Origin of the sequence: Pseudomonas sp. QTF5, assembly GCF_000512695.2 — a bacterium.
Lineage (GTDB): Bacteria > Pseudomonadota > Gammaproteobacteria > Pseudomonadales > Pseudomonadaceae > Aquipseudomonas.
In genome coordinates, this window is record NZ_AZRW02000004.1 from 114,868 (window position 1) to 171,542 (window position 56,675).

The 56,675-nt window shown below is 58.7% G+C and carries 53 protein-coding genes, 1 pseudogene and 1 riboswitch (2 of these 55 only partly in view); of the genes and pseudogenes, 24 read left to right on the forward strand and 30 right to left on the reverse strand.

Annotated features, from left to right (window positions below; all coding sequences use genetic code 11):
- The 4 genes from IC37_RS04700 to IC37_RS04715 form a co-directional block, all read right to left on the reverse strand.
- Positions 1-476 carry the 5' portion of an amino acid ABC transporter ATP-binding protein gene (locus IC37_RS04700; RefSeq protein ID WP_008053474.1) on the reverse strand. Its footprint begins 289 nt before the window's first position, so 476 of the gene's 765 nt are visible here — the first part of the coding sequence; its start codon is at positions 474-476; the stop codon falls past the left edge of the window.
- Between the two features lie 11 nt (positions 477-487).
- The gene (locus IC37_RS04705) at positions 488-1,585 is read right to left on the reverse strand and encodes an amino acid ABC transporter permease (RefSeq protein WP_030129783.1); all 1,098 of its coding nucleotides are present in this window, start codon (positions 1,583-1,585) and stop codon (positions 488-490) included.
- 10 nt (positions 1,586-1,595) lie between these two features.
- Complete coding sequence (locus IC37_RS04710; RefSeq protein ID WP_030129782.1) at positions 1,596-2,777, reverse strand: amino acid ABC transporter permease; 1,182 nt, start codon at positions 2,775-2,777, stop codon at positions 1,596-1,598.
- A gap of 65 nt (positions 2,778-2,842) precedes the next feature.
- Positions 2,843-3,874, reverse strand: coding sequence for an amino acid ABC transporter substrate-binding protein (locus IC37_RS04715; protein ID WP_030129781.1), 1,032 nt, complete (start codon positions 3,872-3,874; stop codon positions 2,843-2,845).
- 468 nt (positions 3,875-4,342) lie between these two features.
- On the opposite strand from IC37_RS04715, the gene IC37_RS04720 reads away from it, so the two are divergent.
- From IC37_RS04720 to IC37_RS04740, 5 genes are all read left to right on the forward strand, one after another.
- Positions 4,343-4,999 (forward strand): alpha/beta hydrolase, encoded by a 657-nt coding sequence (locus tag IC37_RS04720; protein WP_030129780.1) that lies wholly within the window; start codon positions 4,343-4,345, stop codon positions 4,997-4,999.
- A gap of 85 nt (positions 5,000-5,084) precedes the next feature.
- Entirely contained in the window at positions 5,085-6,572 is a 1,488-nt protein-coding gene (rhlB, locus tag IC37_RS04725; protein WP_030129779.1) for an ATP-dependent RNA helicase RhlB, read from the forward strand.
- 140 nt (positions 6,573-6,712) lie between these two features.
- Positions 6,713-7,660 carry an ornithine cyclodeaminase family protein gene (locus IC37_RS04730; RefSeq protein WP_030129778.1) on the forward strand — a complete coding sequence of 316 codons (948 nt, stop codon included), beginning with the start codon at positions 6,713-6,715 and terminating at the stop codon, positions 7,658-7,660.
- Between the two features lie 150 nt (positions 7,661-7,810).
- Complete coding sequence (locus IC37_RS04735; protein ID WP_030129777.1) at positions 7,811-8,938, forward strand: FAD-binding oxidoreductase; 1,128 nt, start codon at positions 7,811-7,813, stop codon at positions 8,936-8,938.
- A 93-nt stretch (positions 8,939-9,031) separates the two neighbouring features.
- Entirely contained in the window at positions 9,032-9,673 is a 642-nt protein-coding gene (locus IC37_RS04740) for a transcriptional regulator (protein ID WP_030129776.1), read from the forward strand.
- A gap of 123 nt (positions 9,674-9,796) precedes the next feature.
- Here the strand turns inward: IC37_RS04740 and IC37_RS04745 are convergent, their stop codons facing one another.
- Together IC37_RS04745 and hmpA are read right to left on the reverse strand one after the other, a co-directional pair.
- Entirely contained in the window at positions 9,797-10,573 is a 777-nt protein-coding gene (locus IC37_RS04745; RefSeq protein WP_030129775.1) for an ABC transporter substrate-binding protein, read from the reverse strand.
- Positions 10,574-10,810: 237 nt separating this feature from the next.
- Positions 10,811-11,992 carry an NO-inducible flavohemoprotein gene (gene hmpA / locus IC37_RS04750; RefSeq protein WP_030129774.1) on the reverse strand — a complete coding sequence of 394 codons (1,182 nt, stop codon included), beginning with the start codon at positions 11,990-11,992 and terminating at the stop codon, positions 10,811-10,813.
- A gap of 147 nt (positions 11,993-12,139) precedes the next feature.
- Here hmpA and norR point away from each other — a divergent pair, with 147 nt between their 5' ends.
- The 5 genes from norR (at position 12,140) to IC37_RS04775 (ending at position 16,689) form a co-directional block, all read left to right on the forward strand.
- Positions 12,140-13,693: a nitric oxide reductase transcriptional regulator NorR gene (gene norR / locus IC37_RS04755; RefSeq protein ID WP_030129773.1), complete on the forward strand. Its 1,554-nt coding sequence runs from the start codon at positions 12,140-12,142 to the stop codon at positions 13,691-13,693.
- 273 nt (positions 13,694-13,966) lie between these two features.
- Positions 13,967-14,869, forward strand: coding sequence for a chemotaxis protein CheV (locus IC37_RS04760; RefSeq protein WP_030129772.1), 903 nt, complete (start codon positions 13,967-13,969; stop codon positions 14,867-14,869).
- 27 nt (positions 14,870-14,896) lie between these two features.
- Positions 14,897-15,355: a GNAT family N-acetyltransferase gene (locus IC37_RS04765; RefSeq protein ID WP_030129771.1), complete on the forward strand. Its 459-nt coding sequence runs from the start codon at positions 14,897-14,899 to the stop codon at positions 15,353-15,355.
- Positions 15,356-15,532: 177 nt separating this feature from the next.
- Positions 15,533-15,859 (forward strand): hypothetical protein, encoded by a 327-nt coding sequence (locus tag IC37_RS04770; RefSeq protein WP_030129770.1) that lies wholly within the window; start codon positions 15,533-15,535, stop codon positions 15,857-15,859.
- An 80-nt stretch (positions 15,860-15,939) separates the two neighbouring features.
- Positions 15,940-16,689 carry a YkgJ family cysteine cluster protein gene (locus IC37_RS04775; protein WP_030129769.1) on the forward strand — a complete coding sequence of 250 codons (750 nt, stop codon included), beginning with the start codon at positions 15,940-15,942 and terminating at the stop codon, positions 16,687-16,689.
- A 167-nt stretch (positions 16,690-16,856) separates the two neighbouring features.
- On the opposite strand, the gene IC37_RS04780 is transcribed toward IC37_RS04775, so the two are convergent.
- From IC37_RS04780 to rplM, 8 genes are all read right to left on the reverse strand, one after another.
- A complete protein-coding gene (locus IC37_RS04780; RefSeq protein ID WP_007905458.1) occupies positions 16,857-17,114 on the reverse strand; it encodes a hypothetical protein in 258 nt (85 codons plus the stop codon).
- 164 nt (positions 17,115-17,278) lie between these two features.
- The gene (locus IC37_RS04785) at positions 17,279-17,692 is read right to left on the reverse strand and encodes a ClpXP protease specificity-enhancing factor (RefSeq protein WP_030129768.1); all 414 of its coding nucleotides are present in this window, start codon (positions 17,690-17,692) and stop codon (positions 17,279-17,281) included.
- A 16-nt stretch (positions 17,693-17,708) separates the two neighbouring features.
- A complete protein-coding gene (locus IC37_RS04790) occupies positions 17,709-18,326 on the reverse strand; it encodes a glutathione S-transferase N-terminal domain-containing protein (RefSeq protein WP_027922678.1) in 618 nt (205 codons plus the stop codon).
- Positions 18,327-18,476: 150 nt separating this feature from the next.
- Positions 18,477-19,259 carry a cytochrome c1 gene (locus IC37_RS04795; protein WP_030129767.1) on the reverse strand — a complete coding sequence of 261 codons (783 nt, stop codon included), beginning with the start codon at positions 19,257-19,259 and terminating at the stop codon, positions 18,477-18,479.
- Positions 19,259-20,470, reverse strand: a complete 1,212-nt coding sequence (locus IC37_RS04800) for a cytochrome bc complex cytochrome b subunit (protein ID WP_030129766.1) — start codon at positions 20,468-20,470, stop codon at positions 19,259-19,261. The genes IC37_RS04795 and IC37_RS04800 overlap by 1 nt, the downstream gene beginning before the upstream one ends.
- Positions 20,470-21,063, reverse strand: a complete 594-nt coding sequence (gene petA, locus IC37_RS04805; protein ID WP_030129765.1) for a ubiquinol-cytochrome c reductase iron-sulfur subunit — start codon at positions 21,061-21,063, stop codon at positions 20,470-20,472. Before petA ends, IC37_RS04800 begins: the two co-directional genes overlap by 1 nt.
- 268 nt (positions 21,064-21,331) lie before the next feature.
- A complete protein-coding gene (rpsI, locus tag IC37_RS04810; protein ID WP_003228056.1) occupies positions 21,332-21,724 on the reverse strand; it encodes a 30S ribosomal protein S9 in 393 nt (130 codons plus the stop codon).
- 14 nt (positions 21,725-21,738) lie between these two features.
- On the reverse strand, positions 21,739-22,167 hold the full coding sequence (gene rplM / locus IC37_RS04815; RefSeq protein ID WP_007905295.1) for a 50S ribosomal protein L13: 429 nt from the start codon (positions 22,165-22,167) through the stop codon (positions 21,739-21,741).
- A gap of 245 nt (positions 22,168-22,412) precedes the next feature.
- Here rplM and IC37_RS04820 point away from each other — a divergent pair, with 245 nt between their 5' ends.
- The gene (locus IC37_RS04820; protein WP_030129764.1) at positions 22,413-23,453 is read left to right on the forward strand and encodes an NADP(H)-dependent aldo-keto reductase; all 1,041 of its coding nucleotides are present in this window, start codon (positions 22,413-22,415) and stop codon (positions 23,451-23,453) included.
- Between the two features lie 134 nt (positions 23,454-23,587).
- On the opposite strand, the gene IC37_RS04825 is transcribed toward IC37_RS04820, so the two are convergent.
- Positions 23,588-24,724, reverse strand: a complete 1,137-nt coding sequence (locus tag IC37_RS04825) for an acyl-CoA dehydrogenase family protein (RefSeq protein WP_030129763.1) — start codon at positions 24,722-24,724, stop codon at positions 23,588-23,590.
- 244 nt (positions 24,725-24,968) lie between these two features.
- Here IC37_RS04825 and IC37_RS04830 point away from each other — a divergent pair, with 244 nt between their 5' ends.
- From IC37_RS04830 to IC37_RS04850, 5 genes are all read left to right on the forward strand, one after another.
- Positions 24,969-25,865, forward strand: coding sequence for a GlxA family transcriptional regulator (locus IC37_RS04830; RefSeq protein WP_177409380.1), 897 nt, complete (start codon positions 24,969-24,971; stop codon positions 25,863-25,865).
- Positions 25,866-26,074: 209 nt separating this feature from the next.
- Positions 26,075-28,006, forward strand: coding sequence for an FAD-dependent oxidoreductase (locus tag IC37_RS04835; protein WP_030129761.1), 1,932 nt, complete (start codon positions 26,075-26,077; stop codon positions 28,004-28,006).
- A 237-nt stretch (positions 28,007-28,243) separates the two neighbouring features.
- Entirely contained in the window at positions 28,244-29,131 is an 888-nt protein-coding gene (locus IC37_RS04840; protein ID WP_030129760.1) for a nitrilase family protein, read from the forward strand.
- Between the two features lie 15 nt (positions 29,132-29,146).
- Positions 29,147-30,355, forward strand: coding sequence for a membrane protein (locus IC37_RS04845; RefSeq protein WP_030129759.1), 1,209 nt, complete (start codon positions 29,147-29,149; stop codon positions 30,353-30,355).
- A gap of 78 nt (positions 30,356-30,433) precedes the next feature.
- Positions 30,434-31,429 (forward strand): asparaginase, encoded by a 996-nt coding sequence (locus IC37_RS04850; RefSeq protein ID WP_030129758.1) that lies wholly within the window; start codon positions 30,434-30,436, stop codon positions 31,427-31,429.
- Between the two features lie 211 nt (positions 31,430-31,640).
- Here IC37_RS04850 and zapE read toward each other — a convergent pair whose 3' ends face one another.
- The 3 genes from zapE to IC37_RS04865 form a co-directional block, all read right to left on the reverse strand.
- A complete protein-coding gene (zapE, locus tag IC37_RS04855) occupies positions 31,641-32,735 on the reverse strand; it encodes a cell division protein ZapE (protein ID WP_030129757.1) in 1,095 nt (364 codons plus the stop codon).
- A 90-nt stretch (positions 32,736-32,825) separates the two neighbouring features.
- Complete coding sequence (locus IC37_RS04860; RefSeq protein ID WP_030129756.1) at positions 32,826-34,181, reverse strand: tryptophan--tRNA ligase; 1,356 nt, start codon at positions 34,179-34,181, stop codon at positions 32,826-32,828.
- Positions 34,182-34,205: 24 nt separating this feature from the next.
- Entirely contained in the window at positions 34,206-34,835 is a 630-nt protein-coding gene (locus IC37_RS04865) for an alpha/beta hydrolase (RefSeq protein WP_030129755.1), read from the reverse strand.
- 145 nt (positions 34,836-34,980) lie between these two features.
- On the opposite strand from IC37_RS04865, the gene IC37_RS04870 reads away from it, so the two are divergent.
- Positions 34,981-35,415, forward strand: a complete 435-nt coding sequence (locus IC37_RS04870) for a YhcB family protein (protein WP_030129754.1) — start codon at positions 34,981-34,983, stop codon at positions 35,413-35,415.
- Positions 35,416-35,676: 261 nt separating this feature from the next.
- Here the strand turns inward: IC37_RS04870 and IC37_RS04875 are convergent, their stop codons facing one another.
- From IC37_RS04875 to IC37_RS04905, 7 genes are all read right to left on the reverse strand, one after another.
- The gene (locus tag IC37_RS04875; protein ID WP_030129753.1) at positions 35,677-36,399 is read right to left on the reverse strand and encodes an OmpA family protein; all 723 of its coding nucleotides are present in this window, start codon (positions 36,397-36,399) and stop codon (positions 35,677-35,679) included.
- 119 nt (positions 36,400-36,518) lie between these two features.
- Positions 36,519-37,160 (reverse strand): MBL fold metallo-hydrolase, encoded by a 642-nt coding sequence (locus tag IC37_RS04880; protein WP_030129752.1) that lies wholly within the window; start codon positions 37,158-37,160, stop codon positions 36,519-36,521.
- A gap of 85 nt (positions 37,161-37,245) precedes the next feature.
- Positions 37,246-39,984, reverse strand: coding sequence for a LuxR C-terminal-related transcriptional regulator (locus IC37_RS04885; protein ID WP_030129751.1), 2,739 nt, complete (start codon positions 39,982-39,984; stop codon positions 37,246-37,248).
- A gap of 392 nt (positions 39,985-40,376) precedes the next feature.
- Positions 40,377-41,741 carry a DUF1329 domain-containing protein gene (locus tag IC37_RS04890; protein WP_030129750.1) on the reverse strand — a complete coding sequence of 455 codons (1,365 nt, stop codon included), beginning with the start codon at positions 41,739-41,741 and terminating at the stop codon, positions 40,377-40,379.
- Between the two features lie 28 nt (positions 41,742-41,769).
- Positions 41,770-43,659: a DUF1302 domain-containing protein gene (locus IC37_RS04895; RefSeq protein WP_030129749.1), complete on the reverse strand. Its 1,890-nt coding sequence runs from the start codon at positions 43,657-43,659 to the stop codon at positions 41,770-41,772.
- Between the two features lie 332 nt (positions 43,660-43,991).
- Positions 43,992-45,674 carry a fatty acid--CoA ligase gene (locus tag IC37_RS04900; protein ID WP_030129748.1) on the reverse strand — a complete coding sequence of 561 codons (1,683 nt, stop codon included), beginning with the start codon at positions 45,672-45,674 and terminating at the stop codon, positions 43,992-43,994.
- 335 nt (positions 45,675-46,009) lie between these two features.
- The gene (locus IC37_RS04905; RefSeq protein ID WP_030129747.1) at positions 46,010-46,639 is read right to left on the reverse strand and encodes a LysE family translocator; all 630 of its coding nucleotides are present in this window, start codon (positions 46,637-46,639) and stop codon (positions 46,010-46,012) included.
- A gap of 392 nt (positions 46,640-47,031) precedes the next feature.
- Between IC37_RS04905 and IC37_RS04910 the strand changes: the two genes are divergently transcribed.
- From IC37_RS04910 to IC37_RS04920, 3 genes are all read left to right on the forward strand, one after another.
- Positions 47,032-47,997 carry a 2-hydroxyacid dehydrogenase gene (locus IC37_RS04910; RefSeq protein WP_030129746.1) on the forward strand — a complete coding sequence of 322 codons (966 nt, stop codon included), beginning with the start codon at positions 47,032-47,034 and terminating at the stop codon, positions 47,995-47,997.
- A gap of 33 nt (positions 47,998-48,030) precedes the next feature.
- Positions 48,031-49,029 (forward strand): class I SAM-dependent methyltransferase, encoded by a 999-nt coding sequence (locus IC37_RS04915; RefSeq protein WP_030129745.1) that lies wholly within the window; start codon positions 48,031-48,033, stop codon positions 49,027-49,029.
- Positions 49,030-49,225: 196 nt separating this feature from the next.
- A riboswitch (yybP-ykoY riboswitch) is annotated at positions 49,226-49,348 on the forward strand.
- Between the two features lie 92 nt (positions 49,349-49,440).
- Positions 49,441-50,025 (forward strand): TMEM165/GDT1 family protein, encoded by a 585-nt coding sequence (locus tag IC37_RS04920; protein ID WP_030129744.1) that lies wholly within the window; start codon positions 49,441-49,443, stop codon positions 50,023-50,025.
- A gap of 151 nt (positions 50,026-50,176) precedes the next feature.
- On the opposite strand, the gene IC37_RS04925 is transcribed toward IC37_RS04920, so the two are convergent.
- Complete coding sequence (locus IC37_RS04925) at positions 50,177-50,995, reverse strand: M48 family metallopeptidase (protein ID WP_030129743.1); 819 nt, start codon at positions 50,993-50,995, stop codon at positions 50,177-50,179.
- 1,364 nt (positions 50,996-52,359) lie between these two features.
- Between IC37_RS04925 and IC37_RS30830 the strand changes: the two are divergent.
- Together IC37_RS30830 and IC37_RS30835 are read left to right on the forward strand one after the other, a co-directional pair.
- Positions 52,360-52,557 (forward strand): annotated as a pseudogene (locus tag IC37_RS30830) (HAMP domain-containing protein); the annotation flags it as partial.
- A 111-nt stretch (positions 52,558-52,668) separates the two neighbouring features.
- Positions 52,669-53,412 carry a methyl-accepting chemotaxis protein gene (locus tag IC37_RS30835; RefSeq protein WP_371916308.1) on the forward strand — a complete coding sequence of 248 codons (744 nt, stop codon included), beginning with the start codon at positions 52,669-52,671 and terminating at the stop codon, positions 53,410-53,412.
- A 121-nt stretch (positions 53,413-53,533) separates the two neighbouring features.
- On the opposite strand, the gene IC37_RS04935 is transcribed toward IC37_RS30835, so the two are convergent.
- The 3 genes from IC37_RS04935 to IC37_RS04945 are packed head-to-tail and all read right to left on the reverse strand — an operon-like array spanning position 53,534 to position 54,642.
- Positions 53,534-54,157 carry an SOS response-associated peptidase gene (locus tag IC37_RS04935; RefSeq protein WP_030129741.1) on the reverse strand — a complete coding sequence of 208 codons (624 nt, stop codon included), beginning with the start codon at positions 54,155-54,157 and terminating at the stop codon, positions 53,534-53,536.
- 35 nt (positions 54,158-54,192) lie between these two features.
- Positions 54,193-54,453: a putative signal transducing protein gene (locus IC37_RS04940; protein ID WP_030129740.1), complete on the reverse strand. Its 261-nt coding sequence runs from the start codon at positions 54,451-54,453 to the stop codon at positions 54,193-54,195.
- 6 nt (positions 54,454-54,459) lie between these two features.
- Positions 54,460-54,642: a CPXCG motif-containing cysteine-rich protein gene (locus tag IC37_RS04945; protein WP_007905243.1), complete on the reverse strand. Its 183-nt coding sequence runs from the start codon at positions 54,640-54,642 to the stop codon at positions 54,460-54,462.
- A 142-nt stretch (positions 54,643-54,784) separates the two neighbouring features.
- Between IC37_RS04945 and IC37_RS04950 the strand changes: the two genes are divergently transcribed.
- Entirely contained in the window at positions 54,785-55,948 is a 1,164-nt protein-coding gene (locus tag IC37_RS04950) for a 1-acyl-sn-glycerol-3-phosphate acyltransferase (RefSeq protein ID WP_030129739.1), read from the forward strand.
- A 229-nt stretch (positions 55,949-56,177) separates the two neighbouring features.
- Here the strand turns inward: IC37_RS04950 and IC37_RS04955 are convergent, their stop codons facing one another.
- Positions 56,178-56,456 (reverse strand): hypothetical protein, encoded by a 279-nt coding sequence (locus IC37_RS04955; RefSeq protein WP_030129738.1) that lies wholly within the window; start codon positions 56,454-56,456, stop codon positions 56,178-56,180.
- Positions 56,457-56,649: 193 nt separating this feature from the next.
- Between IC37_RS04955 and IC37_RS04960 the strand changes: the two genes are divergently transcribed.
- On the forward strand, positions 56,650-56,675 hold the start of the coding sequence (locus IC37_RS04960) for a hypothetical protein (RefSeq protein ID WP_030129737.1). It continues 181 nt past the right edge of the window; only the first 26 of its 207 coding nucleotides appear in the window; the start codon lies at positions 56,650-56,652; its stop codon lies off the right edge, out of view.

Consider the following 56,675-nt stretch of genomic DNA (forward strand, 5'->3'; position numbering starts at 1 on the left):
GCCACACGCTGTTGCTGACCGCCAGACAGTTGCCCCGGGTATTTATGCGCCTGCTCCGGAATGCGTACGCGCTCCAGGTAATGCATGGCGATTTCTTCGGCCTTGCGCTTGGGCATCTTGCGCACCCACATCGGTGCCAGCGTGCAGTTTTGCAGGATGGTCAGGTGCGGGAACAGGTTGAAGTGCTGGAACACCATGCCGACTTCGCGGCGGATCGCTTCGATCTGCTTGAGGTCGTTGGTCAGTTCCACACCATCGACCACGATACGGCCCTGCTGGTGTTCTTCCAGACGATTGAGGCAACGGATGGTGGTGGATTTGCCGGAACCCGACGGGCCGCACAAAACGATACGCTCGCCCTGCTTGACGTTCAGGTTGATGTCTTTCAACACGTGGAACTGGCCGTACCACTTGTTCACACCCTGCATCTGAATAATGCCTTCAGGGCTCACAGGCTGTTTGATCGCTTCACTCATAAACTACGCTCCTAACGCTTGTGGCCAGTGTCCAGCTTACGTTCCAAATGCATGGAGTAGCGGGACATACCAAAACAGAAAATCCAGAACACCAGGGCCGCGAACACATAGCCTTCAGTGGCCATGCCCAGCCATTTCGGGTCGGCGGCGGCTTGCTTGACGCTGTTGAGCAAGTCGAACAGGCCGATGATGATCACCAGGCTCGTGTCCTTGAACAGCGCAATGAAGGTGTTGACGATGCCAGGGATCACCAGCTTCAGGGCTTGCGGCAGAATCACCAGGCCCATGCTGCGCCAGTAACCGAGGCCCATCGCTGCAGCCGCTTCGTACTGACCTTTGGGGATCGCTTGCAGACCGCCACGCACCACTTCAGCGATGTAGGCCGACTGGAACAGGATCACGCCGATCAGCGCCCGCAGCAGTTTGTCGAAGTTCATGCCTTCGGGCAGGAACAACGGCAACATCACCGAAGACATGAACAGCACCGTGATCAACGGCACGCCGCGCCAGAATTCGATGAAGGTCACGCAGACCACGCGAATCGCCGGCATGTTCGAACGCCGGCCCAAAGCCAGAACGATACCCAGCGGCAATGCGCCGACGATACCAACGGTAGCGATCACCAGGGTCAGCATCAGGCCGCCCCACTGGCTGGTCGGCACTTCGGTCAGACCAAACCAGCCACCGTGCAACAAGGTGTAGGAAATGATCGGATAGAGCACCAGAAAGCTCAGCCCATAGACCGCTTTGCGCGGGAAGCGCGAGATGAACAACGGCGCCACACCAATCACCGCCAGCCATACGGTCAGGTCCACGCGCCAGCGCAAGTCCACCGGGTAGTAGCCATACATGAACTGGCCGAAGCGCTGCTGGATGAACACCCAGCAGGCGCCCTCCTTGGTGCAATCGGCGCGGGTGGTACCGACCCAATTGGCGTCGAGAATCGCCCAGCTCACGATCTGGGGAACGACCAGATAAATCAGATAGAACGCGAACAGCGTCAGCAGGGTATTGATCCAGCTGGAGAACATGTGCGCCCGCATCCACGCCACGATACCGATGCTGCTGCTCGGTGGTGGCATGTCGGGTTTGAAAGTATGAGTCGTCATGCGCTTTTCCTTACCGCTCGATCAGCGCAATGCGCTTGTTGTACCAGTTCATCAGCAGGGAAATGCTGATACTGATCGCCAGGTACACGCTCATGGTGATGGCAATGACTTCGATCGCCTGCCCGGTCTGGTTCAGCACCGTACCGGCAAACAACGACACCATCTCCGGATAACCGATACCGGCCGCCAGCGAGGAGTTCTTCGCCAGGTTCAGGTATTGGCTGGTCAGCGGCGGAATGATCACGCGCAGGGCTTGCGGGATGATCACCTTGCGCAGGGTCGGACCGTTGCGCAATCCCAACGAGTGGGCCGCTTCGGTCTGGCCGTGGCTGACCGACTTGATACCCGAACGCACGATTTCGGCAATGAACGCCGCGGTGTACACGGTCAGCGCCAAGGTCAGCGCCAGCAGTTCCGGGATCAATACCCAGCCACCGACGAAGTTGAAGCCTTGCAGCGTCGGCAATTCCCAGTGCAGCGGCGCGCCGAAGATCAAGGCGCACAGTGCAGGGATCACCAGGAGCAGCGCCAGGCCGACCCAGAATTTGTGGAACGGTACGCCGGTCGCTTCGAAACGCTTGTTGGCCCAGCGGCACATCAGCACGATCGCGACAATGGTCACGACGATGCTTGCCACAAACGGCCAGAAACCGTCTGCCGCCAACGCTGCCGGCATGTTGAGACCACGGCTGCTGACGAAGAAGGTATCGCCGAAGTTATGGCTGTTACGTGGCCCTGGCATGGTCAGGAACACCGCGAAGTACCAGAACAGGATTTGCAGCAGCGGCGGAATGTTACGGAAGACCTCTACATAAACTGTCGCCAGCTTGGCAATGATCCAGTTCTTCGAAAGCCGTGCCACACCGATGATGAAACCGAGGAGCGTCGCCAGAATCACGCCGATGAAGGTCACCAGCAATGTGTTGAGCAAGCCGATGACAAACACCCGGGCATAACTGTCCGATTCGGTGTAGTCGATCAGATGCTGAGCGATGCCGAAACCGGCACTGCGCTCAAGGAAGTCGAAACCCGAGGTGATGCCCCGGTGCTGGAGGTTGGTTTGCGTGTTATCGAACAAAAACCAGCCCAGCGAGACCACCGCCACAATGGTGATGATCTGGAATACCCACGCACGCACTCGTGGATCGCTGAGGCTGAGCCTCTGCTTTGGTGCGCCGATTGAATTTTGCATGAAGTGCCCCGGAAATAATGGAACAGAACATCACCCGGCAGTTGGCCCGCCGGGTGATAGAACCATCAGCGCACTGGTGGTGCGTATTGAATGCCGCCAGCGTTCCACAGAGCGTTCAGCCCGCGGTCGATTTCCAGCGGAGTTTTCTTGCCGAGGTTCTTCTCGAACACTTCGCCGTAGTTACCGACTTGCTTGATGATCTGGACGACCCAGTCTTTCTTCACTTTCAAGTCTTTGCCGTACTCACCGTCAGAGCCCAGCATACGAGCGACGTCCGGGTTCTTGGTGGCTTTGGCTTCGGCTTCGACGTTCGCCGAAGTGATACCTGCTTCTTCAGCGTTGAGCATGGCGTAGCCAGTCCAGCGCACGATAGCCAGCCACTCGTCGTCGCCATTACGCACGACCGGACCCAGCGGCTCTTTGGAGATGGTTTCCGGCAGAACCACGTAGTCCTTCGGCGAGGCCAGCTTGCTGCGCTGGGCGAACAGTTGGGACTTGTCGGAGGTCAGTACGTCGCAACGACCGGATTCCAGCGACTTGGCGCTTTCGTCGGAGGTGTCGAAGGTGATCGGGGTGTATTTCAGACCGTTGCCGCGGAAGTAGTCGGAAACGTTCAGCTCAGTGGTGGTACCGGCCTGGATGCAGATGGTCGCGCCATCCAGCTCTTTGGCGCTCTTGACGCCCAGCTTGTTGTTTACCAGGAAGCCGATGCCGTCGTAGTAAGTGATGAAGCCAGGAAACTTCAGGCCCATGCCCGCGTCACGGGAACTGGTCATGGTGGTGTTACGCGACAAAATGTCGATTTCACCGGACTGCAGCGCGGTGAAGCGTTCTTTGGCGTTCAACTGGCTGAATTTGACCTTGGTCGCATCACCGAAAACGGCAGCGGCCACAGCACGGCAGAAGTCAGCGTCGATACCGACGATCTTGCCAGTGGAGTCCGGAACCGAGAAACCCGGCAGACCGTCACTTACACCGCACTGTACGAAACCCTTCTTCTGTACTGCATCCAGGGTTGCACCCGCCTGAGCGAACCCACTGACACCGAGCACTGCGGCTGCAGTCACGACGGCCAGGGTGGATTTCAACATCTTCATTCAAACCTCCAGTTTTGCTCTTGTTGTGTCGGAGCTTGAGCCCTGTCGCACCCTTATGAGGCGTTGTTGACCCGTGTTGGCTTTTTTTAGGGTCAACCGACGCAGGACCGTCGCTATGAGTCTAGTAGGAGAAAATCCACATCATGGACAACTCCCTTCTCACCAATCGGCCGAACGGGCGGTAGCCCTTTCACGTTCGCGAAGCCCGTAGCGGCCACTGGCGAACATCCATCACCGGATTCTTTGCTATCCCACGACCAGCCTTACACTGATAGTGTTACCGCAGGCATGAGATTAGTTGCACCGGTTTCCCCATAGCAAGGCCCGTACCAGACCGCTCGCTAAAGCGATTAAGCGACAGGTCAATAGCAAAACTTTCAGCCTTGCGACATCTTCTTAACTGATCAACCACACGCGCACTCAGAGCTCGCACTTAAATGAGAACGCACGCACACATATGGAGCACCCATGACCGAGCCCTTGATTCTGCAACCCGTCAAGCCCGCAGACGCCTGCGTTATCTGGCTGCACGGGCTGGGCGCCGACCGCTACGACTTCCTGCCGGTGGCTGAAGCGCTGCAGGAAAGCTTGCTGACCACACGCTTCGTCCTGCCCCAGGCACCGACTCGCGCCGTCACCATTAACGGTGGCTACGAAATGCCGAGCTGGTACGACATATTGGCCATGAGCCCGGCACGCGCGATCAACAGTGAGCAGTTGGAAGCGTCCGCGCAACGGGTTATTGAGCTGATCGAAGAGCAGAAGACCAGCGGAATAGACGCCTCGCGGATCTTTCTCGCCGGTTTTTCCCAGGGCGGTGCCGTGGTGTTGCACACGGTCTTTCTGAAGTGGCAGGGACCGCTGGGAGGCGTACTTGCCCTCTCCACTTATGCGCCGACCTTCAGTGATGAACTGGAGCTTTCCGCCAGCCAGCAGCGTATTCCGGTGCTGTCTTTGCACGGCCAGTACGATGACGTGGTTCAAAACTCCATGGGCCGGACCGCCTACGAGTATTTAAAGCAACATGGTGTCACCGTGACATGGCAGGAATACCCAATGGGCCACGAAGTGTTACCCGAAGAAATCCGCGACATCGGCGTCTGGCTCGCCGAGCGTTTGCGCTAAAAGCTACCCATTGATCCATCCCACTACGCCGCGCCCGATTCTTGCATTACACTGGCCGGCGTATATTCCTTAACCAATTGATGAGATGACCGTGCTCAAAGCACTCAAAAAAATGTTCGGTAAAAGCGAGACTGAGCAGCTCGCGCCAGTCTCCAGCGCTCCTTCTCATACTCCCAGCCACCGCACCGACGGTAATCAGCCTGGCCGGACCGCAACCGTAGCGGCACCGAAGCACGAGCCGGTGACCACACCGACCGACCCCTCTGTAGAGGCCATCGCCTCTGAGCAGCCGCGCAGCGAAGCCCCGAAACCGGCAAAACCGCGTCGCGAACCAAAGCCAAAAGCGCCGGTTATTCCCTGGAAACTCGAAGACTTCGCCGTCGAACCCCAGGAAGGCAAAACCCGCTTCCACGATTTCAAACTCGCCCCCGAACTGATGCACGCCATTCAGGACCTGGGCTTTCCGTATTGCACGCCGATCCAGGCGCAGGTGCTTGGCTTCACCCTCGCGGGCAAAGACGCCATCGGTCGTGCCCAGACCGGCACCGGCAAAACCGCCGCTTTCCTGATTTCGATCATCACTCAGCTGCTGCAAACCCCGCCGCCCAAAGAGCGCTACATGGGTGAACCGCGAGCACTGATCATCGCCCCGACCCGGGAACTGGTGGTGCAAATCGCCAAGGACGCAGCTGACCTGACCAAGTACACCGGCCTTAATGTCATGACATTTGTTGGCGGCATGGACTTCGACAAGCAACTCAAGCACCTCGAAGCCCGTCATTGCGACATTCTGGTGGCCACTCCGGGCCGTTTGCTCGACTTCAACCAGCGCGGCGATGTGCACCTGGACATGGTCGAAGTCATGGTGCTGGACGAAGCCGACCGGATGCTCGACATGGGTTTCATCCCACAAGTGCGTCAGATCATTCGCCAGACTCCGCCGAAGAACGAGCGTCAGACGCTGCTGTTCTCCGCGACCTTCACTGAAGACGTGATGAATCTGGCCAAGCAATGGACCACCGACCCGTCGATCGTCGAGATCGAAGCGCAGAATGTGGCCAGCGAAAACGTCGAGCAACACATCTACGCGGTGGCCGGTGCCGACAAATACAAACTGCTCTACAACCTGGTCAACGATAACGGCTGGGAGCGGGTGATGGTCTTCGCCAACCGCAAGGACGAAGTGCGGCGCATCGAAGAACGCCTGGTACGCGATGGCGTCAACGCGGCGCAACTGTCTGGCGATGTGCCGCAGCACAAACGCATCAAGACCCTGGAAGGTTTCCGCGAAGGCAAGATCCGCGTGCTGGTGGCCACCGATGTTGCCGGTCGCGGCATTCACATCGACGGCATCAGCCACGTGATCAACTTCACCCTGCCGGAAGTCCCGGACGACTACGTGCACCGCATCGGTCGTACTGGCCGTGCCGGCGCGGATGGCGTGTCCATCAGCTTTGCCGGTGAAGACGACTCCTACCAGCTACCGTCCATCGAGGCGCTGCTGGGTCGCAAGATCAGTTGTGAAACGCCACCGACGCATCTGTTGCGGGCGGTTGAGCGCAAGCGCCCGTAACGCGGGCCTTTCAGAAAGAGGCGCAGCCGGAAACGGACTGCGCTTTTTTTTCGTCCGGCTTTTTTCAACAGGAGCTTGCTCGAGACAACTAAAAGTCCATAATGGACAAATTAGTTTACTTTCAGCGCCCGGAGCCGACCATGCCCAGCACGCCTTACGTAATCACCCAACCCCAGGCCCGCGAACTGCTGGCGCAAGTCGACGTACCGCAGATCCTGCGCAAGCTGTTCCGCGACCTGGCCGCCGGGCAAGCCGTGCAGCCGGCACAACAACTGGTGGAATTCCCGCAGGGTGCCGGGGACTTCATCAACTACCTGGGGGTGCTGGCCGAAGACGGGGTATATGGCGTCAAGACGTCGCCTTACATTGTGCGCGAGCAAGGCCCACTGGTAACCGCCTGGACGCTGCTGATGTCGATGCAGACCGGCCAGCCGCTGCTACTCTGCGATGCCGGTGAACTGACCACGGCACGCACCGCCGCGACGACGGCGGTGGCAGTCGACGCCCTCGCGCCGCTGAAGGCCCAGCGCCTGGCGATCATCGGCAGCGGCAAGGTGGCCCAGGCGCATCTGCACTACGTCAAGGACCTGCGAGACTGGCAAAGCATCAGCCTCTACTCGCCGAGCCTGAGCGACAAGAATCCCGAAGCGTTGGCACAGCTCAAAAGCCTCGACCCACGACTCACCCTCACCGACAGTTGCGAAGCCGCGATTGAAGACGCCGATGTGATCATGCTCTGCACCTCGTCCGCTGGTCCGGTGATCGACCCATCGATTTTGAGCAAGCCAGCGCTGATCACCTCTATCAGCACCAACGCCCTGCGCGCCCATGAAGTTACGCCGCAGAGCCTCAATGACATGCAGGTGTTCTGCGACTATCGTCAGACCACCCCTGGTTCGGCCGGCGAAATGTTGATTGCCGGTGAGCAACATGGCTGGGACAAGCATTCGATTGTCGGCGACCTGCCCGACTTGCTCAGCGAAAAAGTCCAGCGCCCTGAATACGATCGCTCGGTGTTCTTCCGCTCCATCGGCTTGGGCCTGGAAGACATCGCACTGGCCAATGCCCTTTACCAACTACAGCGCTAACACCACAAACCCTGTGGGAGCGGGCTTGCTCGCGAAAGCGGTGTGTCAGTCGACATCCTTAGTGAATGTCAGACCGCATTCGCGAGCAAGCCCGCTCCCACAGGGGGGCCTCTAACAATTTCGGCATTTACGCCCCCACAGGAGACGTTCATGAGCCAGGCAGATTTCATCATCATCGGCGGCGGGATTGCCGGCGCTTCCACCGGTTTCTGGCTGTCGCAGCACGGGCGGGTGATTGTGCTCGAACGCGAATCCCATCCGGCCTTTCACTCCACCGGACGTTCGGCGGCGCTGTTCACCGCCGCCTATGGCACCCCGCAGGTTCGGGCATTGACCCAGGCCAGCCGCGACTTCTTCGACGCACCGCCGCCCGGTTTCTGCGAACACCCGCTGCTGACCCCGCGCGGCGAGATGACTGTCGACTTCACCGGCGATCCGGCCGAGCTGAGCAATCAATACCTGAGCGCCAAAGCCACGGTGCCGCAAATGCAATGGCTCAGCGCCGACGAAGCCTGTGCGCGTCTGCCGATCCTGCGTCGGGAAAAGGTCCATGGCGCGATCTACGACCCGACCGCCAGCGACATCGATACCGACGCCCTGCATCAGGGCTATCTGCGCGGTATCCGGCGCAATAAAAGTGAAGTTCATACCGACAGCGAAGTGCTCAGCCTGACCCAGGATGCCGAAGGACTGTGGCAGGTTCAAACCGCGACTCAGACGTTCAGCGCTCCAATCATCATCAACGCCGCCGGTGCCTGGGCCGACAAGATTGGCGAACTGGCCGGCGCCAAACCGCTGGGTTTGCAACCCAAGCGCCGGGCAGCCTTTATCTTCGCCGGCCCCGAAGGTCTGGATATCCATGACTGGCCAATGCTGGTCAGCCTCGATGAATCCTTCTATATGAAGCCCGACGCCGGCATGTTCCTCGGCTCACCGGCCAACGCCGACCCGGTGGAACCGCACGACGTGCAGCCCGAAGAGCTGGACATCGCCATGGGCATTTACCAGATCGAAGAAGCCACTACCCTGACCATCCGCCGCCCGACCCGCACTTGGGCCGGCCTGCGCAGTTTCGTGCGCGACGGGGATTTGCTGTCCGGCTTCGATCAGCAGGTGCCGGGGTTGTTCTGGGTCGCGGCACAAGGTGGCTATGGCATCCAGACGTCGCCAGCCATGGGCCAGGCCAGCGCTGCATTGGTACGCGGCGAAGCCTTGCCCGAGCAACTCACCCGTTTCGGCCTGGACGCCGGAATGCTCTCCCCCGCCCGCCTGAGCTGATCCTGTCCCTCAGGTGACGTGTCCACACGATTGCGGCAAACTTCCAGCGCCTCCTTTTTAACAGGGCGCTGACGCTGCCTGGAGTTCCACTGTATGAACGCACCTGAAAAAGACTCGGCCCTGGACGCTACGTCCATGGACAACTTCCGCGCGATTGCCGATGCGATCGCCACGTTGTTCTTCCCTCACGCCGAGGTGGTGCTGCACGACCTGCGCACGCAAAAGGTCGATTACATCGCCAACAACCTGTCCAAACGGGAAGTCGGTGACGACTCGTCGCTGGAAGACATGCTCAGCGAAGACGTCAGCGAACGAAACATCGGGCCGTACGAAAAGCTCAACTGGGACGGTCAGAAGATTCGCAGCCTCAGCAGCGTCTTGCGCGACAGCGAAGGGCGTCCGCTGGCGGTGCTGTGCATCAACTTGAATATCTCGCTGTTCGAGAACGCGAAAGCGGCGCTGGATTTGTTCCTGTCGCCGACCAAGCTGATTCCGCAACCGGACTCACTGTTTCGGGATGACTGGCAGGAACGGATCAACACCTTTCTGCACGCCTGGCTGCGCGAGCGTCAGTTGAGCCTGAATGTGCTGACCCGCGACCACAAACGCGAACTGGTGCTGGCGCTGCACGCCGAAGGCGCCTTCAAAGGCAAAAGCGCCTCCAACTATGTGGCCAATGTGCTGAACATGGGTCGGGCGACGGTGTACAAGCATTTGAAGGAATTGAAGGGCTGAACGCTGAGATGTGTACAGCCTTATAGGGCCCCTTCGCGAGCAAGCCCGCTCCCACATTCGATGGCATTCTTCAGGAAGAACTCGATCAACTGTGGGAGCGGGCTTGCTCGCGAAGGCTATTTATCAGTCGCCGTAAATATCCGACTTGAAATACTTCTGCGAAATCTTCTGGTACTCGCCATTAGCGCGAATGTCATCGATCGCCTTGTTCAGATCCGCCACCAACTGCGTGTTGCCCTTGCGCACGGCAATCCCGGCGCCCTCGCCCACGTATTTCGGATCCTTGAGTTCCGGCCCGACAAAAGCGTAACCGGCGCCACGAGGCATCGCCAGGAAGTCACTCAATGGGATGGTGTCGGCAAAAATCGCATCGAGGCGACCGGCTGCCAGATCCATGTAGATTTCTTCGTTGTTGGCGTAGCGCTTGACGTTGACGCCCATCGGTTCGAAAACCTCGGCAGCAAAACGGTCGGTGGTGGTTGCGCGCTGCACGCCGACAGTCTTGCCCTTGAGGCTGGCGTATTGGTCATCCACTACGGCGCCATCCTTCATCACCAGACGCGATGAGGTGAAGTAATACTTGTGAGTGAAATCCACCGATTTCTTACGGTCTTCGTTGATGGTCATGGAGGACAGCGCCATGTCGATCTTCTTCACTTTCAGGGAAGGAATCAGACCGTCGAACTCGCCTTCGACCCACTCACACTTGACCTTCATCTGCGCGCACAGGGCATTGCCGATCTCGTAGTCGAAACCGACTATCTTGCCTTCCTGGGTTTTGGACGCGAACGGCGGATAAGCCGCTTCGATGCCGATGCGCAGGTTTTTCTCGGCGGCGAACAAGCTACTGCACGCCAACAGGCTCAGGGCCAGACCGGTAATGAGGGGGAGTTTCTTCATATTCGTTCTCTCGCGGGTTGTTGTTGGTTTGGCAAGACAGAAGAAAAAACTGAAACGGGGGAACGCCTTTTTTTGTACTTAGAATTCCATACTGGACTTTTATGTATTTTCCGTCAATCAGGTAGGCAGCCTCATACCCGTCCTCTGGTCGGGTGCTCGCCAAATGCAAAAAAGGCCGGGTCGGTGCTTCGCGAACAAGCGAAACACCGACCCGGCCCTCAGGAACCGCCCAGACAGTTATTCCAGTGCGGCAGCCGGCCCGAAGAACTCGTAACGGCTCTGCTTCTCCGGCACACCCAAGGCCTTGAGGTGACGTTTGATCGCAGCCATGAAGCCTTTAGGCCCCAGGAAGTACGCGTCCACATCGCGCTCCTTCGGCAACCACTCGCCAAGTTGCGCCTGGCTCAACAGGCCAACCTTGTCCGCCGCCGGGCTGACGCCATCGTCTTCGGCATAGCAATAAAAACGCTTGAGCTGCGGGTGACGCTCGGCCAGCCCATCGATCCAGTCACGGAAAGCATGCACGCTACCGTTGCGCGCGCAGTGGATAAAGTGCACCGGCCGCTCGGTCGCCAGCGCCGCTTCGAGCATCGCCAGCGTCGGGGTGATGCCGACGCCGCCACTGATCAGAACCAGCGGTTTGTCGCTGACGGTCAGAGTGAAGTCGCCCGCTGGCGGGAACAGCAGGATGCTCGCACCGACGTGCAGTTGATCGTGCAAATGGTTGGAAGCGCGGCCACCGGTTTCGCGCTTGACGCTGATGCGGTACTGGCCCTTGTTAGCCAGCGCCGACAGCGAATAGTTACGTCGAATTTCTTCGCCATCGAGGATCAGTTTCATGCCGATGTACTGGCCAGGTTCTGCCGCGAGAATCGGGCCCTTGTCCGCCGGTTCGAAGTAGAACGAGGTGATTTCCGCGCTCTCCTCCACTTTGGCCGCCACGATGAATTCCCGCGCACCACGCCAGCCGCCCGGGGCCTGCGCTTTCTGGTCGTAGATGCTGGCTTCGGCGCCAATCAGGATCTCGGCCAATTGACCGTAGGCCGCGCCCCACGCGCTCATCACCTCAGGCGTGGCAATCTCTTCGCCCAGCACTTCGGAGATCGCTCGCAACAGGCAGCTACCCACGATCGGGTAATGTTCCGGGAGGATTTGCAGCGCCACGTGCTTGTTGATGATCTTGGCCACCAAGTCGCCCAACTGATCGAGCTGGTCGATGTGCCGCGCATACATCAATACACCGTTGGCCAGGGCGCGAGGCTGATCGCCGCTGGCCTGATGGGCCTGGTTGAACAGCGGACGGACTTCCGGGTATTCGGAGAGCATCATGCGGTAGAAGTGAGTGATCAACGCTTCGCCGCCGCTTTCCAGCAACGGCACGGTGGACTTCACGATGGCACGGTCTTGAACGCTAAGCATAAGAGCAACTCCTGGGCTTTATATGAATAACCTTTACGTATCAGTTTCCATGCCAACAGTTAAAGCCTTATAAATCAGTACGTTAAGAACATAGTAGTCATATAGACACGCGACGCTTTATAGTCACACCGACTACACGGAGTCATTATGACTGCAAAACTACTGCTCACGACCTTGCTGCCCCTGGTCTCCGACCTGTCTCGCGAATTGCCCGAAGGCGAGCGCTACCGACGCCTGCTCGAAGCCATGCGCGCCCTGCTCCCTTGCGACGCCGCGGCCCTGCTGCGACTCGATGGCGAATGGCTGGTGCCGCTGGCCGTGGACGGGTTGAGCACCGACACCCTCGGTCGACGTTTCAAGGTCAGCGAACACCCGCGCTTCGAAGCGCTGCTCAGCAGTCCCGGCCCGACTCGCTTCGCCGCCGACAGCAATTTGCCCGATCCTTATGACGGCCTGGTCGATGGTCTTCACGATCACCTGGAAGTCCACGACTGCATGGGCTGTCCGCTGTTTATCGACGAGCGTCCGTGGGGTTTGCTGACCCTCGACGCGCTCGACCCTGAACGTTTCGAACCGATCGAACTGGACGCCCTGCAAGCCTTCGCCAGCCTCGCCGCCGCCACGGTCAACGCCGCCGAGCGCATCGAGCGGCTGGCCAATCGCGTTGAAGACGAACATCAGCGCGCCGAGGTTTACCGTCAGGCCAGCGGCCAGCAGAACCGCGAAATGATCGGCCAGAGCAAGACTTACAAACGACTGGTGGAAGAGATCAGCCTGGTGGGCGGCAGCGACCTGACGGTGCTGATCACCGGCGAAACCGGGGTCGGCAAAGAGCTGGTGGCCCAAGCCATCCACGTGGCATCCCCACGGGCCGACAAGCCTATCATCAGCCTCAATTGCGCCGCCCTGCCGGACACCCTGGTGGAGAGCGAATTGTTCGGCCATGTACGCGGTGCGTTCACCGGCGCGACGAATGATCGACGCGGCAAATTCGAACTGGCCAATGGCGGCACCTTGTTCCTCGATGAAGTCGGCGAACTGTCGCTGACGGTGCAAGCCAAATTATTGAGGGTGCTGCAGAGCGGGCAATTGCAGCGCCTGGGGTCGGACAAGGAGCATCAGGTCGACGTGCGATTGATCGCGGCGACCAACCGCGATCTGGCCGAAGAAGTGCGCAGCGGTCGCTACCGTGCCGACTTCTATCATCGCCTGAGCGTTTATCCGTTGCTGGTGCCCGCACTGCGCGATCGCGGTCGGGATGTGCTGTTGCTCAGCGGCTACTTCCTGGAGCAAAACCGTTCACGCATGGGCCTCAACAGCCTGCGCCTGACCAGCGATGCGCAAGCGGCATTGTTGGCGTATGACTGGCCGGGGAACGTGCGGGAGCTGGAGCATTTGATTGGTCGTAGTGCATTGAAGGCCTTGGGTAGCTGCAAGCAACGGCCGAAGATTCTGAGCTTGAGCGCGGCAGATCTGGACTTGCCCAATGGCAGCGTTGAACCCGCGCCAGAACCGGTGGTTGCTGCGCCAGCGGTTGCGTTGGTTTCAGGGGATTTGCGTGAGGCCACCGAGCATTATCAGCGCCAACTGATCAGCACTTGCCTGGAACGGCACCAGAACAACTGGGCCAGCGCAGCGCGGGAGTTGGGCCTGGATCGGGCGAACCTTGGGCGGATGGCCAAGCGGTTGGGTATGAAATAGTCTGACCTGGATAAAGTCATACCCTTGTGGCGAGGGAGCTTGCTCCCGCTGGAGTGCGTAGCGCTCCCGCTTTTTCCAGAGTAGAACCTCATTGCTGGTTTCACGACCGCTTCGCGGCCGAACGGGAGCAAGCTCCCTCGCCACAGGGGCTCACCGTTTGGCTGGCAATGGGGATTACTCCTAAAGCCTGCCCCCGACAAGTCGATAACCCGGCATCGATAGCTGTTGGCGATTGTCACAATCGCCCATCACCTTTTTCCACAGAAGGTTTTTATGTCTTCCAACAAAGCCCGCGCAGACTCACTTTCGCTTCTGCTGTTTACCTTGCGCAGCGGCAAGCTGATGGCGATCAACCTGCTGAAAGTCAGCGAAATCATCCCTTGCCCGCCGCTGACCAAGCTGCCGGAGTCGCACCCCCACGTCAAAGGCATCGCCACCCTGCGCGGCGCGTCGTTGTCGGTGATCGACCTCAGCCGCGCCATTGGCGAGCGACCGCTGGAAGACCCGAACGGTGGTTGCCTGATCGTCACCGACGTCAGCCGTTCCAAGCAGGGCCTGCACGTTCAGGCGGTGAGCAAAATCGTCCATTGCCTGACCACCGACATCCGTCCACCGCCCTTCGGCTCCGGCGGCCTGCGTTCGTACATCACCGGCGTGACCTCGGTCGACGGCACGCTGGTGCAAGTGCTGGACATCGAAAAAGTCATCCACGGCATTGCGCCAGCGCAGATCGAAACAGCCCCGACCGAACTGAGCATGGAAGACGCCGAAGTACTCGGCAACGCGCGGATTCTGGTGGTCGATGACAGCCAGGTCGCCCTGCAACAATCGGTGCACACCCTGCGCAACCTCGGCCTGCAATGCCACACCGCTCGCAGCGCCAAGGAAGCCATCGACTGCCTGCTGGACCTGCAAGGCACTGCCCAGCAGATCAACTTGATCGTCTCCGATATCGAAATGTCGGAAATGGACGGCTATGCCCTCACCCGCACCTTGCGCGAAACGCCGGATTTTTCGCACCTCTATGTGTTGCTGCATACGTCGCTGGACAGCGCGATGAACAGCGAGAAGGCTCGATTGGCCGGGGCGAACGCGGTGCTGACCAAATTCTCCTCTCCGGAACTGACCAAATGCCTGATCGCGGCGGCCAGGGCCATCACCGAACAAGGTCACTGAGTTGTGGCTGAGGTTTTCTGTTTTCTGATGCGGCGCAACCTCGCTGAGGATGTGCCGCCTTTCACTTGGCCAAATGGCATTGAGTTGACCCAGTACCGCCCTGAACTTGCCGAAGCCGTTCATAACTTGATGGAACTGGGGTATCTGGAAGGTAGCGGTCGCGTACCGGTGCTGGAAGTCTGGCAACAGCGTTTTGAAACCGATCCTGAATACGATCCATCCTTGTGCTTCATCGCGTTCGACGCCGAAGGAATCGTCGGCGTTGCCCAGTGCTGGACCAGCGCTTACATCAAGAGCCTGGTGGTGCATCCGCGCGCTCAAGGCCTCGGACTTGGACGTGCATTGCTGCTACATGCTTTCAACGTGTTTCAGCAACGTCGCGAAGGCTTTGTGGATCTGAAGGTCTTGGAAAACAACCTTCGGGCCCAGCGTTTGTATGAAAGTGCCGGGATGTATGTGGTCCGCCGGGAGCCTGTGCCTGTCTGACATACCGCATTCGCGAGCAAGCCCGCTCCCACAGTGGTTCATCGTCGTTCACAGATTCGGTGTACGACACAAATCAACTGTGGGAGCGGGCTTGCTCGCGAAGAGGCCGGCACAACCAACATCGATCCATCAGGCATACTCCGACCGCGGCCACTACACGCCAAGGATGCCCAAACCATGAAAGCCACAACCCTGATCTTCTTCTGCCTCACCGCCCTCGCCACCCAAGCCCACGCCTCCAGCCCCGACGCCTGGGCCACCTACGACAAAACCGTGCTCGCCAGCTGCACCAAAACCAGCGGTCTGAAAAAAGCCAAACCCGTCGGCAATGCCGCGCAGTTCGATGACCGGGTCGGTTATACCGCGCTCCTGCTGCAAGGCCAGTACCCGCAAAAACACATGAAAGGCCAACAAGGCACCGAGCTGTGCCTCTACAACAAGAAGAGCAAAACCGCCTACGTGACCGAGTGGGACTCCATCCGCCCAACAGCAAAAGCGCAGTGAGTGGCGCATAACTTGCTTCGACGGCCCTTTGCGGTGGCTTTTTGTCGCCCTTTCATGCCCCACAGGTGATTGGCCGTTCAATGAATACAACGTTTTCCTGCGTAGGCTGTGGCAAATGCTGCAACGACCATCATGTGCCCCTGACACTGGCCGAGGCCCGGATGTGGGCGGCCGATGGCGGTCAGGTGATCGTGTTGGTGGAGGCCTTTCTCGCCAATGGCCTGGGCCTGCCCATGCAGCAACGCGAACACGCCGAACGCCGTTCGGTGGTGGTTCGAAGCGGCGCCTGCGAGGCGCACGTGGCGATCACCTTTGCCGCGTACAACGTCGGCCCCTGCCGGAATCTTGACGAAGACAACCTCTGCCGCATCTACGAACGCCGACCGCTGGTGTGCCGCATCTACCCGATGGAAATCAATCCGCACATCCCGCTCAACCCGACCATCAAAGAATGCCCGCCCGAGTCCTGGGAAACAGGGCCGGATTTGATCATCGGAGGGGAGTTGGTGGATCAGGAACTGGCAGGATTGATTCAGCGCTCGCGTCAGTCGGATCGCGATGACATTCAGACCAAGGATGCGATTTGCGCGCTATTGGGGATTCGGACGACAGCGCTGAAGGGCGATGGCTTTACTGCTTATCTGCCAGACATGACGGCGTTTGCCATGGTCATTGATCAGGTGGCGCAACAGCCGTTGGCGGGGTCTGACGGTGAATGGGCCTTTCATGTGTCAGGCGATGATATCGCCGGGCAAGTGCTGGCAGCCGGGGCGCAAGTGGCGACTGAAGCGCCGCTGAACTATGCGTTTATTTCGTTGCGGGCGGCCTGAGCCAGAGGTGTGTGGTGTTTGTGCTGGCCCTTTCGCGAGCAAGCCCGCTCCCACATTAGATCTCCACAGGGCACAGGTTTTGTGTGCCATGACGATCACATGTGGGAGCGGGCTTGCTCGCGAAGGCGATAGATCAGGCACCGCCGTCTATGCCAGAAGATCAACGATCAGCGCTTACCCATCGAACGACGAGTGCCAGGAGGCGCTGCACCGGGGGTCTTGGTATGACCATTCTTGGCGCCGTTCTTGTACCAAGGCTGGCTGGCATTTTTCGCCGCAGCCAATTCACCCGGTTTGAACGGAAACTTGAACGCTGGAATCGCCGCTTTGGTTTCGCTGTCTGCGCTGGAGTCGACGCTGTCTGGCAGGTCTGCCTGGTCGTCGCTCAAAGCGTCGGCAACCGGCGGTTGTGTCGGGGAAGTCATGAAAGCTCCGGGTGATGCTCAAAGAGTCGGGCCCGGTAGGTGGGCCACGAAAGGCGGCAGTATACCTGTGTCGGGAGCCGCAAGCTGCAGTTGCTCAGTTGGGTTTACGACATAGATCCACCCGGCGCACATAAAAAAGGCGATCCTTTCGGATCGCCTTTTTTTTATTTCACCACTTTCAAACTGGGTCGACCGCTGGGACGCGGCGGCTCACTGTCGGGTGGCGGAACATCATCATCCGGCTCGATCTCTTCCTCGTCTTCCAAAGGCGATTCCATATCGAACACCATGCCCTGAGCGTTCTCCCGAGCGTAAATGCCCAGGATCGATGCGATAGGCACGTACAGGGTGTGTGGCACGCCACCGAAGCGCCCCTCGAAACTGACTGCCTCGTTGTCCATGTGCAGATGACGCACGGCTGCCGGGGAAACGTTCAGGACAATCTGTCCGTCACTGGCAAAACCCTGGGGTACCTGCACCGACGGATACTCGGAATTGACCAGCATGTGCGGGGTGCAATCGTTGTCCACAATCCACTCGTAGAGCGCGCGGACCAGATAAGGTCGACTGGAGTTCATAGCGGCTCCTTAAGCCTTAGCGCATATCGCGTTCGACACCAGACAGACTCGCCTGGAAAGCCTCACGCGCAAACGAGCGCTCCATATAATCAAGCAGCGGCTTGGCAGGCCGCGGCAGTTCAATACCCAGAATCGGCAATCGCCAGAGTATTGGCAATAGGCAGCAATCCACCAGACTTTGTTCCTCACTGAGGAAAAACGGCTTGTCGGCGAACAACGGCGACACGCCGGTCAGGCTTTCGCGCAGCTCTTTACGAGCCACGACACGGGCTGCTTCCTTGGTCTTCGAATCCAGGATCAGATCCACCAGGCCACACCAGTCACGCTGAATACGATGAATCAGCAGACGACTGTTGGCACGCGCCACTGGATAAACCGGCAGTAACGGCGGGTGCGGGTAACGCTCATCCAGATACTCCATCACCACGGTCGACTCCCACAACGCCAGGTCACGATCGACCAGGGTGGGCAGGCTTCCGTAAGGGTTCACCTCAATCAGTTTAGGCGGCTGGCGACCAGCTTCCACGTAAATGATCTCGGCGCTGACACCCTTCTCTGCAAGTACGATGCGCACTCGGTGGGAATAGTGGTCGGCGGGGTCGGAGTAACAGGCCAACCGATTGGTCACGCCCATGGCGGTCCTCCTCGCTTGTTGAAATTATCGGAAACGGAAAAACACGCGCGCCCAGAGGACGCCTCCCGTAACGCCTGGATCACCAGACTCGTTACACCTTCAGAGACGCCCTTGGGCGCGCGCGATTAACAGCAATGGCTTACCGCTTTATCAATGGACGTCTTTCCAGTATTCACGCTTGAGCAAGTAAGCGAATACGAAGAAGAACGCCAGGTACAGCAACACATAGGTACCGATGCGCTGATGCTGCAGCTTCACCGGGTTGGCCGAGTAGGCCAGGAAGGTCACCAGGTTCTTGACCTTCTCGTCGAACTGCTCTTCGTTCAGCGTGCCGGTTTTCGGCAATACAGTCAGTTGATCGCAGGCTTCATGGGTCAAAGCCGTGCCGGTCAGCGGATCGTATTGCTTCTTGCCGTCTTCGACGATTTGAACTTGTTTACAGCCTACCACCTGACGACCCTGCAGGCCGACCAGAACGTTAGGCATGCCGACGTTCGGGAACACCTTGTTGTTCACGCCCCAAGGACGCGACGGGTCTTCATAGAACGAACGCAGATAGCCGTAGAGCCAGTCTGTGCCACGAACACGAGCCACCAGCGTCAGGTCGGGCGGCGCCGCACCGAACCAGGTCTTGGCGTCCGCCGGCTGCATGCCGATGTTCATGTGGTCGCCGATCTTCGCGCCGGTGAACACCAACTTCTCGAGCATCAGCTCGTGAGGAATGCCCAGGTCATCGGCAACACGCTCGTAGCGCTGGAACTTGGCGCTGTGGCAGCCCATGCAATAGTTGGCGAACGTACGTGCGCCGTCCTGCATGGCTGCCTTGTCGGAAACGTCGATGTCGACCTTTTCCAACTCAGGAGCACCGGCTGTCGACGCGTACGAAAACACAGGCATCGCCGCAAGAATCAGTACAGCAAATAGCTTTTTCATCAGCCAGTCACCCTTTCCGGAACCGGTTTGGTCTTCTCGAGCCTGGTGTAGAACGGCATCAGAATGAAGTAGGCGAAGTACAGGAAGGTACATACCTGTGACAGCAACGTACGGCCTGGCGTTGGAGCCAGAACACCCAACACACCCAGGATCACGAACGAGATGCAGAACACCCAGAGCCAGATCTTGCTCAGCCAGCCTTTGTAGCGCATCGACTTGACCGGGCTGCGGTCCAGCCACGGCAGGACGAACAGCACAGCGATGGCCGCGCCCATGGCGATAACGCCCAGGAGCTTGTCCGGAACCGCCCGCAGAATCGCGTAGAACGGTGTGAAGTACCAGACCGGAGCGATGTGCTCAGGGGTCTTGAAGGCGTTCGCCACTTCAAAGTTCGGCTTCTCGAGGAAGTAGCCGCCCATTTCCGGGAAGAAGAACACGATCGAGCAGAAGATGAACAGGAACACCACTACGCCGACGATATCTTTCACGGTGTAGTACGGGTGGAAGGCAATGCCGTCCAGCGGTACGCCGTTTTCGTCTTTGTGCTTCTTGATGTCGACGCCATCCGGGTTGTTCGAACCGACTTCATGCAGCGCCAGAATGTGCACCACTACCAGACCGAGGATCACGATCGGCAGGGCAACCACATGCAAGGCAAAGAAGCGGTTCAGGGTAATTCCGGAAATCAGGTAGTCACCACGAATCCACTGAGTCAGGTCGTTACCGATGACCGGGATCGCACCGAACAGCGAGATGATCACCTGGGCACCCCAGTAGGACATCTGGCCCCACGGCAGCAGATAACCCATGAAGGCTTCAGCCATCAGCGCCAGATAGATCAGCATGCCGAAGACCCACACCAGCTCACGCGGTTTCTGGTACGAACCGTAGAGCAGACCACGGAACATGTGCAGATAAACCACGATGAAGAACGCCGAAGCGCCGGTTGAGTGCAGCAGACGCAGGATCGAGCCGTACTCGACGTCGCGCATGATGTATTCGACGGAAGCAAATGCTTCTTCGGCCGATGGGGTGTAGCTCATGGTCAGCCAGACACCGGTAACGATCTGGTTGACCAGAACGAGCAATGCCAGGGAGCCAAAGAAATAGAAGAAGTTGAAGTTCTTCGGGGCGTAGTACTTGCTGAGATGGTCTTCCCACATTTTGGTTGCGGGGAAGCGCGCATCAACCCAATCCATGAACTTGCTCATCACGCTTTCTCCGTATCGACGCCAATGACAATGATGTCATCGGTCTCATAGGAATGCGGGGGAACTGGCAGGTTCAAAGGCGCGGGTTGCGACTTGTAGACGCGGCCAGCCAAATCGTAGTGGGAACCGTGGCAAGGGCAGAAATAACCACCTACCCAATCCTTGCCCAAGTCGGCAGGTGCCACTTCAGGGCGGAAGGTCGGTGAGCAACCCAGGTGAGTGCAGATACCGATCAGCAGCAGAACTTCTGGCTTGATCGAACGCGTTTCCGGGTCGACATAGGTCGGTTGCGTCGAGCTCTTGGAGGTGGGGTCAGACAGTTGACCCTCGATCTTTTTCAGATTCCCCAGGATTTCCTCGGTACGGCGGACAATGAACACCGGCTGGCCGCGCCACTCAGCAATCATTTGCTGACCTGGCTCGATTTTGCTGACATTCACTTTCACCGGTGCACCTGCAGCTTTCGCCTTGGCACTGGGAAACCATGACCCCACGAACGGGACCGCAGCCCCCACCGCTCCTGCAGCACCCACCACGGATGTGGCTGCTACCAAGAAGCGACGCCGGCCTGCATTCACGCCGTCATTGCTCATTCAGTCCTCTCCCATCAGCTTTGTGGCCTGTTAAATCAGGCGTCTACTAAGTAAAAATCTGAACTTATAAAAATTTTGCCGAATGGTAATGAAAACCCCCAATTCTGACAAGGTAATTACCGAGGGGCTCCACTGCCAAGCCTTGCAGTATAGGGGCTCTGTGGATGTGGCAAGTTGTCACAGAGCAATTCCTCGATAAATCGCACCCACAAAAAAACGCCCAGCTCCGTGAGGAAACTGGGCGTTCTTTTTTGAACGTGAAAGCGAATTAACGCTTCGAGTACTGCGGACGCTTACGCGCTTTACGCAGACCGACTTTCTTACGTTCAACTTCACGTGCATCGCGGGTTACGAAGCCGGCTTTACGCAGAGCGCTGCGCAGAGTTTCGTCGTAGTCCATCAGAGCGCGAGTGATACCGTGGCGGATTGCGCCAGCTTGACCACTTACACCACCACCGATCACGGTGACGTAGATGTCGAACTTCTCGACAGTCTCAGTCAATTCCAGCGGCTGACGAACTACCATGCGGGCAGTTTCGCGACCGAAGAAATTATCCAGCGAACGATTGTTGATGGAGATGTTACCAGTACCCGGACGCAGGAAAACGCGTGCGGTTGCGGTCTTGCGACGGCCAGTGCCGTAATTTTGAGTCGCCGACATAATGAACTATTCCGTTAAAACTTCAGTTCTTGGGGCTGCTGAGCAGTATGAGGGTGTACAGCGCCCGCATAGACTTTCAGCTTACGATACATGTCGCGACCCAGCGGGTTCTTAGGCAGCATGCCTTTGACCGCGGTCTCGATCACGCGCTCAGGGGCTTTAGCGATCAGCTTTTCGAAGTTGATCGACTTGATGCCGCCCGGGAAACCGGAGTGGGAGTAGTAGATTTTGTCGGTGGTTTTAGCACCGGTTACACGAATCTGCTCGGCGTTGATAACGACGATGTAATCGCCGGTGTCAACGTGAGGAGTGTACTCAGCTTTATGCTTGCCACGCAGACGGCTCGCGATTTCGGTGGCCAGACGACCCAGGGTCTGACCTGCAGCGTCGACGACAAACCAGTCGCGCTGTACTGTTTCCGGTTTAGCAGTAAAAGTTTTCATTCTTTATAGCCTCAGGGGCCGCCCTGTAAATTAGACGGCGGATCTTACTGAATAGTGCGTACTTTGACAAGTCAAAGGCAGCCGGATACAGACGCTTTCGGGGGCTCGGGTCGGCGCGTCCGTTCAACGGCAAGATTCTTCGGCGGCGGCGCATCACTTCCACTGCAGAAAGAGGTGCGCAATTATGCAGATTGCGAAAAATATTTCAACCTGCTTTTATGATTGTTTTGCCCAAGGAGCACCCGATGGACTATCGCCAGCTAGGCCGTACAGATCTGAACGTGAGTGCAATCTGCCTCGGCACCATGACCTGGGGCGAGCAAAACAGCGAGGCTGAAGCCTTCGCCCAGATCGAACGGGCCAAGAGCGCCGGGATCAATTTCATCGACACCGCCGAAATGTACCCGGTGCCGCCCAAGGCCGAAACCTACGCCACCACCGAGCGTTACATCGGTAATTACTTCAAAAGTCGCGGCGATCGCGCCGACTGGATCCTGGCGAGCAAGATCGCCGGCCCCGGCAACACCATCGACTACATCCGCGACAACAACCTCAAGCACAACCGCGAGCACATCGTCCAGGCCGTGGATGCGAGCCTCAAGCGCTTGCAGACTGACTACATCGACCTCTATCAGTTGCACTGGCCGGAACGCAGCACCAATTTCTTCGGACAACTGGGCTACAAGCACAAGAGCGAAGTCAACCTCACGCCGCTGGAGGACACCCTCGAAGCACTGGACGAGCAGGTCAAGGCCGGCAAGATCCGCCACATTGGCCTGTCCAACGAAACCCCGTGGGGCACCATGCGTTTCCTCGCCCTCGCCGAAGCCCGTGGCTGGCCGCGCGCCGTATCGATCCAGAACCCCTACAACCTGCTCAATCGCAGCTTCGAAGTCGGCCTGGCGGAAATCGCCATCCGCGAACAGTGCGGCCTGCTCGCCTATTCACCACTGGCGTTCGGCTTCCTGTCGGGCAAATACGAAGGGGGCGCACGTCCGCCTAAAGGTCGTCTGAGCCTCTACAGCCGCTTCAGCCGCTATTTCAATCCGCAATCGGAAGCGGCATGCAGCCGTTATGTGGCACTGGCCCGTGAACATGGCCTGGATCCGGCGCAGATGGCACTGGCATTTGTCACACAGCAACCGTTCGTCACCAGCAACATTATTGGCGCCACCACACTTGAGCAACTGGACAGCAACATTGCCAGCTGCGAGCTGAAACTTTCCGATGAAGTGCTGGCAGGGATCGAGGCGATTCACCAGGATCATCCGAATCCTGCACCTTGATCGATAGGTGAAAAGCCTTCGCGAGCAAGCCCGCTCCCACAGTTGATCTGTGTCGATCACAAATGAGTGCATCAACGCAGATCAACTGTGGGAGCGGGCTTGCTCGCGAAGGCGATCTCGAACTCACCACACCATCAAAGCGACCGCGCAATAATCTCCTTCATGATCTCATTGGTCCCGGCATAAATCCGCTGCACCCGCGCATCCGCCCACGCCCGGGCGATCGGGTATTCCCACATGAATCCGTAACCGCCATGCAATTGCACGCATTCATCGAGCACCTTGCATTGCAGGTCGGTGCCCCAGTACTTGGCCATCGCCGCTGTCGGCACGTCAAGTTTGCCTTGCAGATGCAGTTCCAGACAGCGATCGACGAAAACCCGGCCGATCTGGATTTCAGTCGCCATTTCAGCGAGTTTGAAGCGGGTGTTCTGGAACTCGGCGATGGCCTTGCCGAAAGCCTTGCGTTCACGGGTGTAATCCAGCGTCCATTGCAACGCCGCTTCGGCTGACGCCAAGCCGCCGACTGCGACCGTCAGACGCTCCTGCGGCAATTCCTGCATCAGATAAGCGAAGCCCATCCCGGCCTGGCCCAGCAGATTTTCCTTCGGCACCCGAACGTCCTGGAAGAACAATTCCGAGGTGTCCTGAGCCTTCATGCCAACCTTTTCCAGACGCTTGCCCTTGGCGAAGCCTGGCGTATTAGCCTCCACCAGAAACAGACTGGTGCCCTTCGCCCCAGCCTTCGGATCGGTCTTGGCCACGACGATCACCAGGTCAGCCAGAAAGCCATTGGTGATGAAGGTCTTCGAACCGTTGATCACGTATTCGTCGCCCTCCAGCACGGCAGTGGTTTTCACCCCTTGCAGGTCGGAACCGGCACCCGGCTCGGTCATGGCAATCGCGGTCACCATCTCGCCAGATACCAGCTTGGGCAGGTATTTGTGTTTCAGCGCTTCACTGCCGTAATGCAGGATGTAAGGCGCCACAATATCCGAATGAAGAGAAAAACCGATCCCGGTCAGACCCAGGCGACCGACCTCTTCGATCACCACCGCGCTGTAGAGAAAATCCGCTCCCAGCCCGCCGTATGCTTCCGGCAGATGCGAACAGAGCATCCCCGCCTCCCCCGCCTTGTTCCAGAGTTTGCGGTCGATATAGCCTTGTTTTTCCCATTGCCCATGGAACGGCACGGCCTCCTTTTCGAGGAACGTTCGCACGCTGTCGCGGAAAAGTTCGTGCTCGGAGCTGAACAAGGTTCTGGGGATCATGCGGCACCTGTCGTTATCGTTAGACGGAATTGACCTTCAGAGACTAAGCCTCGCTTCCGATACAGGACACTGGACACATCCGACAAAAAATAAGACGATCCAGCCGTCTGGTGACCACTTTCCCCTATAAGAATAAAGTTGAATTATGTCTAACCAAGCCTCCACGCCCTTGCGGCGCGTCAGCATCCTGGCTATCGACCGGGTTTTCGCTTCCACCCTCATGCAAGCCAAGGATTTCTTCCATCTGGCCAGCCTGCGCTACGGCAAACAACTGGGCCACGGCCTGACACCGGCGTTTGAAACCCGGCTGGTCAGCCCCGACGGCAAACCGGTAAACAGCTTCAGCGACGTGATCATGCCGGTAGACGGCGGCCTGGAAAATGCCGACGTCATCATCCTTCCCGCCTTCTGGGACGATTTCGACACCCTCTGCAAACGTTATCCACAGGTGCTGCCGTGGCTGCGTCAGCAGCATGCACGCGGTGCCGTGTTGTGTGGCGAGGCCACCGGAGTGTTCTGGCTGGCCGAGGCCGGGTTGCTCAATGGCAAGGAAGCGACGACCTACTGGCGTTTCTTCAATGCGTTTGCCGAGCGCTTCCCGCAGGTCCAGCTCAATCAGGACAAACACCTGACCGACGCTGACAACCTGTATTGCGCCGGCGGCACCACCTCAGCCTGCGACCTCTACATTTACCTGATCGAGCGTTTTTGCGGCGCCAATGTGGCCCAGGCCGTGGCCCGCGACATTCTTTACGAAGTGCAGCGCAGCTATGCGCCGGGGCGGATCGGTTTCGGCGGGCAGAAACTGCACCAGGATGTGATCATCCTGCAGATCCAGCATTGGCTCGAAGAACACTTCGCCGACAAGTTCCGCTTCGAAGACGTGGCCCGCGAACACGGCATGAGCATCCGCAACTTCATGCGCCGCTTTCAGACCGCCACCGGCGACAAACCGCTGCATTACCTGCAGCGATTGCGCATTGAAACGGCCAAGGGCTTGTTGTCCGGCAGCCGCAAGAGCATCAAGACCATCAGTTATGAGGTCGGCTACGACGATGCTAGTTTCTTCGCCCGGTTGTTCCGTCAACATACCGAGCTCTCGCCGAACCAATACCGACAGCAGTTCCAGCAGGCGGCCTGAAACCCCGAGTGGGCGCCGCACCGCTTTGCGGCGCCTGTTTCAACAACCAACAACTGTAATGTTTAAAAAACTGCGCCACGCGATTACCTCCCCTACATGAAAAAAGGAATCAAGAGTACCGAATAACTCATCTGTACTCTTGCGTGCTATCCGCCGAAAACTTCAACCTATTTTCCCCGCAAGCCAACTCGCACTTCAGGGAAGATCGCATGAGCACAAAAACAAATGCCACGTCTCTTTCATACGATGATAAGGACAAAAAAAAGCACAGCAAATGGGCCGCCCGTTTTCCAAATCCGCCAGACTTATGCTTTGACTACCGAACACTGGTTGAACATGAATACGGCATAGCCAAGGCAACCAACCCCCACCATAAAATATGTATCATCGGCGCAGGCGTTACGGGTCTTACTGCTGCCAGAGAACTTTATCGCTGCGGTTTTACCGATGTCACACTGATAGAACAATCGACCCGCATTGGCGGCAGGCACCTGACCGTACATGGAAACCATCCGATAAAAGAAAGTCATACACCGTTCGAGATGGGCGCCATGCGTCTACCGTTTTTCAATAGGGCAGGCGAACCACCGAAAGAAGGTCGATCGCTGATGGCGTACTACGCCAGGGAATTTGACCTGGCGCTTTCAGACTTCCCCAATCCGGGCAGTCAGTGGGTGTCCTCGACAGGCATTTATCTTCAAGAAGGAAGCCTGGGTGGTCGCCCGGCGCCGCACATGTTGATCTGGACCAATAAAGACGGTTTGACGCCTCCTCCCGATGAGGCGCTGCAAACGGTTTATGCCAAGTGGAAAGCCTTTGCCGCCCGGATGACTTGCCAGGTGGCCAAGGTTTACGCCACGCAAGAGTGGGAAGCCCTATGGGCCGCTATCGTCGAAAGGTACGAGGGGGTGTCGTTTCGCGAACTGGTCGGCATGCCCATCCTGGAAACCTGGGACAAGGGTAAACCGGGGGACTTCGGCGGAGTGGGCATGACCACGCACGAATCCCGTCTGTTCTATTCGATAGGCATCGGTGACGGTAGTTGGGGGGCCTTTTATGATGTGTGCTCGCTCTACCCGCTGCGTACCGCCATTTTCGGATTCAGCAGCCACTTGCAACTGATTCATGGTCGGGTTGACTCGTCCGGAGAACCGCTTCCTTCGCCTTTCTTGCACAGCGACGCGGTGTTTGACACGAAGGATCTGCGTTTCGACAGACCGCGCTACATCGGACTCGCGGCGCTGGCCGAATGCTTGTTGTTCATGAAAATCGACACCACAGGACAGTCTTTTTACGAGCATTGCCTGGAAAGAGGCAGCGGTTTTTTCACCGATTCATCCGTCAGCAAATTGAAGAAGCTGGACGATCAGAAAATACGCGTCCACTACACTTGGAAGTTCAGCCAAGGCTGTCAATCACAGGAACTGTTCGATGACTTTGACGCGGTTATCATGACCCTGCCTTCGTGGCTGATCGAGACATGCATCAAACTTGAAAACTTCAACCAGCACATGCTGCCATTCGAAACGATCAATGCGTATAAAACGGCGCACTGGGAAACCAGTTGCAAAGTATATGCGCCATTAAATAAATCCTTTCTTTCAGGCAAGACCAAAATACCCCAAGCCATTGTCACGGACAGCTTCATTCATGACGCATACAGTTATCGCTATAACGAAAATTATCGTTATGACTGCATACTGCTAAGTTACACATGGGAAGACGACGCAATCAAATTGGCACTTTTTACCGACCGCGAACTGGTGACCAAGTGTGTAGAGGAACTCGATCGAATACTGATGAACTCCGCCAATATCCAGGAGCGGATTTCTCCGTACATCCAAACTGATCACGCTGTGGTTCAACGCTGGATGACGGATAAGAATGCCTTGGGCTGCGCAAAATTATACAGACCCGGCACTTATTACGACGCGGTGAGCCTGATGAAGTACAACCGGGATTTCTCGCCTGTGTCCAGCCTGTATTTTTCCGGCGAGTCGTTTTCGGTCGATGCCGGCTGGACAGAACCGTGCTTTCGCGGCGCCGTGGATGCCGTCATTCATATCTGCAATAAAACCGAAGCCGTGTTTAACGGCGGATTCTGCATGACCGACTACCCGCACTATCGCGTCCGCGGCTGACGCCCTCGCCAATCTTGCAGAACCCATGCACCACACGCATCGGTTCTGCCTCTCGCCAATCGCTCTAGTGCAGTACTTCCAGCCTTTCCAAGGACAGTCGAAGGTACTTCCCTGCGCAATCTTCGGACATGGACTACAGCCCAACCGGAAGCCGCTGACTTACGCCAGATTCGTATTTCAACTCTTATAAACACGCCATTAAACAGCTTGAAAAACAATAACAAGAGGTCATCAGTCATGAGCGAACCAACAAGCGCTGTGCGTGTAGCAGTCGTGCAATTCGATCCACAAGTCGGCCTGACGAATCGTGACGCCAATCGGCGGCATAGCCTGGAACTGGCCCTGCAGGCAGTACACGGCGGTGCCAATCTCATCGTCCTGCCCGAGCTTTGTGGTACCGGCTATTTCTTCAGCAGCCGGCAGGATGCCTTCGATCATGCAGAGTCGGTACCCGACGGACCGAGCGTGCAAACCTGGATCGATTTCGCCTGTAAACACAAGGTTTACCTGGTGGCCGGCCTGGTTGAGCGCGACGGCATGCGCCTGTTCAACACCGGCGTGCTGATCGGGCCGGATGGCTTCATCGGCAAGTACCGCAAGGCGCATTTGTGGAACCTGGAGAAGTTGTGGTTCACCCCCGGCGATCTGGGTTTCCCGGTTTTTGACACACCGATAGGTCGTATTGGATTGCTGATTTGCTGGGATATCTGGTTTCCGGAAGTGCCGCGAATCCTCAGCCAGCAAGGTGCGGACATCATTTGCAGCCTGAACAACTGGGTCTGGACGCCTCCACCGCTGTTCGATGATGCCGGCAAGTGCATGGCGTCGTACCTGACGATGACAGCCGCACACGTCAACAATGTATTTATAGCGGCGGCGAGCCGGATCGGTGAAGAGCGAGGGGCACGCTACCTGGGCTGCTCGCTGATCGCAGGCACCAACGGCTGGCCGATTGGCCAGGTGGCTTCAGCGGACAAGCAGGAAATCCTGTTTGCCGATATCGACCTGACCAGCTCGCGCAGCGCGCCCATCTGGAACAACTTGAACGATCTGCACCGCGATCGTCGAGCCGATCTCTACGATCAGATGCTCGGTTACACCCAGCACCCTTGTCTGCCGCGCTGATAAGGGGCATGACTGATGGGAACCACAAACGAAAAACCGCAAAATCCGCTTGCCGGCAGATCTACGCTGGACATGACGATCATCGGGTTGATGCTCGGCACGACACTGTTGATCATCTGGCTTTCATTCACCTACCGGACATCCTGGTCAGCCCCTTGGCCAGACTACAGTCACATGGTATCGAGCCTTCCGGAGCCGAGTGCCTGGTTACGCTGGATTCTGGGAGACATCAGCGAGGTTGCGTTCTACAAACACGAGTTCGCTTCGATCGGGCTGTTGGCCGGCGCCTATCTGGCCTACTGGGCGAATCGAACGGGAAAAGCCTGGCAAGGCTTTACCATTTGTTACGGCAGCGGATTATGGCCATGGCTCGTCACCAGCTCGTTGCTTGGCCTGTTGCTGAGCAACCTGCTCTGGGGCTGGACGGTCACGGCCACCCGTTGGCAACCCACGTTTGCAGCCTTTGTTTCATTGCCGGCGGCAATGGTGCTGATGTTTGGCGGCGGCTGGAAGGTCACGATCAATGGCGCAATCATGGGCGCCGTGTTCGTCACCCCGATGTGCTTGCTGATCGTCAATTACGTCTGCAATCCCCTCGGTTTGCCAGCTGTGATCGGCAATGTCTCGGGCATGGCAATCGCCAGCGTCGTCGCGTTTCTGCTCTGCCGTTACCTGCCGAGCCTGGTGAAGTCCGACCCACCCGAGAAGCCATCGGAGTCTGTGCCCGTACCTGCCATCAGAAAAACGCCCGACTACGGCGTCATCTGGAGTATGCGCCGGGTGTTGGCCGACTTTTCGGAAGCGCCGTTCTTTGGCAATGAATGGGCCAGCCTCGGCTTGATAGCGGGTGCCTTGCTGGCTTACACATTGAACCCGACGAGCCCGGTGTATGGCACGGGCTTGCTGCCCCAACTGATCGCCGCGCAGGCGTTGACCTCGGCGTTAGGAGTGATGATCTGGCGTCGGCAATGGATGTTGCGCGGCTGGTATCCCACCTACATTCCGCTGGTGTCAGTCGTGCCGGCGGCCGTTCTGACATACGGCGGCAGTTGGCAGGTCATCGTCCCGAGCGCTCTGCTGGGGGCACTGATTGCACCACCGCTGGCATGCGCGATTGCCAAGCGGCTGCCGGCTGACATGCACGCTTTCATCGGTAATGTGCTGTCCATGGCCATCAGTACGTTGCTGATCATTCCGTTCATCGGACTCCTGATAGTCAACTGACGAAAGCCGCCATTGAGCTGTATCGCGGGCTCAACTCCGGATACAGCCACTTCTCATCACAAGCAAGCGAGGTATCACATGGACCTGCCCAAACTGGCCATCGCAGCGCTCGGCGGCACCGTGAGCATGCAAGCCAGGAACGCCAACGAAGGGGTGATCCCGACCGTCAGCGGCGAAACCCTGCTGGCCTCGGTACCGGAGCTGACGTCGCTGGCACGGGTCACCGTAGAAACACTCGGACTGTTGCCCAGTGCCTCACTGGATTTCGAGTTCTTGCTGAGCGTTCTTGCCTGGGCGAACTTTCAGGTCAAGCAAGGTGCTGTAGGTGTTGTCATCACGCAGGGAACGGACACCCTGGAAGAAACAGCCACATTTTTCGATTACTTGTGGGAACACGACGAACCGTTGGTCCTGACCGGCGCCATGCGTTCGGCAGCCCAGGCAGGGGCCGATGGTCCGGCGAATCTGCTGGATGCTTGCCGGGTCGCGCTGGATGAAAATAGCCGTCGGCGAGGCGTTCAAGTGGTGATGAACGGGCAGATTCACACCGCGAGCGTCGTCCGCAAGACCGATTCATTGGCGTTGCAGGCGTTTTCCTCTCCCATCTTTGGTCCTACCGGCTTGCTGGTAGAGAAAACCGTCCGCTATCTACGTCAGCCGGCCCAACGAAGGGTCTTACCCTTGCCACTACAGACCACACAGAAGATCGCTCTGCTGGAAGCGTCGCTTTCTGCTGACACCCTGTTATTGGAAAACATCCTCGATCTGGGCTACGACGGGCTGGTGATCTCTGCTTTCGGCGCAGGACACATCTCAAAGAGTTGGGCTGATGTCGTGGAAAAAATCGCAGAAAAAATTCCCGTCATCATCGCGACCCGAACCGGTTCTGGCTCCACCGCACAATCTTCCTACGGCTTTATGGGCAGCGAAATGGACCTGATCCGTAAAGGTGCATCGATGGCTGGATTCCTCTGCCCACGCAAAGCCAGGATACTGCTTTGGCTGCTCGCTGGCTGCCAGTGCCAGGATAAGCTGGCGAACTACCTTAATGAGGACACCCGGTTTCAAAACTGACGTACAAAAAAAGGGCCTGCAATGCAGCAATGTCAGTCAGTTAAGGTGCGGAACCTGTGGGAGCGGGCTTGCTCGCGAAAGCTGCCTGGCATTCAACATTGAAGTCGACTGAAACACCGCTTTCGCGAGCAAGCCCGCTCCCACATGGGTTCTTCGGCGCGCACAAAAAAGGGCCTGCATGTGCAGGCCCTTTTTTATTTTCCGAATCGCCCTACGGCTTATGCGCCCGGGACAGGAACTCGTGTGACTGCATTTCCAGCAAACGGCTAAGCGTGCGCTGGAACTCGAAATTCAGGCGACCGCCGGTGTAGAGGTCTTTGAGCTCGACTTCGGCAGAAATGATCAGTTTCACGTTGCGGTCGTAGAACTCGTCGACCATGTTGATAAAACGTCGGGCGATGTCGTCGGTGGTGACGCTCATCTGCTCGACATTGCTGAGCAACACAGCGTGGAAGATCTTGCCCAGTTCGATGTAATCGTTCTGGCTGCGTGGGCCGTCGCAGAGATCGCGGAAGTCGAACCAGGCCACATCATCGCAGGTGCGTACGGCTCGGATTTCACGGTTCTCGATCACCAGCACGTCGTTCTCGACCGCTGCCGTGCATTCCGGCGTCAAGGCACGGAAGCTCTTGCGCAGGCTTTCCTGGGCAGCGTCATCCAGCGGGAAGTGAAACAGTTCCGCTTGCTCGAGGTGACGCAGACGGTAATCGACGCCGCTGTCGACGTTGACGATCTCGGTGTTCTGTTTGATCAGCGCAATGGCCGGCAGGAAACGCGCACGCTGCAGGCCGTCCTTGTACAGGCCGTCCGGTACGATGTTCGACGTCGCGACCAGGGTCACGCCGTTTTTGAACAGTTCTTCCATCAGCGTGCCAAGAATCATGGCGTCGGTGATGTCGGAGACGAAGAACTCATCGAAACAAATCACTCGCGACTCGTCGGAGAAGCGCTTGGCGATGATGGTCAGCGGATTTTTCTCGCCGCCCAGGGTCTTCATTTCTTCGTGCACGCGCTTCATGAAGCGGTGGAAGTGAGTGCGAGTCTTTTCCTTGAACGGCAGCGCTTCGAAGAAGGTGTCGACCAGGTAAGTCTTGCCGCGACCAACGCCGCCCCAGAAATACAGACCCTTGACCGGCGTCTGGTCTTTCTTGCCAAACAGTTTGCCGAGCAGGTTCGGTTTGTTCTGCGAGGCCGCAACCAGATCGTCGTACAGACGCTGCAAATGACGCACGGCAGTTTCCTGGGCGGCGTCATGGAAGAATTCCGGGCGTTTCAGATCAGCTTGATATCGTTCTAGGGGCGTCATAATTCGTTAGCAAGGCAACAAAAACGGGCCGTCACTGTAGCGACGACCCGTGGGAATGGCAATCGGCCCTTGGTCGGGCCGAGCCGCTGATTATTCCTGAACCGGTGTCAGGGCAACGCGCAAAGCACCGATGGCAGCATCGCGAGCAGCGCTGTCGGCGAAGGCCGGACTGTCGGCAATGCACTCGCCTTCCAGCCAGACGCTGAAGCTCAGGTCTTCACTGCGCACGTCCAAGGCTTGACCGGATTGCAGCTGCTTGGTCACTTGACCTGCGGTTTTACCGTCGGCGAAGTGGCGCGACAGCAGCAGTTGTTCGCCATCGGCCGCCAGCAGACGAAAGCGGAAACTGCCGTCGTCTTCACGGAAGCTGACGAAGCGCGCGGCTTTCGCAGCTTTCTTCTTGGTGGTCGCTGCGACTTGGGTCTGAGCGACGAAAGAACGCAGGCCGACCGCCTCGCGCAGTTCGTGGAGGAACGGCGTCGCCACCGACCGGGCCTTTTTGGCGCCGATCTGCAGCATGTCTTCCAGATCTGCCGGGCGCTCGATCAGCTGGTGATAACGCTCGCGGGATTCTCCCAATTCGCTGTCGAGCAGCTGGAACAGACGATTCTTCGCCTCGCCCCAACCCAGGCCCTGAAGCAATTCGCTGCGGAATTCGTCGGATTGTGCCGGCGTAGCGAAAGCCTGGAACAAGGTGAACAGGTGCGAGTTGTCCGGATCCTTGGCTTCGCCCGGGGCACGGGAGTCGGTAACGATCCGCGAAATCGCGTCTTTCATCTCTTTGGCGCTGCTGAACAACGGAATGGTGTTGTCGTAACTCTTCGACATCTTGCGACCGTCGAGGCCTGGCAAGGTGGCGACGCTTTCCTCGATCAGCGCTTCGGGCATGGTGAAGAACTCTTTGCCCTGGCCGAACAAGTGATTGAAGCGCTGGCCGATGTCACGGGCCATTTCCACGTGCTGGATCTGGTCACGACCGACCGGCACCTTGTGGGCGTTGAACATCAGAATGTCCGCGGCCATCAACACCGGGTAGCTGTACAAGCCCATGGTGATGCCGGCATCCGGGTCTTCGCCGGTTTCGACGTTCTTGTCCACCGAGGCCTTGTAGGCATGGGCGCGGTTGAGCAGGCCCTTGGCGGCCACGCAGGTCAGCAGCCAGGTCAGTTCAGGGATTTCCGGGATGTCGGACTGGCGATAGAACGTCACGCGATCTACGTCCAGGCCACCGGCCAGCCAGGTCGCGGCGATTTCCAGACGCGAGCGCTGGATGCGCAGCGGGTCATCGCATTTGATCAGGGCGTGGTAGTCGGCCAGGAAGTAGAACGAATCGGCATTGCTGTCACGGCTGGCGATGATCGCCGGACGGATGGCGCCGGCGTAGTTGCCCAGGTGCGGCGTGCCAGTGGTGGTGATGCCGGTGAGGATACGGGTACGAGTCGTCATGGGTAATCGCTTGTCAGACTGCAATCAATTCGAAAGACGCGGCAGGATCAGATCCTTGAGATCGGTCAGCTTGCCATGAAAAAAGTGTCCGCATTCTGCCACTTTCAGCAGCTCATGGGGGCGATCGAGCGCGTCGGACCAGTCATAAACCAGCTGCGGATCGATGACTTCGTCGGTTTCCGGCTGGATCAGGGTCAACTCGCCATGCTGCGGCAGTTGATCCTGGTCGCCCAAGCGCATGACGGCGGGCGCGACCATGAACACATGCTTGAGTTGCTCGCCCTTGGCTTCCAGGCGCCCGCCGAGACTGGCGGCAACAAAACCGCCGAAGGAGAAACCGAACAGAGTCAAAGGTATTTCAGGATGTTTGGCTCGCAACCACTCGGCCGCCGCCTGGGCGTCATCGACTTCGCCACTGCCCATGTCGTGCGTGCCTCCACTGGCGCCTACGCCACGGTAGTTGAAACGCAAAGTAATCAAACCGGCGTCGCGCGCGGTGCGCTGCAAGGTCGAGACGACTTTGTTGAGCATGGTGCCGCCCTGCACCGGATTCGGGTGGCAGATCAGCGCCAGGCTGCGGGGCTGCTCGCTGTCCAGATACAAGCTCTCTAATTGACCGACCGGGCCATCAATCACTACAGGGGTTTCGCGCATAAGCAAGGAAGGAACTCCGTGACCTCGAATCGGGTCGACTCGTCTAGCCAATTGTCTGTGCCAATTCTATTGCGAGTGAATCGCGGTATACAGCGCAGGTTCGAGCCGTTAACGTAAAGCAAAGCCGTTTATAGAGGAAGGACTCGTGGAACACTCGCTCTTAGTTTGGTTGTTGCCGACTCTTGCCCTGGTTGTGGGTGTCGCCATTGGATTCCTGATCGCTCGCCTGGTGCCGAATGCCGCGCCTAACCGCACGCAACGTCAGCTGGATGATATTCAGGAACGTTTTGACAATTATCAGAACGAAGTGGTCACCCACTTCAACAGCACTGCAACACTGGTCAAGAAACTGACTCAGAGCTATCAGGAAGTGCAGGATCATCTCGCCGAGGGCGCCAACCGTCTGGCCCTGGACGAGCAGACTCGCCAACGCTTGCTGGCGGCCCTGCACGCCGACGCGGCACAGGCGCCGCGGGAACGCCTGACGCCACCGCGCGATCAGGAACCGCCTCGCGACTACGCCCCTAAAATGCCGAACGCGCCAGGCATGCTCGATGAGCATTACGGCCTGAAGAAGTAATCAGGTTTCGCGCGATACAAAAAGCCTTCGGACAAGCGATTGTCCGAGGGCTTTTTTTGTTTCTGTTTTTACGTTGCCTGTCCGGGCCTCTTCGCGAGCAAGCCCGCTCCCACATTAGTTGACCGCGTACCGACCAGCAACTCGGTCTAATGTGGGAGCGAGCTTGCTCGCGAAGGCGTCAAAACAGGCGACAAAAAAAGCCCGCCCGATCTGCTGAGGATCGGGCGGGCCTTTTACGCCTGGGGTTCAGTCAGACGGTTTTTAGTACTGCTGGACAGGTTGACCTTGCTGCTGATACTGCTGACCCGGAATCGCCTTCAGGTTGACCTCGACACGACGGTTCTGTGCCCGGCCATTCACATCACCATTGCTGGCAATCGGGTTATCCGGCCCGGCACCACGCGCCGACAGGTTGGCGCCGCTGACACCCTGGGAGGTCAGGTAAGTCGCCACGCTCTGGGCACGACGCTGGGACAGGTCCATGTTGTGCTGACGGCTGCCGGTGCTGTCGGTGTAGCCGACGATCTCGATCTGGTTTTGGTTGAACTCCTTGAGCGAGCCCGCCAGATTGTTCAGCGGCTGGTAGAAGCCCGACGCGATGTTCGCCGAATCGGTGGCGAATGTGATGTTGCCCGGCATGATCAGCTTGATCTGATCGCCTTGACGCTGCACTTCAACCCCAGTGTTGGCCATGCTGGCCCGCAATTTTTTCTCCTGCTGGTCGGCGTAGTAACCGTAACCGGCGGCGGAAGCCCCCACCACGGCGGCGCCAATCAGCGCGCCCTTGCCACGGTTATCGTGACCGATGGCAGCACCGGCCAGCGCACCGGCCAAAGCCCCGAGGCCACCGTATTTGGCGGTTTTACTCATGCCCGTAGAACCGCCATCAGCCTGACCCTGGTTGTCATAAGGGTTCTGCGATGCGCAACCGGACAACAAAGCCACAGCTGTAGCGACAATAATCAAACGACGCGAGGTGAACATGGAGAGCTCCTACTTTTTTTTTGCATTCTGTGGTGCAGCGGACTTAAGCAATGAACCTTTGCGGGCGTTGGATCATGGCCAACGCCAAAAATTCCGTCGTGCCTTTCACAACTGCATCTTCAGGCTCGTACAAAGGGGTTACCGCGCATTTCATCGCCCAGACGAGTATCCGGACCATGACCGGTCACCACCGTCGCCTCTTCGTCGAGGGTATACAACCGTTGCTTGATCGAACGCACGAGAGCCGCCTGATCGCCTCCCCACAAATCCGTACGCCCTACCCCGCGCTTGAACAGCGTATCACCGGCAATCAGCAGCTTAGCTTCTGAAAACCAAAAGCTCATGGAACCTGGTGTATGACCCGGCGTGTGCAACGCCACGCCACACCCGCAAGCCAGCTCTTCATCGTCGGCCAACCAGCGATCCGGCGATGGCACGGGAGTGTAAGGCACACCGAACATCTGGCACTGCATCTCCAGATTGTCCCAGAGGAATTGATCGTCTTTATGCAGGTGCAGCGTCGCGCCGGTTTTCTCCTTGAGCTGCCCGGAAGCCAGGAAGTGATCGAGGTGCGCATGGGTGTGGATGATGCTGACCACCTTCAGGCCCAAGGCATCGAGGCGCGCGAGGATCAGTTCATGATTGCCGCCCGGGTCGACGACGATGGCTTTTTTGGTGATCGGGTCGCCTATGATTGTGCAGTTGCACTGCAACGGGCCGACGGGGAAGGTTTCGCGGATGAGGGTGGGTTGCTGGGACATCGGGGCACGCTCGGGAAACAGGAATGGCCAATTTTGGCACAGAATTGCCCTGAGCCATTTACCCCATGTGCATTGTAAAAATGCGTTACCCCAACACGCCCAACTCCTTCGCCCGCGCCACCGCCTGCGTACGCCGCTCAACCCCCAACTTACTGTTGATATGACTGGCATGGGTTTTCACCGTGTGCAGAGAAATAAACAACTGATCGCTGATTTCCTGGTTCGAACACCCTTGGGCAATCAGTCGCAGAACGGCCAGTTCACGCGTACTGAGTTGTTCGGCAGCAGGTGATGACTCCACCATCGGCCGAGAGACCAGGGCCGGAAGTTTTTCCGAGAGGCTCTGCGAAACGGCCGTCGGCGCACAGAGTTGAAGTTGCCCGCGCAGCCAGTCCGGGTGTTTGGTCAACAATTGTTCAAACGGTTGCAGGACGCCACCGGCGGCCGCTTCCAAAGCCTGGATCAATGCCTTGCGGGCCTCGGATTCGCGCCCGCCCGCCAATAACAGCATGACTTTCTGATTCAGCGCCATCACGCTGAGCATCTGCCGGCCACTGTGCTGACCGTGTTCATGCAGTGCATTCAAGCGCCCTTCGGCGAGCATGGGCTGGCCTTTCATCACGTCCAGAACCGCCTGTTGCAGTTCAATGTGCAGCGGCAGTTGCGGATGGAACTCCGGGGGGGCCGCGGGATGCTCGCCGTTGTAGGTCTGGCCCAGTCGCGCGAGCCAGGCTTCGGCGAGGTCGGTGCGGCCCTGGGCCAGCCAGAGTTCGCATTTGACCAGGGTGATCATCGCCAGGTAGTAAATCGGCGGGACATCCCAGATGTGCATCAGGCGCTCGGCCTCGGCCAATTCGGCGAAGGCTTTGGCAAACTCGCCGCTGCCGCCCTCCAGACGGGCAATCACGCAGTGGCCGATCAGCACACTGATGTCGCGACAGGCCCGCGCTTCGCCCAAACCCGCGAGCAAACGTGCTCGTGCGGCCTGGGGTTGCAAGCGCAGCGCCAGCAAGAATCCCTCGTATAAGGTCAACCGTGCGCGCACCGCGTAAAGCCGTTGCGGGGATAAGCCTTGCAGGCGTTGCAATCCCTGGCGGACTTCGTCCAGTGAACGAAGAATCTCCCCGCGCGCTTGCAGTACGCGGGCGCGATCGTAATGGGCCAGCGCCTCGAACAGCGGATTGCCGACCCGTTGTGCCAGCTCAAGGGACTCACGATTCAACCCTCGTGCACGCCAGAGGTCACTGTCGGCAATGGCCAGGTTCGACAATGTCGAGAGGCACATCAGGCGCTGCCCATAGCGTTTGGCCGGCAGGCTCTCCAGCGCTTCGGTGCAATAGAGCAACGTCAGCTCGCGATTGCCTCGCCCCCGGGCAATGATGCCGCTCAGGGCCAGCCATTGCGCCAGCATGGATTTTTGCGCAGTGGCCGAAGGGGCCGGCAGGAAGCGGCTCAAGTGGCTGGCCAGTTCCTCGGCGGCGTCCAGTTGGCAGGCCAGTCCCAACGCCCAGCTGTAGAGCACGATCAGCCGTGGCGTGCTGATCAGCAGGCTGTCGGGCAAGTCCATTTTCCAGCGCAACAACATGCCGACGTTCTGCTCGGCCAGCAGTTGTTCTTCAGAGAGGTTTTGTACCAGATTCGCCGCAACATCCAGATGCCCGGCACGCAACGCCTGCTCCACCGCCTCATCGAGTAACCCTTGGGCGTTGAACCAGCGGCAGGCACGCAGATGCAGGCTGGCCGTCGGCACCATCGCCTGCGCGGTGGGCCGGCTGCGCAGCAGGTCGGAAAACAGGTGGTGATAGCGATACCAGTGACCGTGTTCGTCCAGCGGCACCAGAAACACCTGATGCGCCAGCAGGAAACGCAGGATCTCGGCACTGTCATGGGCTTCGCGCACCGCGTCGCACAATTCGCTGCAAAAGCGCTCTTGAGGCGCGGTGTCGTACAGGAATGACTGCACCTCGGCAGGCAGACTATCGATGACCTCTTCAAGGAGGTAATCGCGAATCAGCCCTTCGCCACCATACAACGATTGGGGCAATGCACCCTCGCTGCCCGCCTCGGAGGCCGCCAGCAGCCAGAAGCGCAGCCCTGCCACCCAGCCTTCGCTACGCTGGATCAAACTCTCCAGCGCCTCGCCACGCAATGAAATGCTGTGTCGATCAAGCAGGGTCAGGGCTTCATCATGGGTCAGTCGAAGATCCTGCTCATGCAACTCGAGCAGTTGCCGCGACAGGCGCAGGCGCGCCAGATGCCAGTCGGGACGTTGCCGGCTGGTGACCATGACCAGCAGACCGTCGGGTAAATGATTGAGAAAAAATTGCAGACAACGATCAAGCACCGGGCCCTGGGCCAGATGATAGTCATCAAGTACCAGCAACAGTGGCGTACCGGGGGACAGATGCACAGCCAGCTCATCGAGCAAACCGTCCAGCCATTCTTCGAAAGCGAACGGTTGATGACGTTGGCGCATTTTCAGCAGCCCCAGCGCCTGACTGCCCAGTTGCGGAAAATACTCCTGAAGGCCTTCGAGCAGACGCTCAAGAAAACGGCCGGGATCGCTGTCCCGAGGACTTAACCCCAGCCACAGGCTTTGCCAGTGATCCGGCAACCCCTGACAAAACTCCACTGCCAATGAACTCTTGCCGAACCCCGCCGGCGCACTGACCAGCAACAGCCTGCCACCGAGGCCGGCGCTCAGGCGCTCGCACAAACGCGGCCGCAGCACATGGCCGTCGGGCAGCGGAGGCCGGAAAAAGCGCCCGTCCAATACAGCGACGGCAACGCTTGCAGGGCCCGGAAGTGGGGACAGATCAGTCATGGCCGGCTCTTGTTTGAAAGGCTGATGGCGGCGTTACAGATGTCCGCAGCCTAGCGGTAAACGAAGAGCTATTGAAGGTTATTGCTACAAATGGCTACAAAAAGACTACGAGCAGAAGTTGCCAAGCCTGAGGTGCGGTTTTTTTCAACAGACCGTGTCGCGCCCTTCGCGAGCAAGCCCGCTCCCACACTGGATCTCCATTGCTCACAGATTGTATGTCCACCGAAGTTCAAATGTGGGAGCGGGCTTGCTCGCGAAGGGGCCATCACAGTCACCGACTGTTTCGCGAGTCCCTCCGCCTCAACAAGTGCGCCTTGATACACACTCCGATAAAAAAACGCCCCGAACCGTCGGGGCGTTTTTTCGAGGATGCGGCCTCGGGTTACAACGTATTAGCGAACGCCTTCCTGACGCAACGCTGCCGGCGTGAAGTCTGCGGTGCTGGCAGTGAAGCCGAAGTTATACGCCGACTTCTCTTCGTTCTTCATGCCCAGGGCCAGGTAGCGGCCCGATTGCAGGTCGTACAGGGTTTCGAGGGCGTACCACGGCACTTGCTTGTCGTAGTAGTTCTCGGAGTGAGCCTCGGCGACACGCCACAGTTGCCCGCGACCGTCGTAGTGGTCGACCACAGCCGCCTGCCAGGTGTCTTCGTCGATGTAGAAGTCACGTTTGGCGTAGATGTGACGCTGACCTTCCTTCAGGGTCGCGACCACATGCCAGACCCGACGCAGCTCATAGCGAGCCAGATCCTGGTTGATATGGCCGGCCTTGATGATGTCGGCGTACTTCAGTTTAGGATCATCGAGTTTGTGGCTGTCGGAGGCGATGTACATCTCTTTCTTGCCTTCGAGCTTCCAGTCATAGCGATCCGGCGCACCGTTGTACATGTCCAGGTTGTCGGAGGTGCGCAGGCCATCGGCAGCGGTACCCGGTCCGTCATAGGACACTTGCGGCGCACGACGCACACGGCGCTGCCCGGCGTTGTAGACCCACGCCGAACGCGGCTCTTTAACCTGATCGAGGGTTTCGTGCACCAGCAGCACGCCACCGGCCAGACGAGCCGGCGCGGTCACTTTCTGCTTGAAGTAGAACAGAATGTTGCCCGGGTTTTTTGGGTCGTAATCCTTCATCTTGTCGCGGAACACGAACTGGTCCTCGAAGTACACCAGGCTGAACGAGCCGTTCGGCTGTGGCGTGGCCTGGGTTAACAGGCGGGTCACACTGCCGCCGCGATAACGGGTGATATGGTTCCAGATGACTTCAACGCCGCTTTTCGGAATCGGGAACGGGATCGCGGTTTCGAAATTTTCCAGACCGTTGCCGCCGGACACCAGATTAGTATTGGTGGCGTTCCTCTTGATCGCGGCAAACACCTCATCCGGCACGGTGGCGCCGCGATGGGACGGGTAGACCGGCATCTTGAAGGTTTCCGGGTAACGCTTGAACATCGCGTACTGACCCGGCGCGAGCTTGTCCTTGTACTGATCGACGTTTTGCGCGGTGATGGTGAGCAGCGGTTTTTCATTCGGGAACGGGTCAGCCAGGAAACCTTTGCTGTCTACGGCACCGGCGTTTTTCGGCATAGGTTTCCAGGCCGGGATCGAACCGTCGGCGTTGCCCGCCATCTCGGCGCCCATCGGGGTCAGGCTCTTGCCCAGCTTGTCCGCTTCGGCCGCAGGGACCGCCGCCATGACACCGGTCGCCAGCAATGAAAGCCCCAGAACGCCAACGTGGAACAGACTCTTTGTTATTTTCATAAATGTGTTCGTCCTGAAAATACAGTGCTTAGAAGTTCACGCCGAAGCTGAGCGCAACGAAGTCGCGATCATCTACGGTGGTGTACTCGCCGTCGAAGAAGTTGGTGTACGCCAGGCTCGCGGTGTAGGTGTTCTGGTATTCGGCATCGACACCCAGGCTCACCGCTTTACGACCTTCCTCGAAGTTGCCGCCAGGGCCCGGCGAGTAACCGCTCACGTCGTGGGACCAGGCCACGTTCGGCTTGAGGTTCACACCGGCGAATACGTCGTTGTATTCCCAGATGGCGCGACCGCGATAACCCCACGACATCGACGTGGTAAAGCCCTCGTCCTCGCAATTGCGGCTGCGGTTGTTGGCAGCAGTACCTGGGCCGGCACCGTTGATTGTGCTGGTGTTCAGAATCGCCGAGCAGGTGTTGAGGCCGCCGGTAGACGGCAGTTCACCTGGCCCGTAGACCGGGTCACGGCCGTAACGGACGTCGGAGCTGCTTTCCAGGCCGCCAACATGGGTCACGCCCACTTCACCCACCAGGGTCAGACGGCTGGCGCCCATGACCTGATCGAAGAAGTGCGTCAGGGTGGTCTGGAACTGGGTGATTTCCTTGCGGCGATAGCCGTGCAGATCCTGACCCGGTACACCGGGGAGCAGCGAAGCGTTGGTCAGGGCGCCGCCCAATGGGCGCACGCCGGCAAACAGGATGTCAGTGGAGTTGAGCTGCACCGGCGCGTTCGGACGGTAGCTGAGCTCGCCGCTCCACGCCGTACCGGTAGGCAGGGTAGTGGAGAAGCTCAGACCGTAGAGACGGATGTCTTCCGGGTATTCGACGAAGTACTCGGAATTACCGGCGACCACCAGCGGCCCCAGCGCGCGGAACGCGGCCGGCAAAGCTGCCACGCCGTTGTAGATCGATTGCGGAGCACCTGTGGCGCTGAAGATCGGCGCCCGGCTGTGGTAGTTCATGAAATACGCGCCGAACTCGGTATCGAGCGGTTCGAACATGTACTTCAAGGACGCGCCCCACTGGCCGCTGTCCCGCGCATCGCGATCAGGACCGCGACGCACCAGTACACCTTCTTCGTTGACGTCGACGCCCGCGTTGGCCAATGGGCCCAATGCGATGGCCGGAATGGTCGAGCGCTTGTTCAGCACGCGCAGGTTGTCGGTGCAACCGTCGGCAATGATGTCCGGCTGAGAGAAGAAGGTGCCGCAGTTATCGACGACGGTCTGGTCCCATTCCAGCTGATAGAACGCTTCGGCCGACAGATTGTCGGTCAGGCTCTGGGATACATAGAACATATTGACCGGGATCAGACCTTCCTTGACCTCGGCACCGGGACGACGGAATGCGGACACGTCGATCGGGTTGATCGAGTTGATGCCGCCACCGATGAAGGTACTTTCACCCCAGCTCACAACCTGCTTGCCCAGACGCACGGAACCCGGCTGATCGGCAATGGAGTAGTTGTGGTAGACGAAGGCGTCGAGGATCTGGCCGCCGGCAGACTTGGCGCCTTCCTTGCGATTTTCGTCGCTGATGTCCTTGAACTCGCGGCTTTCATCCTTGAGTTCGAAGTCATACCAATATTTGCCCCGGACGAAGACGCCGGTGTCGCCGTATTTCAATTCAAGGTCATGGATGCCCTTGAAGATCTTCGAGAAAGTTTCGCCGCTCTTGAAGTTGTTGTGACCGTCATCGGACGTCTGGGACAGGCCGTGGCCCCCGTTATTGACGCCGATGAGGTTCTTGTTCGGGCTCTGAGTAGACCAACTGGCTCCGATCGACAGGGATGAGTCGAATTGACCTTCGATCTCACCGACGTTGAAACTGACGCCGAATGCAGGCCCGGCGAGCGAAGAGGCGAGACTGACTGCCAGGGGCAGTTTCGCCCGGCGCCAGAACTGGTTTACTGATGTCATCGACGCTACTCCATGTGCATTATTTGGCTGAGTACTTTTAAAAACGTTGTGGGTGACCGGAAGCCAAGCGGTTCCGACGTCACTCCAAAGTTGCATCGCCCCGTTTTATGCGCGCGCTCCGTTCTTAAAAATTCCTTGAGCGGACTATAGCCAGCAGGTAGTAGTGCTTGATCCCTCTAAAGTGTGATTTGCAGCTGCCGGCCACTCTGGAACAGTCCTTTCGCCAGTCCGACACATGTCGGCACGGCAAGGATGGCTGAAAATTCGGATTTCACAAGCCAAGCGTTTGCTTGGTGGGTCTGGCGCGCCGTTTTCGGCGCGCCAGAGGACGCTTAAAGCGTCGAGAGGAAGGTACTGTTGTTGGCCTGCCATTCGGTGATGTCGACGCGAATGCGCTTCTTGTCGAGCTTGCCGACACTGGTCTTGGGAATTTCAGTAACAATGGCGATCTGGCTCGGGATAGCCCACTTGCTCAGGTGTCCCTGCTCAACGAACGGCTTGAGGTGCTCCTTGAGTTCCTTGGCCCCGATCTCATGCCCGTCGCGGACCACCAGCAGCGCAAACGGCCGTTCGCCCCACTGCGGATCGGCGATGCCCACCACTGCTACTTCGCGTACCGCAGGGTGGCGGCTGATCAGGTCTTCCAGGTCCAGGGAGGAGATCCACTCGCCGCCGGTCTTGATCACGTCCTTGATCCGGTCGCGAATGTCGATCACGCCCATGCTGTCCAGCGTCGCCACGTCGCCGGTGTGCAACCAGCCTCCGGCCCAGAGCTCCGCGCCTTTTTCTGGCTCGTTGAAATAGCCCTCGGTGAGCCACGGTGCACGCAACACCAGTTCGCCCTGGGTCTCGCCATCGGCAGGCAGGAAGTTGCCATCGGTATCGACGATCGCCGCCTCGACCAACGGCCCCGGTACACCGGCCTTGATCCGGTAAGTGGTGCGTTCGTCTTCGGTGCCGGCCATCAGCTCATCGTTGAGGTGCGCGCACGAGACCAATGGCCCGGTTTCCGACATGCCGTAAGCGGCAGTCAATTGAATGCCCTTGGCCTTGGCGGCATCGTACAGCGCATGGTTGAGCGCACTGCCGCCGATAACGATTTTCCAGCCACCGAAATCGGTATCTTGCGCTGCCTTGGCATTGAGGAGCATTTGCAGAATGGTCGGCACACAGTGGGAAAAACTCACCTTTTCCTTGCGCCACAATTCCACCAGATACTCGGGGTCGTAACGGCCGGGATAAACCTGTTTGAGTCCGAGCATGGTCGCTACATACGGCAAACCCCAGGCGTGCACATGGAACATCGGGGTGATCGGCATGTACACATCGTTGGTGCCCAGCAAGCGCACGCTGTCGATGCAGCCCATGATGGTCGACACGCCCATGGTGTGCAGCACCAATTGCCGGTGGGTGAAATACACACCTTTGGGGTTGCCGGTGGTGCCGGTGGTGTAGAACGTGGTGGCTACCGAGTTTTCGTCGAAGTCCTGGAAGTCGTACTGCGGGCTCGCGGCGGCCAGCAATTGCTCGTACTCGCCAATCAGGTTCGGCAGATCGGCGGTCTTTTCCGGCAAGTCGGTCAGCAGCAGGGTTTTCTCCACGGTGGTCAGGTGCCCGGCAATCGCCTTGTACAGCCCGACAAACTCGCTGTTGACCAGCACGAAGCGGTCCTCGGCGTGGTTCATGGTGTAGAGAATCTGCTCCGGCGACAGGCGCACGTTGATGGTGTGGATCACCGCACCGATCATCGGGATGGCAAACATGCATTCCAGGTAGCGATGGCTGTCCCAGTCCATCACCGCCACGGTATCCCCGGCTTTCACGCCAGCGGCCGTCAGCACGTTGGCCAGCCGCGCGACCCGCTCGATCAGGGTCGGATAGCTATAGCGCAATTGATCGCGGTAGATGATCTCGCGGGTTTTTTCATAACGGGCGCCGGACATCAGCAGCCGTTTAATCAACAGCGGATACTGGTAAGCGCCCTCGGCTGGGGGGATAACGCGAGTCTGCAACATAAGAGTCCCTTTTCTGACTGCACGGTCTTGGCTTTTAAAGCTAAGCACTCTAGAGCCCTTGAACGCCAGCCAAATCAGCCAAAGGGATGATTTGCATAGCCGTACAAATGCTAGCTTTGCGCCAGCATTTGCGGGAATTCGCTACTCGTCACACAGAACCAAACGCAGGAGCGCCGAACACTGTGGCGAGGGAGCTTGCTCCCGCTGGGCTGCGCAGCGGCCCTAACCAGACGACCGTGTATCGTCAGACGTACCGTGTCATCCGATTTACGACTACTTCGCAGCGGGAGCGGGAGGAAGCTCCCTCGCCACAGCCTGAGGCATATTTCGGGAAATCAGTGCATCTCGGTGAACGCAAGTTTCACGCCGATGGCGATCAGCACCGCGCCCATGGTCCGATCGAACCAGTGGCCCATGCGGGCGAAACCGGCGCGCACGCGTTGTTGGCTGAACAGCATCGCCACCAGGCAAAACCAGACTGCCGTCGCCGCTGCCAGGTAGATACCGTAACCGGCCTGTACCGCCAATGGTGTGTCCGGGTTGATCACCACGGTGAACAGCGACAGGAAAAACAGCGTGGCTTTCGGGTTCAAGCCGTTGGTCACGAAACCAGAAGTGAAGGCGCCCCGCGCGGTGCGTTCGCCGGCCTCCTGGTGCAAGTCGTCAGCCACCGGTTTGGCCGGTTGCGCGCGCAAGGCCTTATAGCCGATGTACAGCAGATACGCGGCGGCGGCCCATTTCAAGGCGCTGAACAGCACAATCGACTGAGACACGATCAATCCGATACCCAACAGCGAATAACCGACGTGCAGGAAAATCGCCGAACCGACGCCCAACGCTGTCCAGGTCCCGGCGCGACGACCGTGGGTCACGCTCTCACGCACCACCACGGCAAAGTCCGGGCCGGGGCTGGCGACGGCCAGCAAGTGAATCAGGGCAACGGTCAAGAACTCAGTCCAGTACATGGGGACTCCTTTTTGGGCAGGCTGATCAATAAAAAAATTCTGAGGTCGACTTCACCTCTGTGGCGAGGGAGTCCGCCCAGCCTGCGATGAGGCTGCGCTGTCGCGCAGAGAACATGCCGATAAATCTGCAAATAAATTTATCTTTAAAATCAATGAGATAAATTTTGTTCTATAAGAGCTTGCTCCCGCTCCGGCTGCGAAGCAGTCGTAAACCGCATGACACGGTATGTCTGACAATACACGGTCGCCTGGGTTGGGGCCGCTGCGCAGCCCAGCGGGAGCAAGCTCCCTCGCCACAGGTTTGTGCCAGGCCAGACAATGAGGAACAGTTTGTTTCATCTGGTAGGCTCGGCAGATTACGCCTTCAGTTCAATGCACAAAAGGTACAGTTGATGACGAACTCTCGCCGCGCCGTTTTCCTCGACCATCCGTCCCTGGATCTCGGCGATCTCGACCTCAGCCCGCTACGCGAGTGCTTCAGCGACTTGCAGCTGTTCGCCCAGACCGCGCCTGATCAGGTGATCGAACGCCTCAAGGGTGTCACTGTCGCCATCAGCAACAAAATCCTGATCGATGCGGCCGCCATGGTGGCCAGCCCCGAGTTGAAGCTGATCCTGATCACCGCCACCGGCACCAATAACGTCGACCTCGCCGCTGCCCGCGCTCACGGAATCACCGTTTGCAACTGTCAGGGTTACGGCACGCCGTCGGTGGCCCAGCACACGATCATGTTGCTGCTGAATCTGGCGACGCGCCTGGCCGATTATCAAAAAGCCGTCGCCGAAGGTCGCTGGCAGCAGGCGAAACAGTTCTGTTTGCTCGATTACCCAATCGTCGAACTCGAAGGCAAAACCCTCGGTCTGCTCGGCCACGGTGAACTGGGCAGTGCCGTGGCGCGGTTGGCCGAGGCGTTCGGCATGCGCGTATTGCTGGGGCAGATTCCGGGGCGCCCTGCCCGGCCGGATCGCTTGCCGCTGAATGAACTGCTGCCGCAAATCGACGCCCTGACCCTGCACTGCCCACTCAACGAACACACTCGCCACTTCATCGGCGCCCGCGAACTGGCCTCGATGAAATCCGGTGCTTTCGTGGTCAACACCGCGCGCGGTGGTTTGATTGACGAACAGGCATTGGCCGACGCCCTGCGCAACGGTCACCTGGGCGGCGCGGCCACCGACGTGCTGAGCGTCGAACCACCGAGCGCCGGCAATCCGCTGTTGGCTCAGGACATTCCACGGCTGATCGTCACTCCGCATAACGCCTGGGGCAGTCGCGAGGCGCGGCAGCGGATTGTTGGTCAGTTGACGGAAAACGCTCAGGCTTATTTCAGCGGTAAAGCGCTGCGGGTCGTCAGTTGATAAACTGCGGCACTTTTTTTCAAGGAGCAGAGTATGGATCCGCGCAGTGAAGTACTGCTTCGTCAGGTCGAGTTATTCCAGGGTTCGGTGCTGCTGGCCGGTTTGCCCGCCGATGATTTGCTGGGCCGGCTGCCCGATGCCCATGGTTGGTGCTGGCACGCCGGCGATCAAGCGGCGCTGGACGCCCGTTTCGCCGAGCGCAGCCATTTTGGCGTGAATGCGCCGGAGCGCGAGTTCGACAGCGCCGTGGTGTTTCTGCCCAAGTCCAAAGACCTGACCGACTACATCCTCAACGCCCTCGCCTCTCGTTTGGCCGGTCGTGAGTTGTACCTGGTGGGTGAGAAACGCAGCGGCATCGAAGGCGCAGCCAAACAGCTCAACCCCTTCGGCAAACCGCGCAAGCTCGACAGCGCACGGCATTGCCAGCTCTGGCAGGTCACCGTGGCCAATGCCCCAGAAGCCAAGTCGCTGGAAAGCCTGGCCCAGACCTACGAACTGCCGTTGGCCGAAGGCCCATTGAAAGTCATCAGCCTGCCGGGCGTGTTCAGCCACGGTCGACTGGATCGCGGCAGCGCCCTGCTGCTGGAACATCTGGACAAACTGCCCAGCGGCCACTTGCTGGACTTCGGTTGCGGCGCGGGAGTGTTGGGGGCGGCGGTCAAGCGGCGTTACCCACACAACCAGGTCACCCTGCTCGATGTGGATGCATTTGCTGCCGCCAGCAGTCGCCTGACCCTGGCTGCCAACGGTCTGGAAGCAGAGGTGATGACCGGTGACGGCATCGATGCCGCGCCCATGGGTTTGAGCGCGATTCTGAGCAATCCACCGTTCCATGTCGGCGTACACACCGACTACTTCGCCACCGAGAATTTGCTACGAAAAGCGGCTAAACATCTGAAAAACGGCGGCGAACTTCGGTTGGTAGCGAATAGCTTCCTGAAGTATCAGCCGCTGATCGAAGAGCATTTGGGCACGTGTGCGATCAAGGCTGAAGGGCAGGGTTTCCGAATCTACCGGGCCAAGCGCGGCTGAAAACACTTTTGAAAAACAGGGCTTGCCCTGGAGCGACGAAGATCCTGTGGGAGCGTGGCTTGCCCGCGAAAAATGCACCGCGGTTTTTCAGGTATTACGCGTCATCGTTCTTCGCGGGCAAGCCACGCTCCCACAGGTTCTGCAATTTAACTACCGACATTGGGGCTTGCCCAATCGGATTTGCCTAGGCAGAATCCGCTCCGTCCTAGGGGAGTAGTCTCCCACGAGCGCCATGCTCGTCCGGCATACGTCAACATACTTGGTCCTCAGACCATGGCGTATGCGACCCAAGCGTCCGCATCAGACGGATCGCAGGGTTTGACAAGACCTATGACACGAACACCTTACCCGGGGCGGGAAGGCTGTACGTGTCATAGCCGTGTCGACCCGCCCCTTAGGAAAACCCTGATGATGCTGGACTCTCTACTCGTTCCCACCGCAATCGTTGCCTTGGCCGAAATCGGCGACAAGACGCAACTGCTCGCGCTCATTCTCGCTGCCCGCTTTCGCAAACCCTGGCCAATCATCGCCGGCATCGTCGCCGCGACCCTGGCCAACCACGCGGCAGCCGGTGCGGTAGGCGCCTGGTTCGGCAGTTTCTTCTCGAATGCGACGTTGCACTGGATCCTCGCCGCGAGCTTCGCAGCCACCGCGCTGTGGACGCTGGTGCCGGACAAAATGGACGAAGACGAAGCCAGCACCGCCCGCAAATTCGGGCCGTTCCTGACTACATTGATTGCGTTCTTCCTCGCGGAAATGGGCGACAAGACCCAAGTCGCAACCGTGATGCTCGCTGCGCAATACCCGGATTTGTGGCTAGTGATCATCGGCACTACCGTCGGAATGTTGATTGCCAACGTGCCGGTGGTACTGGCCGGTAACTTTGCGGCGGACAAACTGCCCTTGACCCTGATCCGTCGCCTGGCGGCGTCGGCGTTCCTGATCCTGGCGATTGTTGCGGTGTACACGGCGATGGAGAGCAGTGGGTGGGTTTGACGCGGTAGGTCAGTAGCACCGCGTCATCGTTCTTCGCGAGCAAGCCCGCTCCCACATTTGATCGGTGTGGACACAAGTTTTGTGTACACCAAAAATTCACTGTGGGAGCGGGCTTGCTCGCGAAGGCGTCAGTAGCCTCACACGATAATTATCAGGATTTCGGCGCTTTCTCGTACAACGGCATCACCTTCGGAATCGCCGCCTGCAGGGCAGCAATCCGACTGGCCGATGCCGGGTGAGTGCTCAAGAACTCTGGCGGCGCGCCATTCGAGGCTTTGCTCATCTTGTTCCACAGGGTGATCGCGGCGTTCGGGTTGTACCCGGCGCGGGCGGCCAGTTCGAGACCGATCAGGTCCGCCTCGTTTTCATTGCCGCGACTGTTGGGCAAGGTCATGCCGTATTGGGCTACGGTGTCCGCCAGGGCAAGGCTGCCCTCGCCCAGACCGAACAACGCACCAGCACCCTGCTTGGCCATTTCGATACCGTAAGCCTTGGACATCGCTTCACGGCCGTGCTCGCGCAAGGCGTGAGCGATTTCATGGCCGATGATGGCGGCGATTTCGTCATCGGTGAGTTGCAGGGTGTCGATCAGCCCGGTGTAGAAAATGATCTTGCCGCCAGGCCCGCAGGAAGCATTCAGCTCGTCGCTCTTGATCAGGTTCACTTCCCATTGCCACTGGGCCGAATCCGGACGGAACACCGGCGCCTGGGCAATCAGCCGCCTGGAGATCGCCTGAACGCGCTTCGCATCGTTACTGGTTTTGTCCAGCACGCCTTTGCTGTTCGCCTCCCCGACGGTCTTTTGATAAGACTGGGCGTACATCTGATTGACCTCGGAGGTCGACAACATGCTGAACATGTATTGCTTGCGCTCAACCCCTACGGCGCCACCGCTGGTGGTGTTGACCGATTGACAACCGGCGAGCAGCAGACCTGCGCTCAGCGCACACAAAATCAATGTCTTATTCATCAAAAAACTCCCTGGAAACATGCTGGGTATCCTAGGCGGTGAATTGTATCGGCGCCAGATACAACAGACGTGCAGCACGCACTTTCGGATAAGTCCCTTCAACCTCGTAAGAAAAATTTCACATAGCACCTCACGCCACGGCCGAACATGGGTCAGCAATGATTCATTTACGACATCCAGCACTTCAAAACAGCCAATACGTAATATCTCGTTCATGACCCACCGCCACCCTGCCGATACAGCACTGCAGACGTCCTATTGCGTGCGGAGCACCCATGAAATTCAAGTCGATCCAGTTTTCCGTTGCCGCCCTGGCCGGCGCCATTGTGCTCAGCGTCGTCGCTGCCCTGGTGCTGTATGCGCTGTTTTCCGGGGCCCGGACCCAAGACATGGTTCAGGAACGGACTCAGGCACAGTTCGAGCAAGTCATCGAACAACGCCTGACTTCGCTGGCGAAAACCCAGGTCAGCCAGATCCAGCGCGAGCTCGAAGCACCGCTGCTGATTGCCGGTGGCCTGGTTCGCGTCAACGCATTGATCGGTACCCCGGGCGCCGACGGTCAGCCACAGTTGAGCCTGAGCCGTGAGCAACTGATCAGCCTGATCAAGGAAAACGTCGCCCGGAACCCGAAAATTCTCGGCACCTACATCGGTTGGGAAAAAAACGCACTCGACCACAATGATGCGGCCTACGTCGACACTCCAGTGGTCGGCATCGACGCCAGCAACGGGCGCTTCCTGCCGTGGTGGTTCCGCAACGAAGACGGCAGCCTGGGCCTGGACAAACTGGTGGATGTCGACGATCAGAAAACCCTGTCCACCGGCGTGCGCGCCAGCGAGTACTACCTGTGTTCCAAGGAAACCAAAAAATCTTGCGTGATCGATCCGGCGCCCTACAAGGTCGGCGACAAGATCGTCATGCTCGCCTCCTTCATTGAACCAATCATGCTCAATGGCGAGTTCCAGGGCATTGTCGGCGCCGACCTGTCGGTGAACTTCATCCAGGAAATGCTTCTGGGGGCGAATCAGAAACTGTACAGCGGTGCCGGGGAAATGGCGCTGATCGGCGGTAACGGCCGGATCGTCGCCTACACCAAAGACCCGAGCAAATTCGGCGAAAAGGTCAGCGACATTCTCGACAGCAAACAGATTGCCAACATGGCCAATCTCAAGCGCGGCGAAGTGACTTACACCGTCGACAAGGCCCAGGGCCGGATCGAGTTGTACCTGCCCTTCGGTATCGGCCAGACCGACGCCCGCTGGACCCTGATGCTGCAACTGCCGCTGAACGCGGTGATGGCCGATCTGCAAAAACTTCAGGGTGATCTGGACGCACAGCGCAAATCCGACACCTTTGGCATGGCCATGGTCGGCCTGTTGATCGCCGGTATTGGTTTGCTGGTGATCTGGCTGGTGGGCCACGGCATTGCTCGCCCACTCAAACAAATGGTCGCGATGCTCGACGATATTGCCCAGGGCGAAGGCGATCTGACTCGTCGATTGACCAGCGACCGCGCCGACGAATTGGGCTCGATCGCCAAAGGCTTCAACACCTTTCTCGCCAAGTTGCAGGCGATGATCACGCAAGTGGTGACGTCGGTGCAGAGCGTCAGCGACTCATCGGAACATACCGCCGACATCGCCATTCGCACCAATATCGGTGTGCACAAACAAATGGCCGAGATCGATCAGGTCGCGACCGCCGTGCATGAAATGACCGCCACCGCCCAGGATGTCGCGCGCAATGCAACCCAGGCCGCGCAAGCCGCCAGCCATGCGGATCAGGCAGCGGCGCAGGGCATGCAAATTGTTCGGGATACGTCGAATTCAATTGGCGTACTGGCGGTGGAAATCGGCAAAGCCGTCGGCGTGGTGCAGACCCTGGCCAAGGACAGCGAAAACATCAACGCGATCCTGACGGCCATTCGCGGCATCGCCGAGCAGACCAATCTATTGGCCTTGAACGCGGCCATTGAAGCCGCCCGTGCCGGTGAGCAGGGTCGTGGTTTTGCGGTGGTGGCCGATGAAGTGCGCAACCTGGCGCAGAAAACCCAGAAGGCCACGGAAGAAATCCAGACCATGATCCAGCAATTGCAACAAGGCACCCGCGATGTGGTGCGGGTCATGGAAGACAGCCAGAACCGCACCGACGAAAGCGTGCAGCACGCGGCGAAAGCGGCCGAGGCGCTGGAGACCATTACGCAGGCGGTGTCGGTGATCAACGACATGAACACCCAGATCGCCAGCGCAGCCGAGGAACAGAGCGCGGTGGCCGACGACATCAACCGCAACGTGATCAACATCGGGCAAGTGGCCAATGAAGTGGCCGGTGGAGCGGATGAATCGAGCGCGGCCAGTGCGGATTTGACCAAGTTGGCGGAACAGCAGCGGCGGTTGATCAATCAGTTCAAGGTTTAGGGTTCAATGATCGTGCCTACGCTCTGCGTGGGAATGCAGCCATGGACGCTCCGCGTCCACTGTGACGCAGCGCGTCACGGGATTCATTCCCAGGCGGAGCGTGGGAATGATCATTACGCGCTCAACCCGGCGTCAAACACTCCGGCCCATTGAGCTTCGGATCATTCACCAGGTTCGCCAGCACCCGCTCACGCAACGCCGCGGGCTCACTGGCAAGCAACGCCTGCAGGGCATGCAACGGGGTTTGCGGGTTGAGCCAGGCTTCCTGCCCCGCCGCATCGAGAATCAACGGTCGACGCTGACTCGAGGCCGGCTGGGTGATCACCGCCGTGCTCAGCCACACCTGCTCCTGCACCGGATACGCCTCCCAGATCGCCGCGAAGAACAGCGCCGAACCCTCCCCCGGGGTCAGCCAGTACGGACGCTTGCGCGTGGTGCCGCGCCATTCGTAGAAACCATTGGCCGGCAGCAGGCAACGACGCAGGCGCAAGGCTTCGCGAAACATCGGCTGCTCGGCAACGGTTTCGGCGCGGGCATGGGCCGGGGTGCGGGACAGGTCGGTCAGCCACGGCGGCGTCAGGCCCCAGCGGGCGCGGGCCAGCTCACGTTGCCCCTCTGCGCTGGCACGCAGCATCAACACCGAATCGTTGGGGGAGATATTCCACTGGGCCTGCTGATCGGCGGGGAATCCGGGCAGGGCCGCGAAGGCGGGGTTCCAGCGAAACAGGGCATAACGTCCACACATGGGGCAATACGACTCTTGATCAAACGAACGTCAGCCTAACAGACCAGCGTGCCGGGAAAACTGTCCGGTTCATCGCCGGACAGCGGCAGCGCGGCATTGTACGCGGTGATCAGCTCCCGGGCGTATTCGGCCTGATCGTTGTCAACCGACAAACCCAGCAGGCCGAACATTGGCAATTCACCAGTGCCGCCGATCAAATCCCGGCCTTCCAGATGCGCTTCGATGCCCTCGCTGGCCAGCATGCTCTGCAACAATTCACCTTCCATCAGGTTTTCCGGCTCGTAGATGCGCTGCATAGACCCTCACTCATTTTCGCTGTGAACTTCGAGCAGCCATTCATGACCGTCAGTCTGCAAGACAAAAGTAATGGGGCGACAACACACAGGACAATCTTCGATGTAGGTCTGATCGCCGCCGGACAAATCCAGAACAGCCTCAGACTCTTCACCGCAATACGGGCATTCATAGCGCTCGGTTTCCAGCATCGCGGTCTCCCAGGTGACTTGTGCGTATAATCGCCGGTCTATTTGCAGGGCTATTTTCGTCTGACTACCTTTTCAGACCGTGCCCCGTTGGTTTTCGATCAAAACCTTTACTTACCCTAGCCGTTTCTAACAAGAGAGCATGATGGGCGAATTCGATGCCATCCGACCTTACGACGACAGCGAAGTCCCGGCAGTGCTGAACCGGCTGCTCGGCGACAAGGCGTTTCTAGATATCCTCATCCACTTCCGCTTCCCGCGCTATGCCGGTGCCTTCGGCTGGATGCTCAAACCTCTTATAGCGCATCGGCTGCGCCGTGAGTTCGCCGGTATCACGTCGGTGGCCACCTTGCAGGACAAAGTCGAGTTTTACGTCGACCACACCATCGAGCGTGCCACGGACGGAGTGACCTACACCGGCGTGGAGCAATTCAAGTCCGGCAGCGCCTACCTGTTCCTCGCCAACCACCGTGACATCGTGATGGACCCGGCCTTCGTCAACTACGCCGTGTACCACGCCGGCCTGCCGACCCCGCGCATCGCCATTGGTGACAACCTGCTGCAAAAGCCTTTTGTCAGCGATTTGATGCGCCTGAACAAGAGCTTCATCGTGCACCGTTCGATCACGGGTCGCCGGGAAAAAATGGCGGCGTATCAGCTGTTGTCGGCGTACATCAATCACTCGATCCGCAACGACTGCGCCTCGATCTGGATCGCCCAGGCCGAAGGCCGGGCCAAGGACGGCGACGACCGCACCGAGTCGGCGATCCTCAAGATGTTCCACATGAGCCGCAAGGACGAGCCGTTCGGCGAAGTCATCCGCTCGCTGAACCTCACCCCGGTGTCGATCAGCTACGAATACGACCCGTGCGACCAGGCCAAGGCCCGCGAGCTGTACATCCGCGCCACCACCGGCAGCTACACCAAGGCGCCGGGCGAGGATGACGTCAGCATCGCCAAAGGCATCACCGGTTACAAAGGCCGGGTCCACGTGAACTTCGCCGCGCCAATCACCGAACTGTTCGAAGACACCAAGCAATTGGCGATCGAAATGGACAAGCAGATCCTCGGCGGCTACCGGTTGTTCCCGGTGCATTACCTGGCGTATGCGCAATGGAAAGACGCCGACCCGCAATTGCCGGTGCCGAAAACGGCCGAGGTGTTTGCAGCTGATGAACTGGCCAAGGCGCAGGAAGAATGGCAGCGTCGCCTGGATGCTTGCCCTGAAGAGCATCGTCCGTTTCTGGTGCTGCAATATGCGACGCCGGTGCGCAATCAGTACCGGGTCAAGGCCGGGTTGCCGCTGTAAGCGATTTTGGCTGGATACGACAACGGCGCCTTCGGGCGCCGTTTTTGTTTGTCTTGATGCGACAGGACAGTCAGGCACCTGTGGCGAGGGAGCTTGCTCCCGCCCGGCTGCGCAGCAGTCGTAAAGTCAGCGCTCGCAGTGTGTCTGACACAACCGGGTGGCCGGTTTTGGGGCCGCTTCGCAGCCCAGCGGGAGCAAGCTCCCTCGCCACAGATCTTGTGTCAGATTTTCAGACGCGGGTGCTGATCCACGACACCAGCAACGCCATCCCGAGGCAGGCGAAACCGAAGCGGTAGAAAAACCGGTTCATGCGCAGGGTCGCCCAATCCAGCGTTGGCTCTTCAGTGGGACGACTTTGGCGCTGTGCCTCGATACTGGCCATGGCGCGCTGTTCGCGACGACGGGTGGCGTGCAGCAACCAGCCGCCCGGGCAGGCGAACAGTAAGGCCAGCAGATTGATCAATTTGGCGGGATGAGCAGTAAGAAGCGAAATCAATTGCAGCGACATCACAAACCTCAGGCTAACCGGTGTAGCAGACGCCGGACCGACGACCACGGCGCGGATTCTACCGAAAGCGCTCCGACCTGCCCCGGCTTTCCGACAAATAACGAAACCATTTAGCCGATTACTGTCCTGTGTCATGGCGCCGTCATCTGAATCCGCCAGTCTGTCGCCCCTCGAAACCGACACGGACCACGTCATGCTCCACGCCGAAAACCAGGACCG

Coding starts and splice junctions, on each gene's coding strand:
- IC37_RS04705 (WP_030129783.1), bottom strand. CDS start 1,585: ATGACGACTCATACTTTCAAACCCGACATGCCACCACCGAGCAGCAGC.
- IC37_RS04710 (WP_030129782.1), bottom strand. CDS start 2,777: ATGCAAAATTCAATCGGCGCACCAAAGCAGAGGCTCAGCCTCAGCGAT.
- IC37_RS04715 (WP_030129781.1), bottom strand. CDS start 3,874: ATGAAGATGTTGAAATCCACCCTGGCCGTCGTGACTGCAGCCGCAGTG.
- IC37_RS04720 (WP_030129780.1), top strand. CDS start 4,343: ATGACCGAGCCCTTGATTCTGCAACCCGTCAAGCCCGCAGACGCCTGC.
- rhlB (WP_030129779.1), top strand. CDS start 5,085: ATGACCGTGCTCAAAGCACTCAAAAAAATGTTCGGTAAAAGCGAGACT.
- IC37_RS04730 (WP_030129778.1), top strand. CDS start 6,713: ATGCCCAGCACGCCTTACGTAATCACCCAACCCCAGGCCCGCGAACTG.
- IC37_RS04735 (WP_030129777.1), top strand. CDS start 7,811: ATGAGCCAGGCAGATTTCATCATCATCGGCGGCGGGATTGCCGGCGCT.
- IC37_RS04740 (WP_030129776.1), top strand. CDS start 9,032: ATGAACGCACCTGAAAAAGACTCGGCCCTGGACGCTACGTCCATGGAC.
- IC37_RS04745 (WP_030129775.1), bottom strand. CDS start 10,573: ATGAAGAAACTCCCCCTCATTACCGGTCTGGCCCTGAGCCTGTTGGCG.
- hmpA (WP_030129774.1), bottom strand. CDS start 11,992: ATGCTTAGCGTTCAAGACCGTGCCATCGTGAAGTCCACCGTGCCGTTG.
- norR (WP_030129773.1), top strand. CDS start 12,140: ATGACTGCAAAACTACTGCTCACGACCTTGCTGCCCCTGGTCTCCGAC.
- IC37_RS04760 (WP_030129772.1), top strand. CDS start 13,967: ATGTCTTCCAACAAAGCCCGCGCAGACTCACTTTCGCTTCTGCTGTTT.
- IC37_RS04765 (WP_030129771.1), top strand. CDS start 14,897: ATGCGGCGCAACCTCGCTGAGGATGTGCCGCCTTTCACTTGGCCAAAT.
- IC37_RS04770 (WP_030129770.1), top strand. CDS start 15,533: ATGAAAGCCACAACCCTGATCTTCTTCTGCCTCACCGCCCTCGCCACC.
- IC37_RS04775 (WP_030129769.1), top strand. CDS start 15,940: ATGAATACAACGTTTTCCTGCGTAGGCTGTGGCAAATGCTGCAACGAC.
- IC37_RS04780 (WP_007905458.1), bottom strand. CDS start 17,114: ATGACTTCCCCGACACAACCGCCGGTTGCCGACGCTTTGAGCGACGAC.
- IC37_RS04785 (WP_030129768.1), bottom strand. CDS start 17,692: ATGAACTCCAGTCGACCTTATCTGGTCCGCGCGCTCTACGAGTGGATT.
- IC37_RS04790 (WP_027922678.1), bottom strand. CDS start 18,326: ATGGGCGTGACCAATCGGTTGGCCTGTTACTCCGACCCCGCCGACCAC.
- IC37_RS04795 (WP_030129767.1), bottom strand. CDS start 19,259: ATGAAAAAGCTATTTGCTGTACTGATTCTTGCGGCGATGCCTGTGTTT.
- IC37_RS04800 (WP_030129766.1), bottom strand. CDS start 20,470: ATGAGCAAGTTCATGGATTGGGTTGATGCGCGCTTCCCCGCAACCAAA.
- petA (WP_030129765.1), bottom strand. CDS start 21,063: ATGAGCAATGACGGCGTGAATGCAGGCCGGCGTCGCTTCTTGGTAGCA.
- rpsI (WP_003228056.1), bottom strand. CDS start 21,724: ATGTCGGCGACTCAAAATTACGGCACTGGCCGTCGCAAGACCGCAACC.
- rplM (WP_007905295.1), bottom strand. CDS start 22,167: ATGAAAACTTTTACTGCTAAACCGGAAACAGTACAGCGCGACTGGTTT.
- IC37_RS04820 (WP_030129764.1), top strand. CDS start 22,413: ATGGACTATCGCCAGCTAGGCCGTACAGATCTGAACGTGAGTGCAATC.
- IC37_RS04825 (WP_030129763.1), bottom strand. CDS start 24,724: ATGATCCCCAGAACCTTGTTCAGCTCCGAGCACGAACTTTTCCGCGAC.
- IC37_RS04835 (WP_030129761.1), top strand. CDS start 26,075: ATGAGCACAAAAACAAATGCCACGTCTCTTTCATACGATGATAAGGAC.
- IC37_RS04840 (WP_030129760.1), top strand. CDS start 28,244: ATGAGCGAACCAACAAGCGCTGTGCGTGTAGCAGTCGTGCAATTCGAT.
- IC37_RS04845 (WP_030129759.1), top strand. CDS start 29,147: ATGGGAACCACAAACGAAAAACCGCAAAATCCGCTTGCCGGCAGATCT.
- IC37_RS04850 (WP_030129758.1), top strand. CDS start 30,434: ATGGACCTGCCCAAACTGGCCATCGCAGCGCTCGGCGGCACCGTGAGC.
- zapE (WP_030129757.1), bottom strand. CDS start 32,735: ATGACGCCCCTAGAACGATATCAAGCTGATCTGAAACGCCCGGAATTC.
- IC37_RS04860 (WP_030129756.1), bottom strand. CDS start 34,181: ATGACGACTCGTACCCGTATCCTCACCGGCATCACCACCACTGGCACG.
- IC37_RS04865 (WP_030129755.1), bottom strand. CDS start 34,835: ATGCGCGAAACCCCTGTAGTGATTGATGGCCCGGTCGGTCAATTAGAG.
- IC37_RS04875 (WP_030129753.1), bottom strand. CDS start 36,399: ATGTTCACCTCGCGTCGTTTGATTATTGTCGCTACAGCTGTGGCTTTG.
- IC37_RS04880 (WP_030129752.1), bottom strand. CDS start 37,160: ATGTCCCAGCAACCCACCCTCATCCGCGAAACCTTCCCCGTCGGCCCG.
- IC37_RS04885 (WP_030129751.1), bottom strand. CDS start 39,984: ATGACTGATCTGTCCCCACTTCCGGGCCCTGCAAGCGTTGCCGTCGCT.
- IC37_RS04890 (WP_030129750.1), bottom strand. CDS start 41,741: ATGAAAATAACAAAGAGTCTGTTCCACGTTGGCGTTCTGGGGCTTTCA.
- IC37_RS04895 (WP_030129749.1), bottom strand. CDS start 43,659: ATGACATCAGTAAACCAGTTCTGGCGCCGGGCGAAACTGCCCCTGGCA.
- IC37_RS04900 (WP_030129748.1), bottom strand. CDS start 45,674: ATGTTGCAGACTCGCGTTATCCCCCCAGCCGAGGGCGCTTACCAGTAT.
- IC37_RS04905 (WP_030129747.1), bottom strand. CDS start 46,639: ATGTACTGGACTGAGTTCTTGACCGTTGCCCTGATTCACTTGCTGGCC.
- IC37_RS04910 (WP_030129746.1), top strand. CDS start 47,032: ATGACGAACTCTCGCCGCGCCGTTTTCCTCGACCATCCGTCCCTGGAT.
- IC37_RS04915 (WP_030129745.1), top strand. CDS start 48,031: ATGGATCCGCGCAGTGAAGTACTGCTTCGTCAGGTCGAGTTATTCCAG.
- IC37_RS04920 (WP_030129744.1), top strand. CDS start 49,441: ATGCTGGACTCTCTACTCGTTCCCACCGCAATCGTTGCCTTGGCCGAA.
- IC37_RS04925 (WP_030129743.1), bottom strand. CDS start 50,995: ATGAATAAGACATTGATTTTGTGTGCGCTGAGCGCAGGTCTGCTGCTC.
- IC37_RS30835 (WP_371916308.1), top strand. CDS start 52,669: ATGGCCGAGATCGATCAGGTCGCGACCGCCGTGCATGAAATGACCGCC.
- IC37_RS04935 (WP_030129741.1), bottom strand. CDS start 54,157: ATGTGTGGACGTTATGCCCTGTTTCGCTGGAACCCCGCCTTCGCGGCC.
- IC37_RS04940 (WP_030129740.1), bottom strand. CDS start 54,453: ATGCAGCGCATCTACGAGCCGGAAAACCTGATGGAAGGTGAATTGTTG.
- IC37_RS04945 (WP_007905243.1), bottom strand. CDS start 54,642: ATGCTGGAAACCGAGCGCTATGAATGCCCGTATTGCGGTGAAGAGTCT.
- IC37_RS04950 (WP_030129739.1), top strand. CDS start 54,785: ATGGGCGAATTCGATGCCATCCGACCTTACGACGACAGCGAAGTCCCG.
- IC37_RS04955 (WP_030129738.1), bottom strand. CDS start 56,456: ATGTCGCTGCAATTGATTTCGCTTCTTACTGCTCATCCCGCCAAATTG.